Source organism: Pseudozobellia thermophila (assembly GCF_900141855.1).
Lineage (GTDB): Bacteria > Bacteroidota > Bacteroidia > Flavobacteriales > Flavobacteriaceae > Pseudozobellia > Pseudozobellia thermophila.
The window spans coordinates 238,108-279,649 of record NZ_FQYU01000005.1 but is presented as its reverse complement, the minus strand read 5'-3'; the positions used below and the strand labels follow the sequence as shown (position 1 = coordinate 279,649).

At 47.3% G+C, this 41,542-nt stretch carries 27 protein-coding genes and 5 tRNA genes (1 of these 32 cut by a window edge); 1 reads left to right on the top strand and 31 read right to left on the bottom strand.

Annotated features, from left to right (window positions below):
* From BUB37_RS14505 to BUB37_RS14480, 6 genes are all read right to left on the bottom strand, one after another.
* On the bottom strand, window positions 1-401 hold a 401-nt coding region (locus BUB37_RS14505), incomplete at its 3' end, for a hypothetical protein (protein ID WP_212635298.1).
* Between the two features lie 533 nt (window positions 402-934).
* On the bottom strand, window positions 935-6,058 hold the full coding sequence (locus tag BUB37_RS14500; RefSeq protein WP_094766740.1) for an FG-GAP-like repeat-containing protein: 5,124 nt from the start codon (window positions 6,056-6,058) through the stop codon (window positions 935-937).
* 218 nt (window positions 6,059-6,276) lie between these two features.
* On the bottom strand, window positions 6,277-10,755 hold the full coding sequence (locus tag BUB37_RS14495; protein ID WP_072994528.1) for a Calx-beta domain-containing protein: 4,479 nt from the start codon (window positions 10,753-10,755) through the stop codon (window positions 6,277-6,279).
* 256 nt (window positions 10,756-11,011) lie between these two features.
* On the bottom strand, window positions 11,012-12,961 hold the full coding sequence (locus tag BUB37_RS14490) for an OmpA family protein (protein WP_072994527.1): 1,950 nt from the start codon (window positions 12,959-12,961) through the stop codon (window positions 11,012-11,014).
* An 11-nt stretch (window positions 12,962-12,972) separates the two neighbouring features.
* Window positions 12,973-13,932: a PorP/SprF family type IX secretion system membrane protein gene (locus tag BUB37_RS14485; protein ID WP_072994526.1), complete on the bottom strand. Its 960-nt coding sequence runs from the start codon at window positions 13,930-13,932 to the stop codon at window positions 12,973-12,975.
* A gap of 16 nt (window positions 13,933-13,948) precedes the next feature.
* Window positions 13,949-17,029, bottom strand: coding sequence for a T9SS type B sorting domain-containing protein (locus tag BUB37_RS14480; RefSeq protein WP_094766739.1), 3,081 nt, complete (start codon window positions 17,027-17,029; stop codon window positions 13,949-13,951).
* 380 nt (window positions 17,030-17,409) lie between these two features.
* Here BUB37_RS14480 and BUB37_RS14475 point away from each other — a divergent pair, with 380 nt between their 5' ends.
* Entirely contained in the window at window positions 17,410-18,999 is a 1,590-nt protein-coding gene (locus BUB37_RS14475) for a peptide chain release factor 3 (RefSeq protein ID WP_072994525.1), read from the top strand.
* A gap of 58 nt (window positions 19,000-19,057) precedes the next feature.
* Here the strand turns inward: BUB37_RS14475 and BUB37_RS14470 are convergent, their stop codons facing one another.
* The 25 genes from BUB37_RS14470 to BUB37_RS14350 form a co-directional block, all read right to left on the bottom strand.
* Window positions 19,058-19,366 (bottom strand): DUF3467 domain-containing protein, encoded by a 309-nt coding sequence (locus tag BUB37_RS14470; RefSeq protein ID WP_072994524.1) that lies wholly within the window; start codon window positions 19,364-19,366, stop codon window positions 19,058-19,060.
* An 85-nt stretch (window positions 19,367-19,451) separates the two neighbouring features.
* Window positions 19,452-23,750, bottom strand: a complete 4,299-nt coding sequence (rpoC, locus tag BUB37_RS14465; RefSeq protein ID WP_072994523.1) for a DNA-directed RNA polymerase subunit beta' — start codon at window positions 23,748-23,750, stop codon at window positions 19,452-19,454.
* 38 nt (window positions 23,751-23,788) lie between these two features.
* The gene (gene rpoB, locus BUB37_RS14460) at window positions 23,789-27,598 is read right to left on the bottom strand and encodes a DNA-directed RNA polymerase subunit beta (RefSeq protein WP_072994522.1); all 3,810 of its coding nucleotides are present in this window, start codon (window positions 27,596-27,598) and stop codon (window positions 23,789-23,791) included.
* A 155-nt stretch (window positions 27,599-27,753) separates the two neighbouring features.
* Window positions 27,754-28,134: a 50S ribosomal protein L7/L12 gene (rplL, locus tag BUB37_RS14455; RefSeq protein ID WP_072994521.1), complete on the bottom strand. Its 381-nt coding sequence runs from the start codon at window positions 28,132-28,134 to the stop codon at window positions 27,754-27,756.
* Between the two features lie 48 nt (window positions 28,135-28,182).
* A complete protein-coding gene (rplJ, locus tag BUB37_RS14450) occupies window positions 28,183-28,698 on the bottom strand; it encodes a 50S ribosomal protein L10 (protein WP_072994520.1) in 516 nt (171 codons plus the stop codon).
* 28 nt (window positions 28,699-28,726) lie between these two features.
* Entirely contained in the window at window positions 28,727-29,416 is a 690-nt protein-coding gene (gene rplA / locus BUB37_RS14445; protein ID WP_072994519.1) for a 50S ribosomal protein L1, read from the bottom strand.
* Between the two features lie 20 nt (window positions 29,417-29,436).
* On the bottom strand, window positions 29,437-29,874 hold the full coding sequence (gene rplK / locus BUB37_RS14440; RefSeq protein WP_072994518.1) for a 50S ribosomal protein L11: 438 nt from the start codon (window positions 29,872-29,874) through the stop codon (window positions 29,437-29,439).
* A 67-nt stretch (window positions 29,875-29,941) separates the two neighbouring features.
* Complete coding sequence (gene nusG / locus BUB37_RS14435; RefSeq protein WP_072994517.1) at window positions 29,942-30,493, bottom strand: transcription termination/antitermination protein NusG; 552 nt, start codon at window positions 30,491-30,493, stop codon at window positions 29,942-29,944.
* Between the two features lie 16 nt (window positions 30,494-30,509).
* Window positions 30,510-30,698, bottom strand: coding sequence for a preprotein translocase subunit SecE (gene secE, locus BUB37_RS14430; protein ID WP_072994516.1), 189 nt, complete (start codon window positions 30,696-30,698; stop codon window positions 30,510-30,512).
* Between the two features lie 11 nt (window positions 30,699-30,709).
* Window positions 30,710-30,785: transfer RNA gene (locus tag BUB37_RS14425), tRNA-Trp, on the bottom strand.
* Window positions 30,786-30,856: 71 nt separating this feature from the next.
* Window positions 30,857-32,044: an elongation factor Tu gene (tuf, locus tag BUB37_RS14420; protein WP_072994515.1), complete on the bottom strand. Its 1,188-nt coding sequence runs from the start codon at window positions 32,042-32,044 to the stop codon at window positions 30,857-30,859.
* Between the two features lie 55 nt (window positions 32,045-32,099).
* A tRNA-Thr gene (locus tag BUB37_RS14415) sits at window positions 32,100-32,171 on the bottom strand.
* A gap of 90 nt (window positions 32,172-32,261) precedes the next feature.
* Window positions 32,262-32,334: transfer RNA gene (locus BUB37_RS14410), tRNA-Gly, on the bottom strand.
* A 96-nt stretch (window positions 32,335-32,430) separates the two neighbouring features.
* Window positions 32,431-32,512, bottom strand: a tRNA-Tyr gene (locus BUB37_RS14405).
* Between the two features lie 87 nt (window positions 32,513-32,599).
* Window positions 32,600-32,673: transfer RNA gene (locus BUB37_RS14400), tRNA-Thr, on the bottom strand.
* A gap of 102 nt (window positions 32,674-32,775) precedes the next feature.
* On the bottom strand, window positions 32,776-33,078 hold the full coding sequence (gene hpf / locus BUB37_RS14395) for a ribosome hibernation-promoting factor, HPF/YfiA family (protein WP_072994514.1): 303 nt from the start codon (window positions 33,076-33,078) through the stop codon (window positions 32,776-32,778).
* Window positions 33,079-33,118: 40 nt separating this feature from the next.
* Entirely contained in the window at window positions 33,119-34,009 is an 891-nt protein-coding gene (locus tag BUB37_RS14390; protein ID WP_072994513.1) for a tyrosine-type recombinase/integrase, read from the bottom strand.
* 163 nt (window positions 34,010-34,172) lie between these two features.
* Window positions 34,173-34,367 carry a 30S ribosomal protein S21 gene (rpsU, locus tag BUB37_RS14385; protein ID WP_072994512.1) on the bottom strand — a complete coding sequence of 65 codons (195 nt, stop codon included), beginning with the start codon at window positions 34,365-34,367 and terminating at the stop codon, window positions 34,173-34,175.
* A 131-nt stretch (window positions 34,368-34,498) separates the two neighbouring features.
* A complete protein-coding gene (locus BUB37_RS14380) occupies window positions 34,499-35,671 on the bottom strand; it encodes an acyl-CoA dehydrogenase family protein (protein ID WP_072994511.1) in 1,173 nt (390 codons plus the stop codon).
* Between the two features lie 12 nt (window positions 35,672-35,683).
* A complete protein-coding gene (locus BUB37_RS14375; RefSeq protein ID WP_072994510.1) occupies window positions 35,684-36,559 on the bottom strand; it encodes a ComEA family DNA-binding protein in 876 nt (291 codons plus the stop codon).
* A 10-nt stretch (window positions 36,560-36,569) separates the two neighbouring features.
* Window positions 36,570-38,639 (bottom strand): amino acid carrier protein, encoded by a 2,070-nt coding sequence (locus BUB37_RS14370; protein WP_072994509.1) that lies wholly within the window; start codon window positions 38,637-38,639, stop codon window positions 36,570-36,572.
* Between the two features lie 123 nt (window positions 38,640-38,762).
* On the bottom strand, window positions 38,763-39,770 hold the full coding sequence (locus tag BUB37_RS14365; protein WP_072994508.1) for a potassium channel family protein: 1,008 nt from the start codon (window positions 39,768-39,770) through the stop codon (window positions 38,763-38,765).
* A gap of 2 nt (window positions 39,771-39,772) precedes the next feature.
* Window positions 39,773-40,000, bottom strand: a complete 228-nt coding sequence (locus tag BUB37_RS14360) for a PspC domain-containing protein (RefSeq protein ID WP_072994507.1) — start codon at window positions 39,998-40,000, stop codon at window positions 39,773-39,775.
* A 101-nt stretch (window positions 40,001-40,101) separates the two neighbouring features.
* The gene (locus BUB37_RS14355; protein WP_072994506.1) at window positions 40,102-41,376 is read right to left on the bottom strand and encodes a DUF2851 family protein; all 1,275 of its coding nucleotides are present in this window, start codon (window positions 41,374-41,376) and stop codon (window positions 40,102-40,104) included.
* A gap of 99 nt (window positions 41,377-41,475) precedes the next feature.
* Window positions 41,476-41,542, bottom strand: partial view of a rhodanese-like domain-containing protein gene (locus BUB37_RS14350; RefSeq protein WP_072994551.1) — the 3' end only. It continues 245 nt past the right edge of the window; only the last 67 of its 312 coding nucleotides appear in the window; its start codon lies beyond the right edge, outside the window; the stop codon is at window positions 41,476-41,478.

Genomic DNA, 41,542 nt, shown 5'->3' with positions numbered 1-41,542 from the left:
TCGTTCGTTCCGTCCGCATCCGCATCGGTCAAACTCAATGTACTGTTCGTGGTATTCGTATCCGTCAAGGCGGCGATATCGGCCAATGGAATAGAAACTGTGTTTAAATCACTATCCGTTAATATAAGGTTAACCCCATCTTCGGACAGTGAGGCATTTGTTGTGTTAGTGTCATTGGAAGTCAGCTCCCACGAATCGCCATCCCAAAAATAAATGGTTCCGGTGTCGGTATTGACATAAATATCTCCCGTATCGGCCCCGGCCGGAGTCGATACCCCTGGAGCGGTAACCCCAGTACCGCTTAGCACCTCGCAATTACATTGGTCCTCTAAATTGACCGTAGTCTGTGCATAGGTTAATCCGGAGATTAGGAAAATTAAGATTAGACTTATTTTTTTCATGACCATTACTTTACTTAAAATCGTAGATTCAATATTTTTCTTGATGCTTAGATAAATACTGATTCCGCACGAAAACTATCTTTTCTGTTGTTCTAAGCTGAATTCTTTTCCGGTGGATCAAACCCAAAATACAGGACGTTTTTGGGTAAAATGGAGGGATAAGGCCCTTAGCCATTTCTGTCTTGGATAGCACCAAGATATATTTCGGTCAAGTTATCAAGCTTTGGGATGTGCCGAACCGTTCTTTTACGAACAATACATTAACACGCTACAAAATTAACCCTAGCCTTTCCCCATGAAAATAAATGTTGTGTAATTGTTAAAATGCAATGTATACGCCTTAAAAGTTGAGGTCGCCATTAATTCGTTCGTCGATTACGCTATGTATATCAATAGATTAGAGATGTTAAAGGGTACGAAAAATACGACGAATGCACCGTAAGAAACACCAAGCCATTATGGGGTTTTAGCCGGGAATTCGGGTGTCGACTTGCATCTTGGGCCAGGCACTTTTTTAGGATTCGATGTCCTTGCTAATTTTTCTTCACCCTGTAAGTAATACGTCTGTTCGTTATGACCGTGCGCACTTTTACGGTCAACAGGGCTGAAGCCGACGCAATGGAAGGACACGATGAACCGGATGTGGATGCCAATAGTACATATTGATATCCATTTTTATTCAACTGGGCCCCATACACCGTAAGTGATGTCGTGTGTACGCCAGCGTATTCGGATCCATTGGAAATATCGTTAAAAGTTGCCCCACCATCCGTACTTACCTGCCATTGATAGGTATCGGCATTCGTAACGGTAGCGGTAAAAACCGCATCATCATTTACAAAAACCGTTTGATCAGGTCCTATGTTCACAACCGATGGAAATTCCTCAACTAGGGTAATAGCGGTTCGAGTAGCACTTGTACATCCTCCAAAAACCGTACTCCTTGCTTCGGCATAGTAGGTACCTGCAGCACTGGGAGTAAACGATGTATTACCTTGAAGAAGCGGTGTTCCTCCCGAGGGATTGGCATACCAATCGACTGTTTGACCCGCATTTACCGAGGCCGTTAAGGTGGTTAAGGTACCGCCACTGCAATAGGTTTCATCACCGCCACTGACGGGTGCCGGTACCGACGGGCAGGAACAGGACGGTGCGGTCACCTCAATATCCCGGGAACAGCCCCCACTGGTTACCGTCACCGTTATATCATCCCCATCGGGTACATCCGCTATTTCCCAGACATTGGCGGAAGAGTTGGTAACAGTACCTGCGGTAGAAGTAACCGTACCCCCACTTACAGTCACCTCTAGACTGTAGGTCAAAGGTTGAAACAATACAAAGTTACAACTCGGTGCACTGGTTACCGAGATGGTCGGTGTAGGTTCCACGGTTACCCGAACCGTATCGGTATTCGTACAGCCATTGCTGTCCGTAACGGTCACCGTGTAATCAACGTCTACATTGCCCGAAGCATTTCCGCTTGGGGTTACCGTAATCGTCGGTGTTGTTTCCCCTGTACTCCACAGATAGGTATAACCCGTGCCGCTTCCTCCCGAGGCCGTGGCCGTTAGGGTTACCGATTCGCCATCACAGATGGTCTCATCAGATCCCGCATCTACGGCGGGTACCCTGACCCTTAATATCGCCTGATTTGACACTTGGTTGTCACAGACATAGGAAGAATTGGAAACCACGACCCGATATCTGTTATTATGATCGGACAGGTCCGGGTTTGTAATCGTTAGTACATCCGTTTGGGTACCACTGTATATTCCGGTGTCCGACAAATCGGTCCATGAACCACTGATTCTTTGCTGCCATTGATAAGTATTGCCCCCGGTAGTTACCACGGTAAAGGTTGTAGACCCTCCCGGACAAGCATCCGCATCTGTTGGGTGTACAGTAATTACAGGAGCAGCACCCGTTTGTAAGAAATCATAATTTCCATTGGAATCGGCATCGTTTGGGGCATCATAGGAAGCCGCTGCCACCGTACCGTCCGAATTAACCGTTGGGTTACCCGAGCCGTACATTCCGTTGCTATCCGTATCCGTACCCGCTCCATAAGCCTCATCGGCATCGTTACAACCATCACCATCGCTATCATCATCCAAATGATTGGGCGTGACGTCTCCATCCAAATCGCCACTTCTACAAGCGGTAAACCCAAAGGCGATATCATCTATTATTGAATAGGCCTGGGAAGAATCGTCTATTTGCCCGTACACGTAAAACCTAAATGCATATTCGGTATTCGCATCCAAATAAAGGGAACCGATTCCCAAATGTTGAAAAGTAGCATAGGTACTTCCGTTATCGGTATGTAAAACATCTTCTGACAAAGTTGTCCAAACGTTAGAGCCTACCTTGGTATAGGCCGTTGCCGTATAATAAGAATCCCCTTGATTAGGTTGGTACCAACCTGACCTAATTTGACTCAAGTGAAATGAAGATAGCTCGGACCCCGTGGTAAAAGATATTTCTACATAATCGCCGTTGGCAACAGCTTCCTCTTTATTCGCTGAAGACACAGGTTCTATTCGTAAATTACTGCCACTAACACTGAATATGGGGCTGTTCAGGACCATAGTCTCGGTTTCGTCCAATATCCAATCATTTATTTCCGGCGTATAATCGGTATCCATTTCCAGGTTGCCCGACGGGGTATTCAGCGTCCAAGCGAACTCATTCGATACGCTTTCTGTAGATTCGTCGCAATCGGAGATACCATCGTTATCGTCGTCTACATCACATCCATCGGGTATACCATCGTTATCACTATCAATGGCATCATCGAAATACGGACATTTATCGTTGGCATTGTTCACCCCGTCACCATCGTCATCACAGAGATCAGAGGTAACCGTGTAATCGGCACTACTTCCCTGGGCTTGTCCTCCACTAACCGCTATGGGAACCCCATTGTCATCCACCGGTCCTGAAATGGTTCCGTTGCTTTCTAAATCGGAAAAATCCAAACCACCGTCTCCTTCCAATGCATCAAAACACCCATCCCCGTCACTGTCCAAATCGTAAACAGCTGTAATACCATCACCATCCAAATCCCCACAACCGGTACTTAACATTACATTGTCTACATATAACAAGTCGTGATTATTTACCGGTGAAGATCCATCGAAACTTAATGTTACGGTATTTGACGTTGGTGTAAAGGAGAAGCTTCTAGAAACCATGTATAAGGTCTCATTTCCATTTTGGGCATTACCTCCATTAGCAACCGCTATCTGGGTCGAGGTTTCCGTATAGTATACTACACCATCTATCTTGACTTCGAGCGTTGACTCCCCAGAATAGTCGGCATAGGCACCAACGTCAAAAGTTATAGTATTTAAAATATTGGGAGATACGTTGATGGTTTGATAAAATGTAGCCGTACCGGCACCATTCCATTGTGCATAATAGGCACGGTTGGCATTTTTATTCCAACTTTGCCCAGAGCCTGTCCAACTGTTATAAAATATCCAATCGGTAAAATCGCCATTTTCAACAAGTGCAGAAGAGTCGATACATTCATCGGTGTCCAAAATACCATCGTTGTCGTTATCCAAATCGCATATATCATTGATCCCGTCGCCATCGGTATCTATACCTGCCGGATCTGCGCAAGGCTCATAAACGGTCACCGTTGCCGTATCGCTTTTCCCCTGTGCGGGGCAAATCGTGGATGTGGCATCGGTAATGGTATATTCGAAGGTAGTTCCGGGGAAAGCTGTTGCCCCGCTGTAGGTATAGGTAACCAAACCGTTATCGGCATCGTCTATGGTTACGCTACCGATGGCCGGTTGTACCACACTTTCTATAAAAAAATTTTCCCCATCGGGTTCGGAATCGTTTGCGAACAGATCGATTTGGACAGAAACCGTGTTTCCGTAGGAAACGACCTCCAAATCATCGTTGGCAATAGGAGGATTGGGATTTTCAATGGTTTCGGCATCCGTAGTGGTCATCGAATAATGGTTGGTTCCGGCTATGGTACTGGGTTGTGCCACGGTAGTGGCGACCAATCGGGTAACCCCATTGGTAGGGTGTACAAAATTGGGATATCTAACCTCTATAATATAGGTTTCATCTTCTCCCAAGGGCAAGCCAAAGTGAACCTGTTCGGGTTGCTGGGTACCATGACCGTACACCCCGTTGACCTGCCTAAGTCCACTGACAATGTTACCGGCACAGTCTTTTATGATTACATTGGTACCAATGGCCACACGACCCGGAAATCCCCCTGTAGTGCCATCGGCCGAACGGTCTTCGGTCACATTTACTATTAAGTGATTGTTTCTGTTGGCCGCGGGTAGATTATTGATATAAAGTTGATTGGAACTGTTGTTGATATTCATATAGATATCGAGGTCTCCGTCGTCATCGATATCGACCATGGTGGTGCCCTCGCCATCCCTGCCACTGTTAAAAGTTTCCGGATCCAGGCTAAAGGTCATTGGTGCCCCGCTACCTACCACCCCTGGTGCGGGAGTAGGACTATTTAACTGATTGATGAACAAGTAACTTCTACTATTCCCCACTAGAAGCAAATCGATATCTCCATCGTTATCGATATCACCACCGGCCAAGGCATCTATTCGTGCAGAAGAGGAGCCGCTATTGGTATTTGAGGGTTGTGGCAGACCGGGGAAAACGCTCGACCCCAGGGCCGTCCAAACTCCCGCCCCATCGTTTCTATATATTTGGGTTAAACCGTTTTCCGTCCATACCGCATCCAGATCCCCGTCATTGTCCAAATCCCACAATCCGTTGCCTCCCTTATTACTATTATAGGCCTGACCCAAGTCTGCCCCGTTGGCGAACATGCCCCCTTGATTGAGAAAGAAATCGTTTTCGTCACGTTTTCTCATAAAAATATCGACCCATCCATCATCATTCACATCTGCCGCCGTACCATAATCGCCATCGGTCGCATATTGGTTTAAACCATACTGGGTAACGCCATTGCCATTGCCCGTTGTGATATGGGTAAACAAACTGGCCGGGGCCGGATTTACAATGCTATGGGTGGTGTGGTCTATATAGTTGTTCCTTAACAATTCGATACCATAATTATGGCTGTCGAAAAATATATCGAGGTCACCATCCCCCTCAAAATCGAAGAAACCCGCTCCTTCCGTATTTAAATTACTAATATTAATAGTAGCCCCCGATCTTCCTATGGTAATAGGGGCAGTACCTCCCGCCCCATTTCCAAAAGTACCGTTTGCATTTTGTATAAAGATCTGAATTGCCACCCCCGATCCAGAACTACCGTGGGAATTGATCATAAAATCGGGCCGGCCATCGTTGTTCAAATCTCCCCATACGGCCTGTCTCTCGGCGGCATCGCTCCGCATACCAGGGGCCAAGGTACTTTGTACATTGGTAAAAGTACCGGCCGGGGATTGGCGCATCAAAAAGCTCTTAACACTAGAACCATTATTATTTTCCAGCACCAAAACATCGATAAGGCCATCTCCATCAAAATCGGCCCAAGCGTGTCCACCATCTTTTTGTCTACCCAAATTCAGGCCAAAAGAAGCTGCACTCTCAGTAAATGTGGTCTGTGCACTTAATTGTGTGCAGGCCAATAGGCCCAGCACCATTATGCCCTGGTATAGTAATCGTGTTCCCCCAAAAAGAGAAAGTTTCATTTTTCTTGATTTTTTGCCGATACGGGGTGGATATATGGCTCGGTTCGTGTTAGGGGATAAAAATCAGTTATTAAAACAAACCCTTAAAATAAATGTTGTCAATACCCAATTGTTAATGGTCAAATAAAAATAAATTGAAGAATAAATATGTAACTCCCTGTAAAACATAGTTTTTTCCAAGGATTTCACATAAGAATTAACCTACAAACAACAGCGATCTATTGTTTATTCACCCTATAGGTAATGCGTCTATTGGTAATTACGGTATACGCTTTTATAACGCTGTGAGGTGAAAATTCAGAGGTGGTATTGGCTATTGTTGAAGTGGTGGTAAGATATTGGCCGAACGCAACCCCACTAGGCAGGGGCATACTAAATCTATACTTGTTCGTACTGTCGGTATTGCCATCGAGGTCGGTATAATTACCTGTTTGGGCATCCAAATCATCTCCAGACCCCTCGATAAAGGTGCCCAAATATATCTGGCCTTCGCCATAGTCGGTAGAGAACGCAAACTGATTGTCTCCTGCCGCTGCCGTGCCTTGACCTACATCACTTAAAAATACTTCTATACGGGCCCCTGGCCGACTCCACCCCTCAAAAACAAGATTGGTACCACTGATATAGGCACCGGTGATAATCGGAAAGTTGTTTAGGCCGTTGGGGCCACTATCGCCATCGCCATTGTCATTCAATGTTACCCCGTCGCCGTTCAAGTCAATACCCAAACTAGGAACGGTCGTTCCGTTGGCATACATTGAATTCCGACTTATGGTATTGGAAATGCCAGCCGTCACAACGACACCTTGCCCTGCATTGGAATAGATCCTGTTTTGAAAAATGGTTGCCGTATTGCCGTTCGTTAGGATGCCCATGCCTTCAAAAGAGCCACTGCAGGAACCTCCATTTTGCCCCGAACCCGTAATGCTATTGTTGGAAACCAAGACCCCGTCGACCCCGTCGATCTCGATACCGGCCGCGGCCGCAGCCTCTATTAAGTTTCCCTCGATACTTATGTTGTTTCCCCCTGAAATTAAAATATTATCCGAACAGGGCGTACTTCCATTGGCTGTCAATTGATTACCCTGTATAGTGGCCCGCCCTCCGCCATCGATAATGATACCTGCTTCGGTATTTCCCGATATAAAATTGGAAGCTATCGTAACCTCCCCTCCGATATGTTCTATACCATAGTCAATATTACCTGAAGGAAGCCCCAAGGCGTCTACCCCCAAAAAGTTGTTCGACAGGTTGGCAATCCCTCCTAAAACCCGAATCCCAGCATTGTTATTGGCAAAGACCGAAACATTCCTTACCGAAGCCTGGTCCGCATTCAGCTCCAATACATCGCCATTATCCCTATGCACTTGTATTTCGGGCCTATCATAATCGGGAAGGGCCAAATTGGACACCCCTACGGTAGTGCCTCCGGCACCAACCGTACCCGTATTGGTGTTGCCCGAATAGGCCGTTTGGGTCCTCCCATCTATGATCGTATTTGAACCGGTAATGCTGGTAAGCGAAGTCGAACTGGAAATCGAGATATCGAAATATCCCGAGGCGTTATAGTTGGCATCGGCCGCCCTACCCAAACTATCCCCTATGGGGGGTATCATAAATATGGATACATCTTCCCCGGGCCCTGGATCAAAAATTGGATTCGCTTCGATGTCCAGTCCGGTTTCTCCAAGGTTATTGCTGTTTACGATAAATTGGTTCAGGGAACCTTGCCCGTATTCGTTAGTATTTACGATGGTATTGAAGTTAAACCCGAAATCAATGCCCACCACACCGTTTCCGGAAACCTCGACATCGGAGATACTTTGCGCATTGGCCATTACCCCCAAGGAAACATCTTGGGCGGCGGCCGGATCGGCTCCGCCCACCTCGTTCGTAAATTCCTCTATGCTTCCGGAAACCGTGCCTGTACGATAGGTCTGTACCGGGTAACACGACGAACAATTCGCCCCATTGTCGCGGGTAGACCGCACCGTCGAACTTACTACTTTTACAAAGTAGTCGCCATCGGCCATTCCCCCAAAGGAATAGTATCCGTCAGCTTCCGTACTCTTTCTTTGGATAAAGGTTCCGGACGAATCAAAAAGCTCTACGATTGCCCCTGAAATTCCGACACCGCCGGCGGTTACTCGATCTCGGCCCGGCCCACCGGCATAATTGACATCTTCGAACACACGACCGGCAATAAGGTTGGAGGGTACCTTTAAGACCACGGCTGCCGAAATGACAAAATCCTGCCCTACATCGACATTGGCCGTCACCTCGCTATCGGAGGGCTGAATAAACGCTGAAATGTCGTAGGTATCCAAGTCGACCCCGTAGGTGTTGGCATTGTTGTACACAGGTGGCCCCACCGTATTATCGTATATTGTGGAGTTATAGGAGTTATTGCCTGTTTGGCCGCCATCACCGGATAGTATAAAATTTTGATTTCGCTGATTGGTAATGGACAATTCTTCAGGATTTGTAGACGACGAACTAGAACCATCGAGATCGGGATCTCCCTCCCACGATAAAAAAGAAGCTTTGGCCCCTGTACCCGAAATAGCATAAAACGAATCCAAGGTAAATGAATTGCCATCATTACTGAGCCCATCAAAACCTTGGTACAAGTTGATGTTTACCGCTGGCAGGGAACGGTCTTCATAGAATACCATCAATGCCCACCCCCCCAATACGGTATTGGTACTGCAATAACTTCCCGTATTGTCGATTGTCAAGTCGCTGAAGTCAAAAACATTGCCCGTCAAATCGGTTATACCTTGAACGATGGTCGTTACCTCACTTACGTATCCGAAAAAATTTCTATTGTCCAAAGAGGTCTGGTACAAAAAATTGGCGGAAACGTTTTGACCTTCAAAGGTAACGTCGGTATCGCGTACCGTGCTTGAATGCGACCAATAGAGGTAAGCCCTTTTAACGGTTGCCGTAGCGGGAATAGGTGAAACCAAACTGTTGGAGGAAGAAGTTGTGACCGCACAGGGATCATTCCCGTTCGAACTTGTCCGCAAGCTTCCTCCCGTGGTAGAATAGTCGTAATAGCCATCAAATTCTTGAAACAAGGTCAGGGGATCATTGGCCAGGATTTGCGAGTTGATCGTTCCCGTACCTTTGTCGTTATAGTTTACTACCGCATATTGGGCGGATGCACCGGTAAACTCGATTGTAAAATCTTCGGCGAACTCGGGCACACCATCATTGGCAATGGGTACCGAGATGGTCTGAACATTGTTCAGTTCCCCCGTGAACGTCAATGTACCGGAGGTGGCGGTATAATCACTCCCCGCCAGGGCAAGTCCGTCCACAGTCCTAAAATCAACTGTAAAAGGCGCTTCCACGAAGCCCAGGAGAAAGATATTCCGACCGTGGGCCGCTCGGGTCGATCTCACCGTAAATACCGCATTGCCCACATCTTCGTCGAAAGAAATGTCGTCGATTACAATAATCGGTCCGTCGGGAAAACAATTGATTTGAGCTTCCCATCCGGCTCCCGTATTGGCGCCGTTGGAAACAAACCTAAATGTTAGACATCCCGATGCGTGCGAAGAGTTAATGCTGGTAGGAACGTTGGCACTATCGTACTGCCCTATCAACGTACCACTGGTATTGGAACCTTCATAGACATAGAGCACATCGCCGGATACGATTTCAAAACTTGTAAAATTTATATTGATATAGGTATCGGCCGTATCGGGGCATATCGTATAGGTTATATCTTGGTTGTTGCCGTAATTGGAAAGTCCCCCCGGGTCAAAAAAGGTATCACTGCAAGTTGTTGCACTACCTCCATCGGTCATAATCAGGGCATCGTCGTCAATAATTGTTATCGTTGCCGTATCGCTAATATCTACTTGGGGATCCGAAGCCAGGGTAAACCCCAGCACAAAATTCTCAGGGTTCTCCATAGTGCCGTCATCAACAATAGGCACCGAAATGGTTTCGGTTTCACCTGCCGTACCATTAAAGCTCAAGATTCCCGATGCCCCCGTATAATCACTCCCATCGATAGCCGTGCCATCGCTGGTCTGATAGTTAAGCGTAAAAGGGCCCGTAGCATTGGATCCCGTATGCCTTACCGTTAAGATGGCATTGCCCCCATCTTCGTCGATGGTTACATCGTTTATTTCCATGATAGGTATGGAAGCCGGAAAAGTTGCCGTAATCTGAAAGTTATCGATATACGCATAGTCATTATTATTCCAATTGAATCCTGATCTTATGTATCGAACGGTCGTGGTCGCCGAAATATAACCCGAAATATCTTGACTGAAGGTTCCTGAATTGTTGCTTCCGCTGATAGTGCCCACTGTAGCGTAAGATGCCCCCCCATTATTGGAAACCTGTACGCCCAAGGCCCTGCCCCCGGTAAGGCTTATAGCCCGATAATCAAAACTTAGGATAGCCGATGTCGCACCATTTAAATTGGCCGATCTGCGTACGGTTTCCGACCAGATATAATACAGTTCGAGGCGGTTATTTCTTATTCTAATATACTCATTTGTCGGTCCGGCGTTCGTATCGCCCGTTTCGATCCAATCGGTACTAAAGTTTGAACTACCATCGTTATTGGAATAGGATACGGTACTAAAATTATCGCGATAGGTTTCCTGTGCGAAAAGCTGTGTAGAAAACAGGATCACCACAATGGAAAAGAAATATCTTGAACGTTTATTAAGCATTTATAGTGCTATGTAACAATGGGATACGAAGACCCGATTGCCATTGACTTACAAAAGTATTTCTACCAGTCCACTTCCCGAAGAAAATGTTGTCAACCGTGTCAATTCTATATGCCAGATGAGGCTTTTACAAGGTTTACACCTTGGTAAACATTTGAAATTCAAACAATAAAACCTTTAAAAATCGAATAAAAAGGCCATAAAAAAAGGCAACAGATGTAAACTGTTGCCTTTAGGGGTTGGGTCTTTAGTTAAACTATTCGAGTATAATAAACTCCGATCTTCGGTTCAATTGGTGTTCCTTGTCGGAGCATTTGACACCATTGGCACACCTATTGATCAATTTTGTCTCGCCATAGCCCTCGCTCTGCAGTCGGTCTGGAGAAATACCTTTTTGTATCATATAGTTGACGGTCGACTCTGCCCTTTTCTGCGACAGCCAAAGGTTATAGGCATCTTTGCCCCTACTGTCGGTGTGGGAGTTGACCTTGATCTTTAAGCTGGGGTATTTTTCCATGGCGGCGATTACTTTCTCAACTTCGATCTCGGAATCCTTACGGATATTGTACTTGTCGAAATCAAAGTAAATGGTACTCAATTGCAATAATTTCGCCAAGTCGTCGCCGAAGCCTGCACTAACGGTATTACGCTCCAAAAAGAAGTCGACCGTCTTCGGCGAACCGTCCGATTTTCCCAGATATTCTTCGGCCGGAATATAACCTTCGGTCAAAGCCCTTACAAAATTCCCTTGGTCGCAGTCCAAGAGCAAGGAATACTTACCTTCCGAATCCGTTATCGCCGACATGACCTCGTTGTTGTCCTCGTCGATAACCTTTACAGTGGCCCCTACCAATACCTCGTTCGATATTTTGTCCCTGACGGTACCGGAAACCCTTTGCTGGCAATCCAAAACAAGCGGCTTGGTTTCGATAAAGGAGTAAATATCATCGGCTCCCTGGCCTTCGGACCGATTGGAGGCGAAGTACCCTTTTTTGGTTGCTTCATCAAATATAAAGGTGAAATCGTCGTACCGTCCGTTTACGGGTTCACCAACGTTCAACACTTTGCCTTGAACTTGGTCGTCCTCGATTTTGGTGGCAAATATATCGAGCCCCCCGAGTCCGGGATGGCCATCTGAGGAAAAGTAGAGGATGTTTTCCTTAGTAACGTAGGGAAAGGTTTCCCTAGCCTCCGTATTGATGGCATTTCCCAAGTTTTCAGGTTTTCCAAAGCTTCCATCTTCCTTTATGGCCACCCTGAATATATCCGATTCGCCCAAGGTTCCCGGCATATCGGAAGCAAAATACAGGGTCTTTCCATCGGGGCTCAAGGCCGGATGGGCCACGGAATAATCATCGCTGTTAAACGGCAATTCCTCAATATCGCCCCACACCCCTTCGTCGTTCAGGCTAGCCCTAAAGATCTTGAGGCGGATAATTCCCTTTTCATCCTTGATGTACTTGCCTTCCTTAAAATTATTTCTCGTAAAGTAGAGTACCGTGCCCTCTTCATTGGTAGCGGTAGTCGACTCGTGTAGGCGCGTGTTCACGTGGTCGCCCAGTTTGACTACCAGGTTGTTGGAGGCACTATCGGCATTTACCTTATACAGGTCCAAGAAATCCTTCGAATTCCATGTATGTCTATATCGGGCAAAATTTCCGGTATCCCTATCGGAAGAAAAAAGAAGTCCCTCCTTATAAAATGTAGGGGCAAAATCGGAATAGGGCGAATTGTACTGAAAGGGGGCCACATTGTACCGGCCCGAATTTTTTTTGATCTCGGCCAAATAGTCCCGCTCTTCCTTATAGGTCGAGGCCCTTAAATCGTCGGATGTGGATTCGGTAAACTTGGCCATGACCTCATTGGAGGCCTCGTATTCTTCTATGGTCTTCAGCGACTGTGCGTAGCGAAAATAATATTCGGGCGTTACATCGTCGGGGTATTCATCCACCAACCTTTTGTAGGTGTTGGCGGCATCTTCATAATCGGCATTGTAGTAGTATGAGTTGCCCAATTTTTTCAATAGATCGGCCGACGAATAACCCTTGTCAAGCACCTTTTTAAAGATGTCTATGGCAGGCTTAAAAGAGTATTCCTCATATTTTTCATTGGCCTTTGTCACCAATCGATCCGGTTTCTCTTGGGCGTAGCCGCCCAAGTTCGTTAGGATCAGTAAAGCTAGTAGTATGTGTATTTTTTTCATCATGGAACTGCGGTTTAGAAGAATCGGGGAGAAACTAATTTTTCAAATGACTTAACCAATTCCCATCGAAGAAAGACTTCAAAAGACCCACTATTGAACTGGGTATCGCCGAGGGAAGTAGTTTCCGAATCATATGCCAATCCCAACATGATCTGATCCGTGATCTGAAATCCGGCCAGTCCGCTAACCGCGGCATCCCAGCGATAAGCCGCACCCAAGGAGAATTTTTCCGCGAAAAGGAAACTCGTCGACAGATCTACCTGGAGCGGGGCTCCCCCGACCACCTTGGTCAAAAGGGCAGGCTTAAACTTAAGGTTATCGTTTAAATCGAATACATAACCGGTAATCATGTAAAAATTAATACGGTCTTGTGACAGAAAATCGATATCGTTGGCATCGTTGGACGAACCATCAAAATGCTCGGTTTCCAAGAGGTTGGGGGCCGAAAGCCCTGCGTAAAAGCGATCCGTATGGTAGTACAGTCCCAAACCGAAATTGGGGGAAAACTTATTCTCTATGTTATCGGTATTGGTCGCTTCCTCAAAACCGGGCCTTTGTCTGAGTTGTTCGAAATCGAGGTTGAGGAAATTCCCCCCCAATTTCAGTCCGAAGGACAATTTTCCCTTTAAGGACACGTCTATGGTGTAGGAGACCAAGGCATCCAAATAGGTTTCCTGGATCGTCCCTTCTCCAATTTTATCGTTTACAATCGAAATTCCGTAGCCTATCCTACTGTTTCTGACCGGGGAATGGAGGTTTAAGGTCCATGTTTCGGGAGCCCCGTCTACCCCCACCCACTGCGATCGATAGAGGGCCGCTACGCTAAGCTGTCCCCTAGAGCCTGCATAGGCCGGGTTTACACTCATGGTATTGAACATATACTGGGTGTATTGGGCGTCTTGTTGTGCCCAAGCCCCACTCCCAAAAAGTACGACTAAAAACAAGGATGCTAAAAGGCTATTTTTTATTGCCATAAGGTTTTCAAATATATTATTTGCTAATGTAGATATAGCCTCTGTCCGCTATATTTTTATTATCAACCGTGGTGTACTCAAAGATATAAAAATATACCCCCGCCGGTAAATAATCTCCGACGCTCACTGTACTCCTACCCTTAGAACGGCCATCAAAGACATTGTTTTGGTTGTTGTAGTCTTCGCCGTGGTATACTTCAACCCCCCATCTATTAAATATTCTCAATGAGTTGTTCAGGGCCTTGTCTACATTCTCTATCCAGAGGAACTCGTTCTTCCCGTCACCGTTAGGGGTTACCATTTGCATGACCACGATTTCCGTCGTCTCGCTTGGATCTAGGTACGAAGGCGTACCATCGTTATCACCATCATCGTTGGTAGGGTCGCCGTCGTTGTTCAGGTCTTCGTTCGGTGTATCGATACCATCCCCATCGTCATCGAAATCGCGGTAGTTGACATCTTCCGTACCATCGGTATCGGGCAGGTCGTTGGCGGGATCGTCGATTTCGTCGTTGACGTCGAAGCCATCGTTGACATCCGAACCTTCGTAGCCGTCGTCAAGACCATCACCGTCGGTATCGGTACCGGTAAACGTCTGGTCGGGAACACCGTCGAAGTTGAAATCGTTGCCCTCGTTGTTGTCGGGCACCAGGTCGTTGTCGCTATCCAGGTCGATATAATCGGGAGTATCGGCCCCATCGGTGTTTACCGGGGTAAGTCCGTCGGGATAAGCCGAGTTCAATCCGTCGTTTTCGGCATAGGTAGCCTCATCGTCGTCGTTGGGCGGTATATAGCCATCGGTGGTCTGGGCCTCTACGTTATCGGGAATACCGTCGTTATCGGAATCGATATCCAAATGGTCGGGGTAACCGTCGCCATCGGTATCCCATGGTTCGGTATTGGGGTCGTTGTCCCCATCCCAGTTGGGGTCTTCAACGGTATCCAATATTCCATCATTATCATCGTCCAAATCGACACTATCGGGCACCCCGTCTCCATCGGTATCAATGTCAGGCATTGGGCTACTGTCGGGATCCAGGTAATCGGGAGTACCGTCTTCATCGGTGTCGTCGTTGGTAGGATCGCCATCCCCGTCGGCATCCTCGTCGGGCGTATCGATACCGTCGCCGTCATCATCGAAATCGCGGTAGTTGACATCTTCGGTACCATCGGTATCGGGCAGGTCGTTGGCGGGATCATCGATCTCGTCGTTAACGTCGAATCCATCGTTGACATCCGTACCTTCGTAGCCATCGTCAAGACCGTCACCGTCGGTATCACTACCGACGAACGTTTGATCAGGAACACCGTCGAAGTTAAAATCGTTGCCCTCGTTATTGTCGGGAACAGTGTCGTTATCGCTATCCTCATCGAGATAGTCCGGTGTGCCGTCACCGTCGGTATCCACAGGGTCAAGTCCGTCAGGATAGGCCGAATTCACCCCGTTGTTCGCCTCGTAGGTAGCCTCGTCGTCGTCGTTGGGCGCAATATAGCCATCGGTGGTCTGGGCCTCTACGTTATCGGGAATACCGTCGTTGTCGGAGTCGATATCCAAATGGTCGGGGTAGCCGTCACCGTCGGAATCCAAGGGATTGGTAAGCGGGTCGTTATCGCCGTCCAAATTGGGGTCTTCCACCGTATCCAAGATTCCGTCGTTGTCGTCATCGAGGTCGGTGCTATCGGGCACTCCGTCACCGTCCGTATCCTTTGTAGTGTCTTCACTGGGATCGAGGTAATCGGGCGTACCGTCTTCATCGGTGTCGTCGTTGGTGGGGTCGCCATCCCCGTCGACATCCTCGTCGGGTGTATCGATACCGTCGCCGTCATCATCAAAATCGCGGTAGTTGACATCTTCGGTACCATCGGTATCGGGCAGGTCGTTGGCAGGATCGTCGATCTCGTCGTTGACGTCGAAGCCATCGTTGACATCGGAGCCCTCGAAACCATCGTCAAGACCGTCACCATCGGTATCAAGGCCTGTCGCCACTTGATTGGGCAGGCCATCAAAATTAAAATCATTGCCCTCGTTATTGTCGGGAACAGTGTCGTTATCGCTATCGTCGTCGAGATAATCGGGGGCATCCCCTCCATCGGTATTTACCGGATCGAGTCCGCCAATATAGGCCGAATTCACCCCGTTGTTCGCGGCATAGGTAGCCTCGTCGTCGTTGTTGGGCGCAATATAGCCATCGGTGGTCTGGGCCTCTACGTTATCGGGAATACCGTCGTTGTCGGAATCGATATCCAAGTGGTCGGGGTAGCCGTCACCATCGGAATCCAAGGGATTGGTAAGGGGTTCGTTATCGCCGTCCAAATTGGGATCTTCCTCAGAATCCAAGATTCCGTCGTTATCGTCATCGAGGTCAACGTTGTCGTATACCCCATCGCCGTCGGTATCGACACATACGATTGGAAGCACCCAGATCCGGATACCGTTTATCGGATAGCTCGAAGTGGTATAAAAGGTTATGTCGCTAACCGGGGCCTGCGATTCCCAAGAGAACCGATCAGGACCGTAAATTGATGAGGATGTTGTGTTCTCTACATAGTAATCGTCACCGTTTTGCCCAGAAATTACTCCGGAGGGCAAACTGGTGTTCAAAACATAATCTACCCCATCGAGGGCTATAATACCGTCTTTATGGTTGGCATCGACCCTTGCCGAATGTTCGGCTATAAGCAATACCGGTACGGAACCCGAAAACCTGAAGGTAGCCGGCAAATCCTTGTTCACCTCGAACAATTGAAGTGAACTTTTGGAGCTTGCGCCCTCGACGGTCACCAAAACGCTTCCCGCGGGCAGGCCCCATTTCGAACTAATATCAACATCGGTAGCATAGAGGCTGCCGTCGGTCACCCCGTCGGCAAACCCAAAGTCGGTAGTACGCAATTCGCGTTTCGCAACGACCGGACAGCCATCGTAAACTATAGGGTCGCCGGCAATGGCAACACTGGCAGAATTCAACGAGGAATCCGGTTGTGTATTTTCCACGTCTTTTGCGGTCGAAGTGGACAAACCAAAAAATAGCAATGAGGCAGAAAGCAAGCAAGTACCGCGTACTTTCTTCCTAAGGGCAAAAGGAGTAATTTTTTCCATAAATGTTTAGTTTCTATTCAACTAAGCACCATGGCATGTAGGAATATTAGGTTAGTGCAAGAAGTGGGAACTTCTGAATTTAAGGCGCAAGATATACTTAAAATTTAGATCATCAAATTGTTTACAAACTATATCGTATAGATAATCTTTTAAAGACATAATTACTCGTTAAACCGTTATTTGCGCCCCGCCGCCAGCCCTACCAAGATGCATCTTTCATCGATGAACTTATCTGCCCAGTCCGAATTTCAGGCCCATATGGAGGCAGCTGCGCGAAGTGGACAGGTAGTAAAACAGGGAAAACATTGTGGTAAAAAAGGCAATTGCCAACACACGCACAAAATATCATTTTTAAGCGTATTTTTGGGCAAATTTTCTACATGAGTTTCAAAGAACAGATTCAAAAACGAAGAACCTTCGGTATCATTTCCCACCCCGATGCCGGTAAGACCACCCTTACCGAAAAATTGCTTTTGTTCGGTGGTGCGATCCAAGAGGCCGGTGCCGTAAAGAACAATAAAATAAAGAAATCGGCCACCAGTGATTTTATGGAAATAGAAAGGCAACGGGGTATATCGGTGGCCACTTCGGTACTCGCCTTCCTCTATCGCGATAAAAAAATAAACATTCTCGACACGCCGGGCCACAAGGATTTTGCAGAGGACACCTTTAGGACCTTAACGGCCGTGGACAGTGTCATTGTGGTCGTGGATGTGGCCAAGGGCGTCGAGGAGCAGACCGAAAAGCTGGTAGAGGTCTGCCGGATGCGCAACATTCCCATGATCGTTTTCATCAATAAACTGGACCGGGAAGGTAAGGACGCCTTCGACCTATTGGACGAGCTCGAACAAAAGCTGGGCCTTTCGGTAACCCCCTTAAGCTTCCCCATTGGCATGGGATACGATTTTAAGGGCATCTACAACATCTACGAAAAGAACATCAACCTGTTTAGCGGCGACAGCAAAAAGAACATCGAAGAGACCATCGCCTTCGACGATGTCGACAGTCCGGAGCTCGAAAAAATAATCGGGAACAAGGCCGCCGAGGAGTTGCGCGACAATTTGGAACTCGTTCGCGGGGTATATCCCGACTTCGACAAGGAAAGTTATTTGAAAGGTACGCAACAGCCCGTATTTTTCGGCTCCGCCCTGAACAATTTTGGCGTGCGTGAGCTGTTGGACTGTTTTATAGAGATAGCTCCATCACCCAGGGCCAAAAAGGCCGAGGAGCGCATGGTCGAGGCCGATGAAAGGGCTATGACAGGCTTCGTTTTTAAAATACACGCCAATATGGACCCCAAGCATCGCGATAGGCTGGCTTTCGTAAAAATCGTATCGGGAACCTTTGAACGCAACAAACCCTACTATCACGTCAGGCAGGATAAAAACCTTAAATTTTCGAGTCCGAATGCCTTTTTTGCCGAGAAGAAGGAAATCGTAGACGTGTCGTATCCCGGTGATATCGTCGGGCTTCACGACACGGGGAACTTTAAGATCGGCGACACCTTGACCGAAGGCGAACAACTCCACTACAAGGGCATCCCCAGCTTTTCACCGGAGCATTTCAGGTACATCAACAACGCCGATCCGATGAAATCGAAGCAACTTTACAAGGGCATAGACCAGTTGATGGACGAAGGGGTGGCCCAATTGTTCACCCTCGAGATGAACGGCCGAAAGGTAATCGGGACGGTGGGCGCACTGCAGTTCGAGGTTATTCAGTACCGATTGGAACACGAATACGGGGCCAAATGCAGTTACGAGAACTTTCCCGTGCACAAGGCCTGCTGGGTAGCGCCCGAGGACCCCAAAAACGAGGAATTCAAGGAATTTCAAAGGGTAAAGCAGAAGTTTTTGGCCAAGGACAAGAAAGAACAGCTGGTCTTTTTGGCCGATTCGCAGTTCTCGTTGCAGATGACACAGCAGAAGTACCCCTCGGTCAAATTCCACTTTGTATCGGAATTCGATTGACCGGTAAATCCGTCAATAAAAAAACCCGCCATTAATAGTTAATGACGGGTTTCCTTTTTTAAGCCTCTCCTGTGGGCCCGAAATTGATCGGGATGGGAGGTTGCTCATAATCCTTTATCGTACCATGGGCCTTCTCAAAACGATGTACATTGTCGTTCAAGGCCTTGAGAAACTTCTTGGCGTGTTGCGGCGTCAGTACGATACGACTTTTTACCTTCGCCTTTGGGGCTCCGGGCATAATACTGATAAAATCTACCACAAACTCCGAAACGGAATGGTTGATAATGGCCAGATTAGAATAAATTCCTTCGGCCGTCTTTTCATCCAACTCTATGTTGATCTGCTTTTGTTTGTCTTTATCGCTCATGGTATCAATAAAAAAAGAACCGAGGAGCTTTCGAGCGGCCCATGTTCCGCGGCGAAAAGCCCCTAGGTTCCTTATTAATCAATCATTAAAATTTCAAGGCTTCCTTACGCGCCATGATCTCATCGTATTCCTCCTTGGAGCCAACGATGATGTTCTCATAGTCGCGCATACCGGTACCTGCCGGAATCTTATGCCCGACGATCACGTTTTCCTTCAATCCTTCCAAAGTATCTACCTTACCGCTTACCGCAGCTTCGTTCAATACTTTAGTGGTTTCTTGGAAAGAAGCCGCCGAAATAAACGACTTGGTCTGCAGCGAGGCTCGGGTGATACCCTGAAGTATCGGTGTGGCCGTAGCCGCAACCGCGTCTTTCGCTTCAACCAAGGCTTTGTCCGAACGCCTTAGAATGGAGTTTTCATCGCGCAACTCACGTGCCGTGATGATCTGCCCCTCCTTAAGGTTCTCGGAATCCCCTTTGTTGACGACCACTTTCTTGCCATAAATCTCATCGTTCTCTTTGATGAAATCATCCTTATGGACCAATTGGTTCTCCAAGAAAATCGTATCGCCCGGATCTTGAATACGTACTTTACGCATCATCTGCCTTACCACGACCTCAAAATGCTTATCGTTGATCTTTACACCTTGCAGGCGGTAAACCTCCTGCACCTCGTTCACCAAGTATTGCTGAACTGCGGATGGACCTTTGATCGCCAAAATATCCTCAGGGGTGATCGAACCGTCGGACAAGGGCATTCCTGCACGTACGTAGTCATTTTCCTGAACCAATATTTGGTTGGACAATTTGACCAAGTACTTCTTCACCTCGCCCAATTTGGACTCGATAATGATTTCTCGGTTACCCCTCTTGATCTTTCCGAACGAAACGACACCGTCAATTTCGGAAACGACCGCCGGGTTCGAAGGGTTACGGGCTTCGAAAAGCTCGGTTACCCTTGGAAGACCACCCGTAATATCACCGGCTTTTGCCGATTTACGAGGTATCTTGACCAAGATCTTACCTTCCTTGATCTTATCCCCGTCATCTACCATAATGTGCGAACCGACCGGAAGGTTGTACGAACGCAGGGTTTCGCCCTTGTCGCTCTTGATCAATAAGGTTGGAATCAGCTTTTTATTTCTTGATTCGGAGATTACCTTTTCTTGGAAACCGGTCTGTTCGTCAATTTCCACTTGGTATGTAACCCCTTGCTCAATATTTTCATAGGCGATCTTACCGGGGAATTCGGATACGATAACCCCGTTATAGGGATCCCAGGTACAGACTACGTCGCCTTTTGCAATGGTGGCTCCGTTCTCTACCATCAATTGTGAACCATAGGGAATGTTATTCGTACTCAAGGTGATACCGGTCTTGGCGTCGACGATCTTGATTTCCGATGTCCTGGAAATAACGATGTTCGCCGGGTTGCCCTCGGCGTCTTCACCCTGGACGGTACGCAAATCCTCGATTTCGGCCTTGCCTGAAAATTTGGCGACCAATTTGTTATCTTCCGAAATATTACCGGCAATACCCCCAACGTGGAAGGTACGCAAGGTCAGCTGTGTACCGGGTTCACCGATCGACTGCGCAGCTACAACACCGACGGCCTCACCGCGTTGAACCATTTTATTGGTAGAAAGGTTTCTACCGTAACACTTGGCACATATACCTTTCGGGGCTTCACAAGTTAGGGCCGAACGCACCTCGATCTTCTCGATTGGCGAGTTTTCGATCTTCTTAATATCGGACTCCATGATCTGCTGGCCGGCGCGCAACAACAATTCCTCGGTGACGGGGTCATATACATCGTGCAATGAAACCCTACCTAGAATACGCTCGCCCAAAGATTCAACGACTTCCTCGTTTTTCTTCAAGGCCTCGACCTCGATACCCCTAAGCGTACCACAATCTTCGATATTGATGATCACATCTTGCGATACATCGACCAAACGACGGGTCAAGTAACCCGCATCGGCCGTTTTAAGGGCGGTATCCGCAAGACCCTTACGGGCACCGTGGGTAGAGATAAAGTATTCGAGAATCGATAGTCCCTCCTTAAAGTTCGAAAGGATCGGGTTTTCGATAATTTCACCACCTCCGGCAGTCGATTTCTTGGGCTTGGCCATCAGACCACGCATACCGGTCAACTGGCGGATCTGTTCCTTGGAACCCCTCGCACCCGAATCGAGCATCATATAAACCGAGTTGAACCCTTGCTGATCTTCACGAATACGCTTCATGGCAAGTTCGGTCAACATGGCATTGGTAGAGGTCCAGACATCGATCACCTGGTTGTAACGTTCGTTATTGGTGATCAGACCCATGTTATAGTTGGCCATAATGCCATCGACCTGACCGTTGGCATCGGCAATCATTTCGTGCTTCTCCTGTGGGATGATAATATCGCCCAGGCTAAAGGAAAGTCCACCTTTAAAGGCGAAATCGTATCCCATGGTCTTGATCTTGTCCAAGAAATCGGCAGTGGTAGGAACGTCGGTGACGCTCAATATCCTACCGATAATGTCCCTTAGCGATTTTTTGTTCAATACCTCGTTGATGTAACCGGCCTGTTCGGGCACCTCCATGTTGAACAACACCCTACCAACAGTAGTCGGTATGATCTTGTACACCAGTTCTCCCTCTTCATTGAAATCCTTTGCACGTACCTTAATACCCGCGTTCAGGTTCACTTTTCCTTCATTGAAGGCAATTTCCACTTCCTCGGCCGAGTAGAAGGTAAGACCCTCTCCCTTGATCGGCACTTCGGGGGTAGATTTTCGCTCCTTGGTCATGTAATACAGACCCAATACCATATCCTGTGAAGGAACCGTAATCGGTGAACCGTTCGCAGGGTTGAGTATGTTATGCGAAGCCAACATCAACAATTGGGCCTCTAAGATGGCCTCGGGGCCCAAGGGAAGGTGGACCGCCATCTGGTCACCGTCGAAATCCGCGTTAAACGCCGTACATACCAAGGGGTGAAGGCGAATCGCCTTACCTTCGATAAGTTTGGGCTGAAAGGCCTGGATACCCAATCGGTGAAGCGTTGGGGCCCGGTTCAACAGAACCGGATGTCCTTTCAATACGTTTTCGAGGATATCCCAAACAACGGGTTCTTTTTTATCTATGATCTTTTTGGCCGACTTTACCGTTTTAACGATACCCCTTTCGATCAGTTTTCTGATTACAAAAGGCTTGTAAAGCTCGGCGGCCATATCTTTTGGAAGACCGCATTCGAACAATTTCATTTCAGGTCCCACGACGATAACCGAACGTGCGGAATAGTCGACACGTTTACCCAAAAGGTTTTGACGGAAACGGCCTTGCTTACCTTTCAATGAATCGGAAAGCGATTTTAACGGTCTGTTCGATTCGGTCTTAACGGCAGAGGCCTTTCTCGTGTTATCGAAAAGGGAATCGACCGCTTCTTGAAGCATACGCTTCTCGTTTCTAAGAATCACCTCGGGCGCCTTGATCTCTACCAACCTCTTCAAACGGTTGTTACGGATGATGACCCTTCTGTAAAGGTCGTTCAAGTCGGAAGTGGCGAAACGTCCACCATCGAGGGGTACCAGGGGCCTAAGTTCGGGCGGAATGACCGGAATTACCTTCATGATCATCCACTCGGGCCTGTTTTCCCTGTTTTCTTGCGATTCGCGAAGTGCCTCGACCACTTGAAGCCTTTTCAAAGCCTCGGTCTTTCTCTGTTTGGAGGTCTCGGTATTGGCCTTGTGGCGCAACTCGTAAGACAGTTCCTTAAGATCGATACGCGACAAAAGATCGATCAAGCACTCGGCCCCCATCTTGGCGATGAACTTGTTGGGGTCGGAATCTTCGAGATATTGGTTCTCGACCGGAATCGATTCCAAAATGGTCAAATATTCCTCCTCGGTCAAGAAATCCATCTTTTTTATTTCCTCTCCGTCGGGGCCTTTGGCTATACCGGGCTGAATGACCACATATCTTTCGTAATAGATGATCATGTCCAACTTCTTGGAGGGAAGCCCCAAGAGGTAGCCTATTTTGTTCGGCAACGAACGGAAGTACCAGATATGGGCCACGGGCACGACCAAATTGATATGCCCTACCCTATCGCGACGCACTTTTTTCTCGGTCACCTCAACACCACAACGGTCACATACGATACCGCGGTAGCGAATACGCTTGTATTTACCACAAGCACACTCATAATCCTTGACAGGCCCAAAAATACGCTCGCAGAAGAGCCCGTCCCGTTCCGGCTTATGGGTTCGGTAGTTAATGGTTTCAGGTTTAAGGACCTCACCGCGCGACTCTGCCAAGATTGATTCGGGCGAAGCCAATCCGATGGAAATCTTATCAAACCTTTTTACTGGATTATTATCTTTTATTCTAGCCATAATGTACTATGCTACTGTATTATAATGTATGTTCTTAACTATTCTTCCAATCGTATATCCAAGCCCAAACCTTTAAGTTCGTGCATCAGTACATTGAAAGATTCCGGTAAACCGGGTTCTGGCATGGTTTCGCCCTTAACGATGGATTCGTAGGTCTTGGCCCTACCGATAACATCATCCGACTTAACGGTCAATATCTCACGTAGCGTGGCCGAAGCCCCATAGGCTTCCAAGGCCCAAACTTCCATTTCCCCAAAACGCTGGCCACCGAACTGTGCCTTACCTCCAAGAGGCTGTTGTGTGATCAACGAGTAGGGTCCGATAGAACGTGCGTGCATCTTATCGTCGACCATGTGACCGAGTTTCAGCATATAGATGACCCCCACGGTAGCAGGTTGGTCGAAACGCTGACCGGTACCCCCATCATAAAGATAGGTATGGCCAAACCTTGGTATTCCCGCCTCGTCGGTATACTGGTTGATCTCATCGAGGGAAGCCCCGTCAAAAATAGGAGTGGCGAATTTTTTGCCCAGTTTAAGACCGGCCCAACCCAATACAGTCTCATAGATCTGACCGATGTTCATACGCGATGGTACACCCAATGGGTTCAATACGATATCGACGGGCGTACCGTCTTCCAAGAAAGGCATGTCCTCTTGACGTACAATTCGGGATACGATACCCTTGTTACCGTGACGTCCCGCCATTTTATCGCCCACCTTCAACTTACGTTTCTTGGCGATGTACACCTTGGCCAGCTTCATTATACCTGCCGGCAACTCGTCACCTACAGAAATTGTGAACTTGTCCCTTCTAAGGTTCCCCTGAAGGTCGTTCAACTTGATCTTATAGTTGTGCAATAGGTTGGCTACGGCCGTATTGGTTTCCTTGTCCGTTGTCCAACTTCCTCCGACCAAGTGGGCGAAATCGTCAACGGAATTCAACATCTTTAAGGTATACTTCTTGCCCTTGGGCAAAACTTCCTCTCCCAAATCGTTCAAAACACCTTGGGAGGTCTTGCCGTTGACCAAAGTGAACAGTTTTTCAATAAGAATATCCTTCAATTCTTGGAACTTCACTTCGTACTCCAGCTCAAGCTTGTTCAGTTCTTCCTTGTCTTCGGAACGCTTGCGCTTATCCTTAACCGATCTGGAGAACAACTTCTTGTCGATGACCACCCCGCGCAATGAAGGGGAGGCTTTCAAGGAAGCATCCTTTACATCACCGGCCTTATCACCGAAGATCGCCCTAAGCAGTTTTTCCTCGGGGGTCGGATCCGATTCTCCCTTAGGGGTAATCTTACCGATCAAGATATCGCCAGGTTTTACTTCGGCACCGATTCGGATCATACCGTTCTCGTCCAAATCCTTGGTCGCTTCCTCGGAAACGTTGGGGATATCGTGGGTCAATTCCTCGGCACCCAACTTAGTATCGCGAACCTCTAAAGAGTATTCGTCGACGTGGATGGAGGTAAAGATATCTTCCCTGACCACCTTTTCGGAGATTACGATCGCATCCTCAAAGTTGTAGCCCTTCCAAGGCATGAAGGCCACGGTAAGGTTACGGCCCAAGGCCAATTCCCCTTTTTCGGTGGCATAGCCTTCGCAAAGCACTTGGCCTTTCTTGACCTTGTCGCCTTTCTTGACGATAGGCTTCAGGTTGATACTCGTACCTTGGTTGGTTTTTCTAAACTTGACCAGGTTATAGGTTTTGGAATCGTCGTCAAAGCTTATTAGGCGTTCGGCGTCGGTCCTGTCGTATTTTACCGTAATTTTCTTGGCGTCGACATATTCGACGACCCCGTCGCCCTCGGCATTGATCAATACCCTTGAGTCCGATGCCACTTGACGTTCAAGACCCGTACCCACGATAGGCGACTCCGGTCTCAACAAGGGAACGGCTTGGCGCATCATGTTGGATCCCATCAACGCACGGTTCGCATCATCGTGTTCCAAGAAGGGAATCAAGGATGCTGAGATCGATGCGATCTGGTTGGGTGCAACATCGGTATAGTTAATTTCACTTGGATCTACCACAGGGAAATCACCTTCTTCCCGTGCAATTACCTTATCGGCATCTATTTGTCCGTCTTCCTTTAGGGGGATGTTCGCCTGGGCGATTTTCATTCCCTCTTCCTCCTCGGCACTCAAATAGGTATAGTTTTCGGTATCGACCTTGCTATCCACCACTTTTCGGTAGGGTGTTTCCAAGAAGCCCATAGGGTTCACCTTGGCAAATACCGAAAGTGATGAAATCAGACCAATGTTCGGACCTTCAGGTGTTTCAATCGGACAAAGCCTTCCGTAATGCGTATAGTGAACGTCACGAACCTCGAAACCTGCCCGCTCCCTTGAAAGTCCACCAGGCCCTAAAGCCGACAACCTTCTTTTGTGGGTAATCTCGGCCAATGGATTCGTTTGATCCATGAACTGCGATAACTGGTTGGTACCGAAGAACGAATTGATCACGGAAGAAAGCGTCTTCGCATTGATCAAATCGATAGGGGTAAACACCTCGTTGTCGCGAACGTTCATACGCTCACGGATGGTTCGTGCCATACGGGCAAGCCCCACCCCAAATTGGGAGGACAGTTGTTCACCTACCGTTCTAACACGACGGTTGGAAAGGTGGTCGATATCATCGATCTCGGCTTTTGAATTAATAAGCTCGATCAAATATTTGATAATGGTAATGATATCTTCCTTGGTCAAAACCTGTTTGTCCATTCCGATATCAAGACCCAATTTCTTGTTCATTCGGTAACGCCCCACCTCACCTAGGTTGTAACGTTGGTCGGAGAAGAACAATTTGTCAATGATTCCCCTTGCGGTCTCCTCATCGGGCGGCTCGGCGTTTCTCAATTGACGATAGATATGCTCCACGGCCTCCTTTTCGGAGTTCGTGGGGTCTTTTTGTAGCGTATTGTGAATAATGGCATAATCGGACTGCGCATTATTTTCCTTATGCAGAAGAATGGTTTTTACGTCGGCATCAAGTATTTCGTCGATATGTTCCTTTTCAAGAACGGTATCGCGGTCCAAGATAATTTCGTTACGCTCGATGGAAACCACCTCACCGGTGTCTTCATCGACAAAATCTTCGTGCCAGGTGTTCAACACCCTAGCGGCCAATTTTCGGCCCAATACTTTTTTCAATCCGGCCTTTGACACCTTTACCTCTTCGGAGAGGTCGAAGATTTCAAGGATATCCTTGTCCCGTTCAAAGCCAATGGCCCTGAACAAGGTAGTAACCGGTAATTTTTTCTTTCTATCAATATAGGCGTACATAACGCCATTGATATCCGTTGCAAATTCTATCCATGATCCTTTGAACGGTATAACCCTTGCAGAGTAAAGTTTTGTTCCGTTCGCGTGAAAAGATTGTCCGAAGAAAACCCCTGGGGAACGGTGCAATTGCGATACGACGACCCTTTCGGCACCATTGATGACAAATGTTCCACTGGGAGTCATATAAGGAATGGTACCTAAATACACGTCTTGTACGATAGTCTCGAAATCTTCGTGCTCGGGATCGGTACAGTACAGTTTTAAACGTGCCTTTAAGGGTACACTATAGGTCAACCCGCGCTCGATACATTCTTGGATCGAATACCTGGGAGGATCAATAAAATAATCTAAAAATTCAAGTACGAACTGGTTTCGGGTGTCCGTAATCGGGAAGTTTTCCTGGAAGGTATTGTACAAACCTTCGTCACCCCTTTCGTCAGATTTGGTCTCAAGTTGAAAAAAATCTTGAAAAGACTTGATCTGAATGTCCAAGAAATCCGGGTATTCCGGCGTGTTCTTAGCGGATGCAAAATTTATTCTCTCAGTCTGTTGTGTGAACATCTATGGACAGTGTTTTGAACGTGAATACTCTAAAATTGCGTAGGCTATAATGGTGGTATGCTACTTCACATACGTATTTAATATAAAAACAAGTTTAGGTCCAATTCCGTCAAGAGACGAAAAAAGACCTAAACACAGTGCTATGGTTGCTGCTATTATTTAAGCTCAACTTCTGCTCCTGCTTCTTCCAATGATTTTTTGATACCTTCGGCTTCGTCCTTGGCAACACCTTCCTTAACTGCCTTTGGCGCGCTATCAACAATATCCTTGGCATCTTTCAAGCCAAGACCTGTCAATTCCTTAACCAATTTGACAACTGCAAGTTTAGAAGCACCTGGAGCTTTCAAGATTACGTCAAATTCCGACTTCTCCTCGGCTGCCTCACCGGCATCACCTCCACCGGCACCGGCGGCAACTGCTACTGCAGCGGCGGCAGGCTCGATACCATACTCATCTTTTAATATATCGGCCAACTCGTTTACCTCTTTTACGGTCAAGTTTACCAACTGTTCTGCGAATTCTTTTAAATCTGCCATTTTTCTATCGTTTAATAAAATTTTAAATATACTTAGTTTAGTGCGTACTTATTTTTCTGATAATGTTTTAAGAATGCCGGCCAATTTGCCACCACCGGATTTAAGTCCGGAAATAACGTTTTTGGCTGGGGATTGCAACAATCCAATGATATCGCCGATAACCTCTTCCTTGGACTTGATGCTTACCAAGGCATCCAAATTCTCATCACCGATATAGACTGCTTCTTCTACAAAAGCACCTTTCAATAAAGGTTTCTCCGATTTTTTTCGGAAACTCTTGATCAATTTGGCAGGGGCGTTGCCCACCTCGGAGAACATTAAGGATGTACTTCCCTTAAGCACTTCGGGAAGTTCGCCGAATTCCTTATCGGAAGCTTCCATTGCCTTTGCAAGCAAGGTGTTCTTGACTACCGCCAATTTCACATTGGCCTTAAAGGCCGCCCTTCTCAAATCTGAAGTCTGTGAAGCGTTCAACCCCGAAATATCCGCCAAATAAATGGTAGAATTATCGGCCAACTGCGAAGTCAAATCCTGTATTACGTTTGCTTTTTCTTCTCTTGTCATACTGTAAATTTTGAACTACCCAGTTCGATTAAACTGTTTTTGGATCCAATTGAACGCTAGGGCTCATGGTGCTGGACATAAAGACACTCTTCATATAGACACCTTTTGCCGCGGCAGGTTTCATCTTTACCAAGGTATCGATAAGCTCTTTTGCGTTTTCGGCTATTTTATCGGCAGAGAAAGATACCTTGCCAATAGCGGCATGGACAATACCCGTCTTATCTACCTTAAAATCGATCTTACCGGCCTTTACGTCGGATACCGCCTTGGCGACATCCATGGTAACCGTTCCTGTCTTTGGATTGGGCATAAGACCCCTAGGCCCCAAAATACGTCCCAAGGGACCCAATTTACCCATAACGCTAGGCATGGTGATGATGACATCAACATCGGTCCAACCGCCCTTGATCTTATCCAAATATTCGTCCAATCCAACATAATCGGCACCAGCCTCCGTGGCCTCCGCTTCCTTATCGGGCGTAACCAAGGCCAAAACCTTTACGTCCTTACCCGTACCGTGGGGAAGTGTCACCACCCCGCGCACCATTTGATTGGCCTTTCTGGGATCAACGCCCAAACGCACCGCCAAATCGACGGAAGCGTCGAAATTCACATTGGTAATATCCTTTACCAAAGCGGCACCCTCATTGATGGAATACAACTTATCCCTATCAATCTTGGCGAGAGCCTCTTTTTGTTTCTTTGTTAACTTTGCCATTTAAATTGCTTTTTAAGATTTTAAAAAGGTCGTTTACCTGCTACCTTCAACCCCATAGACCTTGCTGTACCGGCGACCATACTCATGGCCGACTCTATGGTAAATGCATTAAGGTCGGCCATCTTGTCTTCGGCTATGGCCTTAACTTGGTCCCAAGTAACGTTACCTGATTTTACACGGTTAGGTTCGCCAGATCCTTTTTTAATCTTAGCTGCTTCCATCAATTGAACGGCCGCCGGTGGTGTTTTAACGACAAAGTCGAATGACTTGTCCTTGTAGACGGTGATAACAACAGGCAATACCTTGCCCTGTTTGTCCTGCGTACGCGCATTGAACTGCTTACAGAACTCCATGATGTTAACGCCGGCAGCACCTAAGGCGGGTCCAACCGGTGGCGATGGATTCGCTGCACCTCCCCTAACTTGTAGTTTAACTACTTTACCTACTTCTTTTGCCATTGTTTAGAATTAAATTAAAGTTGCATCAAATTGGAAGCAACACAACTTAAATATGTAACACTCAAAATTATATTTTCTCTACTTGCATATAGCTGAGCTCCAACGGTGTCTTTCTTCCGAAAATCTTCACCATAACCTCAAGCTTGCGCTTTTCCTCATTGATCTTTTCGACCGTACCGTTGAACCCGTTGAAAGGCCCGTCGATTACCTTGACGGTTTCACCGTGGGTAAACGGTATCGCCACACTATCGGTGGTAACGGCAAGCTCGTCGGCCTTGCCGAGCATTCGGTTGACTTCGGACTTACGCAAGGGTACGGGATCACCCCCCTTGGTTTCACCCAAAAAGCCGATTACATTGGTAATGGACCTGATGATATGGATCATCTCACCACCCAAGTTGGCCTTTACCATAATATATCCCGGAAAATAAACACGTTCCTTGTTTACCTTCTTTCCATTTCGAATCTGAACCACTTTTTCAGTGGGAACCAAAACATCCTCCAAATAATCGGAAAAGCCATGTCTTTCGACCTCACTCTCAATGTACCCCTTGATCTTATTCTCTTGGCCACTGACAGCACGCACCACATACCACTTCTTTTCCAATACTTCTGACATAGCGATTGCTTTTGCTTTAGTTTAAGATGTTGTTGAAATATAATTGTACCAATTTACTGAACACGGTATCTACGCCCCATGTCGCCAATGCGAACAAGATCGAAAACACGGCAACGATTACCATCAGATTAGAAGACTCGGCCTTGGAAGGCAGGGTAACGTTGTTACGAAGCTCTTCTATAGATTCTTTAATATACGTCAACATACTATTGTATTTGGCACGGGAGGAGAGACTCGAACTCCCGACACCTGGTTTTGGAGACCAGTGCTCTACCAACTGAGCTACACCCGTTTATAATTGCATTTAAAGGTGTCCAACATATGAAGGACACCCTTAAAGCAATTTATACTATCTTATAAAAATTAATCTAGAATCTTGGTAACCTGACCAGCACCAACGGTTCTACCACCTTCACGGATGGCGAAACGAAGACCCACACTCAATGCGATTGGCTGAATCAAATCAACGGTAATTGTCAAGTTATCACCTGGCATAACCATCTCAACCCCGCTAGGAAGGCTGATGTTACCAGTTACATCCGTTGTCCTTACGTAGAACTGTGGACGGTAGTTGTTATGGAATGGTGTGTGACGACCACCTTCTTCTTTCTTAAGGATATAAACCTCAGCCTCGAATTTGGCGTGTGGTGTAACGGAACCTGGCTTACAGATTACCATACCCCTTTTGATGTCCGATTTTTCAATACCCCTCAAAAGGATACCTACGTTATCACCGGCCTCACCCCTGTCCAAGATCTTACGGAACATTTCAACACCCGTAATAGTGGAAGTCAACTTCTCGGCACCCATACCGATGATATCAACCGCGTCACCAGTATTGGCAACACCTGTTTCGATACGACCTGTAGCAACGGTACCACGACCTGTGATAGTGAACACGTCCTCAACAGGCATCAAGAAATCCTTATCAACGTCCCTTTGAGGCAATTCGATCCAGTTATCAACGGCATCCATCAACTCCATTACGGTATCGACCCACTTTTGCTCACCGTTAAGTGCACCTAGGGCAGAACCGGCAATTACAGGACCGTTATCACCGTCGTACTCGTAGAAAGAAAGCAATTCCCTTACTTCCATCTCAACAAGCTCCAACAACTCCTCATCGTCGACCATGTCAACTTTGTTCAAGAACACAACGATTCTTGGAATACCAACCTGACGACCTAATAGGATGTGCTCACGGGTTTGTGGCATTGGACCATCGGTTGCAGCAACAACCAAGATAGCACCGTCCATCTGGGCCGCACCGGTAACCATGTTCTTTACGTAATCCGCGTGACCAGGACAGTCAACGTGTGCGTAGTGACGGTTGGCCGTTTGATACTCTACGTGGGACGTATTGATGGTAATACCCCTTTCTTTCTCTTCAGGAGCATTATCGATAGAATCAAAACTTCTAAGTTCAGAAAGACCAGCATTGGCCAATACCGTAGTAATTGCCGCTGTCAATGTTGTTTTACCGTGATCCACGTGTCCAATAGTACCTATATTCAAGTGCGGTTTGGAACGATCAAAAGTTTCCTTTGCCATTTTTAATGAATTTTAATCTTAGTTATATATTAGTGTACAAATAATGCCTTCGTTGAGCCAACGACGGGAATTGAACCCGTGACCTCTTCCTTACCAAGGAAACGCTCTACCCCTGAGCTACGTCGGCGTAAAGTGTTTAATATCTTCATCCCCCACAACTAAAAAAGGAAGAGATGCCTGCCTTCGCAGGAAATGGCGCGACCGCCATTTTATTTTGAGCGGGAGACCGGGTTCGAACCGGCGACATTCAGCTTGGAAGGCTGACGCTCTACCAACTGAGCTACTCCCGCATTTTTAAACATTTCAACATTTCAAATCGACATTCCAAAAAAAAATCGTCCTGTTCCGGAACACCGACACAAATTTGAGAACCGATCTCAAATCAGTGGGGAGAGCAGGATTCGAACCTGCGAAGACATAGTCAGCAGATTTACAGTCTGCCCTCGTTGGCCGCTTGAGTATCTCCCCTAGCCTTATTTCAATATTTCCTTCTTACCGCCCGATCGAACCTTGCCGGACACCCATCGGAAAAACTGCGTAATTCCTGATGTTTTGAGCCGATGGAGGGACTCGAACCCACGACCTGCTGATTACAAATCAGCTGCTCTAGCCAGCTGAGCTACATCGGCATTTTCAATGCTTTTTGAAGCATAAAAAAGTCCGCTATTTCTAACGGACTGCAAATGTAGAGATATTTTTATTTATTCAAAACAAAATCTCAAAAATTTTCATCATGCCTGCACACGAAGTTTTTCCTTGCGTTTGATAAGTATCCTTTCAAGCGAATCGCAAGAAGAATCAATGGCTTCCTCAAACGATTTACATTGCTTTTTTACCATGAACTTATCCCCTGGTACATTGAGCTTTATCTCAACTATTTTATTTTCCTTCGAACTTGTATTCTCCACTTTCAAATAAACATCGGAACTAATGACCTTGTCATAAAAGGTTTCTAACTTATCCATTCGGTTCTGTAGAAAATCGATAAGTTTTCTGTCGGCATTAAAATTCACCGATTGCACGTTTACGTTCATAGGTTAAAGTTTTAAAAGTTAAACAATGTAAAACAAGCCCTTATTTCTTGCCTCTCGGATGGGCCTTGGCATGCACTTTTTTAAGCTCGGCTATACTATTGTGCGTATAGACCTGGGTCGATGCCAAACTTGAATGCCCAAGCAACTCCTTTACCGAATTTAGGTCAGCCCCTTTGTTGAGGAGATGTGTAGCAAAGGTGTGCCTTAGAATATGGGGACTCTTCTTTACTTTAAGCGACACTTCACTAAAATACTTATTTATTATGCGATACACAAGGGTATCATACAATTTATAACCTGATTTTAACAAGAATACGAATGAAGGGTCCTCGATTGCCGGAAGGGAGTTTCGATGGCTCAGATAGCTCGTAAAAAGCGCCTTGGTCGAAGGCAGGATCGGCAGGATGCGCTCTTTGTTTCGCTTGCCCAAAACCTTGAGGAGCCCCCCTGAAAGATCGACATCGGCAAGCTTTAGACCGACGAGCTCGGCCCTTCGGATGCCCGTTGTGTAAAGAAGTTCGACAATCAACTTGTCCCTTGCCCCCTCAAAGTCGTCGGCAAACCCTATTTCCGACAAGACTTTTTCCATTTCAACTTCCGAAAAAGGGACCTGGACCTTTTTTGAGGTCTTTAACGCCCTGTGCTTGGCCAAGGGATTGGCCGATATCTTTTCGATACCTTGAAGAAATTTAAAATACGCCTTTAGCGAGGCCATTTTTCGATTGACGGAACGGTTCGAGACCCCGGCCTCGACCAAGGCGACCACCCAGGTGCGAACGATCGGATAAGACACCCCATCGATATCATCCAAGCCGTGCTCCTCCGAACAAAAGCGCGCAAAGCCCTCGATATCTTTGACGTAGGCCCTTACCGTATGACTCGAGTAGTTTTTTTCGTGCGCCAAAAACGATATGAACGGTTCAAGCTCCATGACACGAAGTTAACAAAGTTAGGAACGTTTGAGCCCTTCCGCCACAAAAACCAGCTTTTTAAGCGTTAATTCAGCGCCCCTCCCCTGGCCTATGGGCACAAAAAAAATCCCATCGAAACGATGGGATTCTTTAATATTTGTACACTAAATGCCAAATAGGAACCTAGATTTCCTCCTTGTCCCTTAAGCTTTGTATGTATTGTGCTTTTTGAATTTGCGCCCTGCGCTCAACGGAAGGCTTTGTGAATTGCTGACGCTTTCTCAATCTTCGCATAGTTCCCGTCTTGTCAAACTTCCGCTTGAAACGCTTTAAAGCCCTATCGATGTTTTCTCCTTCTTTTACTGGTATAATTAACATTGGCTACAACCTCCTTTCATTAGAATTAAGGGTGCAAATATATAAACTTATTTATTAATGCACACCAATAAATTTAATAAAATTATCCATGCTTGGCCCAGACATCGCAAGACATCCGTACTTTGAATGCTTTATTTGCCATTGGGCGAGCGGTACTCCTTTTTATCAATGACGATTTTACCCAGAATTTCCCTAAGTATTTCCGAAGTCCCCCCTCCAATGGGCCCCAACCTGCTATCGCGTAACAAGCGCGCCATGGGATAGTCTTCCATATAACCATATCCTCCCAGGAATTGCAGGCAATTATAAACGACCTCGTCGGCCATTTTGGTCGATTTGAGTTTGGAAATGGTAGCCTCCTTGACGACGTAGTCGCCTTGGTTCATCTTAAAGGTAACCCCATAATTATAGTACTTGCACAACTCCATATCGGAATACAGGTCGACCAATTTATGCCTAAGGGCCTGGAATTGATCGATTGGCCTGCCGAAAGCCTCCCTTTCGGACATATATTTCATGGCGTACTCCAAGGCATACTCCGCCCTAGCGTGGGCATTGACCCCCATGATCAACCGTTCGAGGGCAAAGGCCTCCATAATAAAACCGAAACCCTTGCCCTCTTCGCCCATGCGGTTATCGGCAGGTACCTTAACGTTGTCAAAGGCCAGCTCGGCGGTATCCGAGGCACGCCATCCCAGCTTGTTGAGCTTGTTGGCCGAAACCCCCTCACTGTCCAAGTTGACAATAAAGAGACTTATCCCCTTGTTCCCGGCCTTTGGGTCTGTCTTGGCGGCCAAGACGATGTAATCGCCATAAACCCCGTTCGTAATAAAGGTCTTCGACCCGTTGATGATGTAATGGTCGCCTTCCTTCGTCGCGGTTGTGCGCATCCCCGCAACATCGCTGCCCCCAAAGGGTTCCGATATCCCCAAACAGCCAATTTTTTTCCCGGCCACACTGGGCACCAAATATTGGTTTTTTTGGTCGTGATTCGCATTCTTGTTCAAATGGGTCATGGCCAAATAGGCATGGGCCCACATGGCGGCCGCAAATCCGCCCGAGTTGATTTTTTGAAGTTCCTCGATAAAAATAATGGTGTAGAAAAGATCGAGGCCAAGGCCGCCGTATTCTTCGGGGGTGGCCAGGCCAAAATAGCCCATTTCACCAAATTTTTCCCAAATAAAACGCTCTATTTTACCCGATTGTTCCCATTTCTCGATATGTGGAACTACTTCCTTCCGTAAAAAGTCCTTAAGGCTCTCCCTAAATAAGTGGTGTTCTTCAGTGAAGCACATACCATGCATAGCTCATTTTTTTTATAGCGACAAATATAAGGCTATTCTATCTATCTTATCGGATGGAAAACCTTCAATATTCCTCAACTCGTCCATAGCGGTTATAGGCCCCGTATTTTCCCTATATGCGACTATTCGCTCGGCTACTTGCCATCGAATGTACACCAAGCCCGCAATCTCCTCGACCGATGCCTCATTGATGTTTATCTTGTCTACACGGGGAGGCTCGAGCACCTTGAACCGGTCCAAGACCCGGTTGGCCACCTCGACATCAAGACCGTACACGTCGTATACCTGTCCATCGACCAAAAAACCGCCCAGCCTATCCCTGAACTTGACGATACGGGCCGACAACCTTTCGCCGATACCCCTGATTTCCATAAGCTCCTCTGCGGTGGCCTTATTGATATCCCTTACCACTACCGGCGTTTTTTCGGACCGGAGGAAACCTCCTTCCCCCTTGGCCTTTTTGTCCTTTCCGGCAAGCCATTCGGGAAACTCAAAATAGGGCGATATCAAATCGAGTAGGGAATCGGATACCTGGGTCACTTTTTGAAACTCCGCTACCGAATTGATAAAATGCCCCTTGGCCCTATGCTCGTGCAGCCTGTCGATCTCGGCCACCGACATGCCCAGGACATAGCCCTTGTAATCGGTGATGTAATTCGGGTTGAAGGGATAGACCTTAAAGGTATCCCCCGGCCCGGCCTTTTTCTTAAGCGCATCGATATGTTCCTGTGTTTGCCGATCAAGGGCAAAAGAGCCTGGTTCGCCCCCTGCGCCAACCCATGTATAGGCCACTGCGGCCAACTGCAACAAAACTATGGCCAACAACAAAAAGAAAATCCCACTCCGTTCCTGTTTATTGAACTTTAAGTGGGATCCCAAACGTTTCACTGCACTTGCATTATTTCACCACCTCTTGCTTTTTAAAGAGTTGGTTCGTCTTCAATTTTCTCCAGTACTCACCTAAATCGGCCTTCACTTCACCTGACAGCACATATAGGCCTATAATATTGGGGAAGGACATGGCCAAGATCATCATATCGGAAAAGTCGAGCACGGCCCCCAAACTTACCGATGCCCCGATCACGACAAACACCAAGAACAATATTTTATAGATCATCTCAGACTTCTTGCTTTTTCCGAAAAGATAGGTCCAGGCCCGCATACCGTAGTACGACCACGAGATCATGGTAGAAAAGGCGAAAAGGAAAACGGCCAAGGCCAGCACATAGGGGAACCAAGAAATTTGACTTCCAAATGCGTCGGAGGTAAGCTGTCCTCCGGCCATGCCCTGAACTTCGTGCATACCGGTAAAGATAAGTACCAAGGCCGTTAAGGTACATACGACCACCGTATCGATAAAGGGTTCGAGCAAGGCGACAAAACCTTCGGATGGCGGATGGTTGGTCTTGGCCGTACTATGGGCAATGGCCGCCGAACCAACCCCTGCCTCATTGGAAAAGGCCCCTCTTTGAAAACCGAGGACCAACACGCCTATAATACCTCCCTTGAGGGCGGAGGGATTAAAGGCACCCTCTATTATGGCCGAAAAGGCCGGCCCTATGTTCTGGATATTCATTACAATAACGGCCAAGGCAGCGAGTATATATATCGAAGCCATGATGGGTACCACCCTTCCGGTAACCTTGGCAATACTATTGATACCGCCGATGATGACCACCCCTACAAGAATGGCCGTAACCACACCGAACCAAAACCCATTGCCCGCCAAGGCAGGAAACTGCCCTGCAAGTTGCTCGAACGACTGGTTTGCCTGAAACATGTTTCCTCCCCCAAACGATGCACCGACCGCCAAAATGGCGAACAAACCGGCAAGAAGCCTACCCAAGCCCTTCATGTTCCTTTTTTCGAAGCCATACCTTAGATAGTTCATCGGGCCACCGAACACCCTTCCATCGGGAAGGATATCCCGGTACTTTACACCGAGGGTACATTCGACAAATTTGGACGACATCCCCAACAGCCCGCACACGATCATCCAGAACGTGGCGCCCGCGCCGCCCAATGAAACCGCTACGGCAACCCCGGCAATGTTGCCCAGGCCAACGGTACCCGAAACGGCCGTGGCCAGTGCCTGAAAATGGGTCACCTGCCCAGGGGCATCAGGATCGTCGTACTTGCCCTTGGCCAGATCGATCGAATGTTTGAAGCCGCGAATGTTGATAAAGCCCATACGGATGGTAAAAAAGAAGGCGCCCAGCACCAACCAGATGACGATAAAGGGAATACCCTTGGTAATGGGATCCCCGTTGGGGTGGGTCATAACCACCGGCTCGTCATAAACGATTTCGGCCAAATAGTGCGCTCCCTGTTCTATTACGTGTTCCGCATTTTCCGAATTGTAGATCACCTGTCCTTCGCCGACCAAATAGTTCAAAGACCCGGTAGCCTCGGCGACCACCGTCCTTTCCCCGTTCCTATCACTCGATATGACGGCGATCTGGTCTCCCTTGGCCACTTTTGCCCCTTCGGGCTTCAACCATTTTTTAAGAACGAACCTGTCGTTCACCTCGGCCGACCATCCTGGTGTGCCGACCATCTTTTTATCGGCATAGGCCACGGGATCGTATATACCTATTGCGGCAAAAGGGTCCCAAAACAAAACAGACCCCAAGGCTTTTACAGCTGGGGTCATGGTTCCGTTAAAAATTTCGGTAATGGCACTGGTCTCCACCTTATAGACCTTTGTGACGGTATCACCCTTCGAATCGGACACTACCACCGTATACGGCACCCCCTCGACCAGCCCCATGGCCTTGTTCGAGGTAAGAGGGGTAGACTGGTTGCTCCATTTATAGCTGTAGGGCGGGGTTCCTCCGAGCACCTGAAGGTCGATTACCCCATCGTTAATATTGTTCGAGGGGTTCAATACCTTGGCCTTTACGGTCAGCTCCTGGGAATTCGCCACTAAACCTAGCAGCATAAAAAATAACAGGGTAAGTTTCTTCATAATCGAATGTGTGGTGTTTGGCACTTCTATGTAGATAATTTTTTTTGCGATTGTGGCAATATCCTAAAAAATAGCAATACAATCAAATAATAACGTTGAATTAACGCAAGTATTGATGACCCATCACCCTATACGAAACATTTTGTTCAACTTTCTAATTTGCTCGGGCCGCCCCAATACGATAACCTTGCTCTTGGGCTGTAATTTTAAATCGGCCTCGGGGTTGATGATATAGTTCCCGTCAGGCTCGATATACCCTATTATCGTACATCCCGTCTTTTTTCTAAGGTCGAGGTCGCGCAGCGACCTGTACTGCATTTGGTTACTAAAATGTTCGATTTCGACCTCCTCCAGGTTGGTGGTGTTCTCGCCCTCCGTGCCCAGTTTGTCCATAAAGGTCGTCAGGTCGGGCATTACCACCAAGGAGGCCATATGGTCGCCCCCGATCTTATCGGGCATGATTACCTTATCGGCCCCGGCCAATTCCATTTTTTTCTGGGAGTTGACCAAAGAGGCCCTACTTATAATAAAGAGGTCGGAGTTCATTTGGCGCGCCGAAAGCACCACAAAGAGATTTGCCGCATCGTCGGGCAAGGCCACGATCAGGTATTGCGCCCTTTCTATACCGGCCTTTACCAATACCTCGTCCTCATTGGCATCGCCTTCGACAAAGAGCACCTCCCCATCGTATTTTTCAATGACCTCCTTATCCCTTTCGATTATGACAAAAGGCCTTTTGTAGGCCTTTAGGCGCTCCGCTGCCTGCATGCCGTTGCGGCCGAAACCGCAAACGATCACATGGCCCTGAAGTTTTTCAATTTGGTTTCTCACCCTTTTTCTCTTTAAAAGTTGTAGCGAATTTCTGCTCAATATATATTCGGTAAATACCGAAAGGGCAAAAGCAAAAATAAAAACACTGAATACGATTAAAAATACCGTAAAAATCTTTCCATCGGTTCCCAAGGGCCGAATTTCGCCAAAACCGACAGTGGTTACCGTAATAATGGTCATATAGAAGGCCTCGATCCAGGTATACCCGGCAATAAACCTGTAGCCCACGGCACCGACCAACAATACCACGACCATCAACAGAATGGCCAGGTATATTTTTGAACGGAAAAGCTTTAGCATATTCAGAGGTCAAATACGGAGGTTCGTTTGGTATAAACAAGGTCTTTGATCCTCAACCAAAAAGCCAGGAACAGGTATAGGGCAAAACCGAAGCCCAAGGTAACAAAGGTCAAATAAATAAAGGACGTTCGAACTACCCTGGCCCTGATACCAAGTCGCTCGGCAATTCTACGGCACACTTCAAAACCCCGCTTTTGAAAATAATAGAGAAGTCGATAAAAAAAGTCCATTGGTCAAAAAAATTTAGGACGACGATACCATCGATGGTTACCCTGCAAAAACATGCTTGCGTTCCCCACTTGGGCCGAGCCTTCCTCCAAAATTAATCATTTCAATGCAATAAGCTGGCCCCAATGCGACATTGAAGACACTTATTTTTTGTACAGTAGTAATCGTACAATTGCAATAACGACTGACTTTCCATGCCGTTCTTGACGGATACCCCTTGTTTTTTGAAGTTGGATATGATCGAGTTTTCCTCTGCCGCAAGGCCGGCGATGATTCCGAGGATTTCTTCGTGCACCGCCATACCGATTTTTCGGGCATGGCAGAACTTCAGCGGAAGCACGGTATTCAAAATCAACAGGTCAATAAACTTTTTGGTCAGCCGCTTTGCACTATTTTTCGATGGTTTCCCAAACGAAAAATGGTTCTGCCAATAGGGACTCGCCCCCACATCGAATAGTCGATAGAGCTCATTGACATGCGAGCTTCCGACCACCTTGGCGAAGAGGGTCTCGTGGGCATGGTACAGGTTGGCGAGCTGGGACAGCCTTAGGGTCGGAAAATTGGCCGGGCGCAATTTAAAAAAACTGGGACGTCGAACGGCCTCGTTTTCCAGACCGAACTTACTTTTTTGATACTCGAATTCTTGCTTTAGCCCTATGTAATACCCGTCGTGTACAGTTTCATCGGAAAGCAGATGGGCCATGCCCAGAAGAACGCTCTCCAACTTCATCAGATCGGGCCGCAACTTTCTCACCACCTTAAATTCAAGGGCTTCGCCCAGGCCCTTAAAGGCATCGGCATTGATTTTTGACCCGAAGCTGCGAAGCAGTAGCTTGAACAGTACTTCTTCCCAATCGTTGTTCGAGGCGGCCAACAGGGCGGCCACGCCGTTCGACTTGCGCTCGAGCCTTTCAAAGTACAAACGCTCGAGCCAAGCGCCCATTACAAACGAATCGACTTGGGCCAGGTTCCTTTCGCAGTTGACAAACGACACGTCGCGTTTATCGAACAAGGCCCGATAGTTCGTCAGTACCCGTTCCGATATGTAGTTTTTGAGCTCCAGGCTGGGCAATGGGGAATTGTCGCTTCGAAAAACCTCGGTGTCGTGCTCCCAGACCACGTGTAGAATGACGTTGTTGTAGTTGGGATCTTTTTCATGGCCGTGGGCATACCAATCGGACGACCTTAAATGGATCTCAACGTTGCCGGCCCAGAGTTGCCCGCCGATACTCACCTTGGCATTGAAAAAATCAGGACCGGCCAAATGATTATGGGTACCGACGTCCAGTAATTCTATCGGCTCCCCGTCGGTAGAAAACAACTCCCCTATTGAAAGCTTTTTGTACTTCCAGATAAAATGGAGCAAGTCTTCGCGCATTTTATTCGCTATTTAGGTTATAAAAAAGAAAAAGTCCAAGCACTTTGTATCGCCCTTGAACTTTTATATTCCAAACCCTGGTCCAACGACCGCTCTTCCTTATTCGGCGACTTCGCCTTCCCAGTTCATAAAACCACCTTCAAGGTTATAGGCCTTTTCAAAGCCG

What these genes read in the sequence shown, in the direction of transcription:
- BUB37_RS14500 (WP_094766740.1), bottom strand. Translation starts at nt 6,058, where the DNA reads ATGAAACTTTCTCTTTTTGGGGGAACACGATTACTATACCAGGGCATA.
- BUB37_RS14495 (WP_072994528.1), bottom strand. Translation starts at nt 10,755, where the DNA reads ATGCTTAATAAACGTTCAAGATATTTCTTTTCCATTGTGGTGATCCTG.
- BUB37_RS14490 (WP_072994527.1), bottom strand. Translation starts at nt 12,961, where the DNA reads ATGATGAAAAAAATACACATACTACTAGCTTTACTGATCCTAACGAAC.
- BUB37_RS14485 (WP_072994526.1), bottom strand. Translation starts at nt 13,932, where the DNA reads ATGGCAATAAAAAATAGCCTTTTAGCATCCTTGTTTTTAGTCGTACTT.
- BUB37_RS14480 (WP_094766739.1), bottom strand. Translation starts at nt 17,029, where the DNA reads ATGGAAAAAATTACTCCTTTTGCCCTTAGGAAGAAAGTACGCGGTACT.
- BUB37_RS14475 (WP_072994525.1), top strand. Translation starts at nt 17,410, where the DNA reads ATGAGTTTCAAAGAACAGATTCAAAAACGAAGAACCTTCGGTATCATT.
- BUB37_RS14470 (WP_072994524.1), bottom strand. Translation starts at nt 19,366, where the DNA reads ATGAGCGATAAAGACAAACAAAAGCAGATCAACATAGAGTTGGATGAA.
- rpoC (WP_072994523.1), bottom strand. Translation starts at nt 23,750, where the DNA reads ATGGCTAGAATAAAAGATAATAATCCAGTAAAAAGGTTTGATAAGATT.
- rpoB (WP_072994522.1), bottom strand. Translation starts at nt 27,598, where the DNA reads ATGTTCACACAACAGACTGAGAGAATAAATTTTGCATCCGCTAAGAAC.
- rplL (WP_072994521.1), bottom strand. Translation starts at nt 28,134, where the DNA reads ATGGCAGATTTAAAAGAATTCGCAGAACAGTTGGTAAACTTGACCGTA.
- rplJ (WP_072994520.1), bottom strand. Translation starts at nt 28,698, where the DNA reads ATGACAAGAGAAGAAAAAGCAAACGTAATACAGGATTTGACTTCGCAG.
- rplA (WP_072994519.1), bottom strand. Translation starts at nt 29,416, where the DNA reads ATGGCAAAGTTAACAAAGAAACAAAAAGAGGCTCTCGCCAAGATTGAT.
- rplK (WP_072994518.1), bottom strand. Translation starts at nt 29,874, where the DNA reads ATGGCAAAAGAAGTAGGTAAAGTAGTTAAACTACAAGTTAGGGGAGGT.
- nusG (WP_072994517.1), bottom strand. Translation starts at nt 30,493, where the DNA reads ATGTCAGAAGTATTGGAAAAGAAGTGGTATGTGGTGCGTGCTGTCAGT.
- secE (WP_072994516.1), bottom strand. Translation starts at nt 30,698, where the DNA reads ATGTTGACGTATATTAAAGAATCTATAGAAGAGCTTCGTAACAACGTT.
- tuf (WP_072994515.1), bottom strand. Translation starts at nt 32,044, where the DNA reads ATGGCAAAGGAAACTTTTGATCGTTCCAAACCGCACTTGAATATAGGT.
- hpf (WP_072994514.1), bottom strand. Translation starts at nt 33,078, where the DNA reads ATGAACGTAAACGTGCAATCGGTGAATTTTAATGCCGACAGAAAACTT.
- BUB37_RS14390 (WP_072994513.1), bottom strand. Translation starts at nt 34,009, where the DNA reads ATGGAGCTTGAACCGTTCATATCGTTTTTGGCGCACGAAAAAAACTAC.
- rpsU (WP_072994512.1), bottom strand. Translation starts at nt 34,367, where the DNA reads ATGTTAATTATACCAGTAAAAGAAGGAGAAAACATCGATAGGGCTTTA.
- BUB37_RS14380 (WP_072994511.1), bottom strand. Translation starts at nt 35,671, where the DNA reads ATGCATGGTATGTGCTTCACTGAAGAACACCACTTATTTAGGGAGAGC.
- BUB37_RS14370 (WP_072994509.1), bottom strand. Translation starts at nt 38,639, where the DNA reads ATGAAGAAACTTACCCTGTTATTTTTTATGCTGCTAGGTTTAGTGGCG.
- BUB37_RS14365 (WP_072994508.1), bottom strand. Translation starts at nt 39,770, where the DNA reads ATGCTAAAGCTTTTCCGTTCAAAAATATACCTGGCCATTCTGTTGATG.
- BUB37_RS14360 (WP_072994507.1), bottom strand. Translation starts at nt 40,000, where the DNA reads ATGGACTTTTTTTATCGACTTCTCTATTATTTTCAAAAGCGGGGTTTT.
- BUB37_RS14355 (WP_072994506.1), bottom strand. Translation starts at nt 41,376, where the DNA reads ATGCGCGAAGACTTGCTCCATTTTATCTGGAAGTACAAAAAGCTTTCA.